Source organism: Streptomyces sp. NPDC052043, from assembly GCF_044548235.1.
Lineage (GTDB): Bacteria > Actinomycetota > Actinomycetes > Streptomycetales > Streptomycetaceae > Streptomyces.
In genome coordinates, this window is sequence record NZ_JBIUBT010000007.1 from 173,015 (window position 1) to 230,685 (window position 57,671).

At 73.7% G+C, this 57,671-nt stretch carries 13 protein-coding genes and 1 pseudogene (2 of these 14 running past the window's edge); 13 read left to right on the forward strand and 1 reads right to left on the reverse strand.

Translation table 11 applies throughout. From position 1 onward, the window contains the following. The 8 genes and pseudogenes from ACIHCX_RS19630 to ACIHCX_RS19665 all read left to right on the forward strand — a co-directional run. Positions 1-1,225, forward strand: a pseudogene (locus ACIHCX_RS19630) (type I polyketide synthase); its annotated part reaches 2,888 nt to the left of the window's first position; the annotation flags it as partial. A gap of 46 nt (positions 1,226-1,271) precedes the next feature. After that, the gene (locus ACIHCX_RS19635) at positions 1,272-11,021 is read left to right on the forward strand and encodes a type I polyketide synthase (RefSeq protein WP_400031026.1); all 9,750 of its coding nucleotides are present in this window, start codon (positions 1,272-1,274) and stop codon (positions 11,019-11,021) included. Positions 11,022-11,038: 17 nt separating this feature from the next. Further along, entirely contained in the window at positions 11,039-42,835 is a 31,797-nt protein-coding gene (locus tag ACIHCX_RS19640; RefSeq protein WP_400031028.1) for an SDR family NAD(P)-dependent oxidoreductase, read from the forward strand. Positions 42,836-42,948: 113 nt separating this feature from the next. After that, positions 42,949-43,710 carry a thioesterase II family protein gene (locus tag ACIHCX_RS19645; protein WP_400031030.1) on the forward strand — a complete coding sequence of 254 codons (762 nt, stop codon included), beginning with the start codon at positions 42,949-42,951 and terminating at the stop codon, positions 43,708-43,710. A 117-nt stretch (positions 43,711-43,827) separates the two neighbouring features. Beyond that, the gene (locus ACIHCX_RS19650) at positions 43,828-45,033 is read left to right on the forward strand and encodes a hypothetical protein (RefSeq protein WP_400031032.1); all 1,206 of its coding nucleotides are present in this window, start codon (positions 43,828-43,830) and stop codon (positions 45,031-45,033) included. Positions 45,034-45,038: 5 nt separating this feature from the next. Continuing rightward, a complete protein-coding gene (locus ACIHCX_RS19655) occupies positions 45,039-45,743 on the forward strand; it encodes a hypothetical protein (RefSeq protein WP_400031034.1) in 705 nt (234 codons plus the stop codon). Beyond that, complete coding sequence (locus ACIHCX_RS19660) at positions 45,740-46,399, forward strand: RES family NAD+ phosphorylase (RefSeq protein WP_400031036.1); 660 nt, start codon at positions 45,740-45,742, stop codon at positions 46,397-46,399. The genes ACIHCX_RS19655 and ACIHCX_RS19660 overlap by 4 nt, the downstream gene beginning before the upstream one ends. A gap of 93 nt (positions 46,400-46,492) precedes the next feature. Beyond that, positions 46,493-50,716, forward strand: a complete 4,224-nt coding sequence (locus ACIHCX_RS19665) for a CHAT domain-containing protein (RefSeq protein ID WP_400031038.1) — start codon at positions 46,493-46,495, stop codon at positions 50,714-50,716. Here the strand turns inward: ACIHCX_RS19665 and ACIHCX_RS19670 are convergent. Next, a complete protein-coding gene (locus tag ACIHCX_RS19670; protein WP_400031040.1) occupies positions 50,697-52,667 on the reverse strand; it encodes a caspase family protein in 1,971 nt (656 codons plus the stop codon). The two genes, ACIHCX_RS19665 and ACIHCX_RS19670, sit on opposite strands and share 20 nt — an antisense overlap. 226 nt (positions 52,668-52,893) lie before the next feature. On the opposite strand from ACIHCX_RS19670, the gene ACIHCX_RS19675 reads away from it, so the two are divergent. The 5 genes from ACIHCX_RS19675 to ACIHCX_RS19695 all read left to right on the forward strand — a co-directional run. Further along, on the forward strand, positions 52,894-53,412 hold the full coding sequence (locus ACIHCX_RS19675) for a hypothetical protein (protein ID WP_400031042.1): 519 nt from the start codon (positions 52,894-52,896) through the stop codon (positions 53,410-53,412). Between the two features lie 93 nt (positions 53,413-53,505). After that, positions 53,506-55,278, forward strand: a complete 1,773-nt coding sequence (locus ACIHCX_RS19680; protein ID WP_400031044.1) for a hypothetical protein — start codon at positions 53,506-53,508, stop codon at positions 55,276-55,278. Then, entirely contained in the window at positions 55,275-55,523 is a 249-nt protein-coding gene (locus tag ACIHCX_RS19685; RefSeq protein WP_400031046.1) for a hypothetical protein, read from the forward strand. The genes ACIHCX_RS19680 and ACIHCX_RS19685 overlap by 4 nt, the downstream gene beginning before the upstream one ends. After that, a complete protein-coding gene (locus tag ACIHCX_RS19690) occupies positions 55,520-56,110 on the forward strand; it encodes a hypothetical protein (RefSeq protein ID WP_400031048.1) in 591 nt (196 codons plus the stop codon). The genes ACIHCX_RS19685 and ACIHCX_RS19690 overlap by 4 nt, the downstream gene beginning before the upstream one ends. A 65-nt stretch (positions 56,111-56,175) precedes the next feature. After that, a protein-coding gene (locus ACIHCX_RS19695; RefSeq protein WP_400031050.1) for an AAA family ATPase crosses the window boundary here: on the forward strand, positions 56,176-57,671 show its 5' portion. It continues 70 nt past the right edge of the window; the window shows 1,496 of its 1,566 coding nt (coding positions 1-1,496); it begins with the start codon at positions 56,176-56,178; its stop codon lies off the right edge, out of view.

Genomic DNA, 57,671 nt, shown 5'->3' on the forward strand with positions numbered 1-57,671 from the left:
TGACACCCTGGACGTCCAGGTCCGGGTCGGCTCCGCCGACGAGGCCGGCCGACGCGCCCTCACCGTCCACTCCCGTCCCGGCAACGCCACCGCCGAGCCCTGGACCCGGCGGGCCGGCGGCCTGCTCGGCACCGCGCCCGACACCGCAGTACCCGACACCTCCTTCGCGACCACCTGGCCCCCGCCGGGCGCCGAACCCCTCGACCTCGACGACCCCTACGAGCGGCTGGCCGACGACGGCCTCGACCTCGGCCCCGCCTTCCAGGGCCTGCGCGCCGCCTGGCACCACGACGGGGCGATCCTCGCCGAGGTCGAACTCCACGCCGGCACCACCGACGACCCCGGCGCCTACGGAGTGCACCCCGCGCTCCTCGACGCCGCCCGGCACGCCGCCCTCACCACGACCGGCACACTCCCCGTCGCCTGGCACGGGGTCCGGCTGCACGCCGTCGGCGCCACCGTCCTGCGGGTGCGGATCGGCTCTGCCGACGACGGCGCGCTGACCCTGACCGCCGCCGACGTCACCGGCGCCCCGGTGCTCACCGCCGACGCCGTCGTCGTACGGCAGCTCACCGAACAGGAGCGCACGACCCCCCGGCCGCTCACGCGCGCCCGCACCCAGCACACCGCCGCGCCACGCCCCGCCCGTCCCGTCGCCGCGGCGCCCGGCGCCGCACCCGCCGGCCCGTCCGCCGCTCCGGCGCCGGACAGCTTCGCGGCCGAGACGGCGGCCCTGGCCCCGGCCGAGCGCGAACGCCGGCTCACCGGCCTGGTGCGGACCCAGGCGGCGGCCGTCCTCGGCCACCAGGGACCGGACGCGGTCGGACCCCGCGCGGTCTTCAAGGAACTGGGCTTCGACTCGCTGGCCGGGGTGGAACTCAGCGACCGCCTCACCGCACTCACCGGACTGCGCCTGCCGGCCACCCTCGTCTTCAACTTCCCCACCCCCGAACTCGCGGCCCGGCGCATCGGGGACCTCCTCGTCGCATCCGGCCCCCCACCGCGCGGATCGTGCGACGACGAACTCACCAGGTTCGAGGCCACCGTGCGGACCCTGCCGGACGGCGGCCCCGAACGCCAGGCCGTCGCGGACCGCCTGGACGCACTCGCCGCCTCGCTCCGCCGTGACCCGGCCCCGCGGGAGAGCCTCTCCGACGAGGACATCGGCTCGGTGTCGGTCGAGAGGCTGCTCGACCTCATCGACGAGGAGTTCGAAACCACCTAGCGGATTCTCAGCTTTCGTTCGCGACCCGATGACGAGGACGGACCCGATGCCGGAACCCCAGCAGAACCAGCAGGAAAAAGTTGTCGACTACCTTCGCCGGGTCACCAACGATCTGCGCCGCGCCCGCCGCCGCATAGGCGAGTTGGAATCCCGTGACAACGAGCCCGTCGCGATCGTCGGAATGAGCTGCCGGCTGCCGGGCGGAGTGAGATCGCCGGAATCCCTGTGGGAACTCGTGGAATCCGGCGGGGACGCCATTTCCGGTTTTCCCGTCGACCGCGGCTGGGACATCGAGGCACTCACCGGAAACGGCGAGGGAAGCAGTTCCACGCACGAGGGCGGATTCCTCTACGAGGCCCCCGACTTCGACGCCGGATTCTTCGGCATCTCGCCGCGCGAGGCGACCGCCATGGACCCCCAGCAGCGCCTGCTGCTCGAAGTCTCCTGGGAGGCCCTGGAGCGGGCCGGCATCGCCCCCACCTCCCTGCGCTCCAGCTCGACCGGCGTCTTCGTGGGCTCCTACCACTGGGGCGCCCCCTCCGCGGACACCGCCACCGAACTCCACGGCCACGCCCTGACCGGCACCGCCGCCAGCGTGCTGTCCGGCCGGCTCTCCTACGTCTACGGTCTCGAGGGGCCGGCGGTCACCGTCGACACCGCGTGCTCCTCCTCCCTCGTCGCCCTGCACCTGGCGGCCCAGTCGCTGCGCCGCGGGGAGTCCTCGCTCGCCCTCGTCGGCGGTGTCACCCTCCTCGCCGAGCCGTCCGTCTTCGTGGAGTTCAGCGCCCAGGGCGGCCTGGCCAACGACGGCCGCTGCAAGGCGTTCTCCGACGACGCCGACGGCACCGGCTGGGGCGAGGGCGTCGGCGTCCTCGTCGTCGAGCGGCTCTCCGACGCCGTCCGCAACGGCCACCCCGTGCTCGCCGTGCTGCGTGGGTCCGCCGTCAACCAGGACGGCGCCTCCAACGGCCTGAGCGCCCCCAACGGCCGCGCCCAGGAACAGGTCATCCGCCAGGCCCTGGACCACTGCGGCCTCACCGCGGCCGATGTCGACGCCGTCGAGGCGCACGGCACCGGCACCCGGCTCGGCGACCCCATCGAGGCACAGGCCCTGCTCGCCACCTACGGCCAGGAGCACGGCCCCGAACAGCCCCTGTGGCTGGGCTCCCTGAAGTCCAACATCGGCCACACCCAGGCCGCCGCCGGTGTCGCGGGCGTCATCAAGATGGTCATGGCGCTCCGTCAGGGCGTGCTGCCCCCGACCCTGCACGCCGCCTCGCCCTCCGGCCACGTCGACTGGGAGTCGGGCCACGTCCGCCTCCTGAACGAGGCCGTCACCTGGCCGGAGACCGGCCGTCCACGCCGCGCCGCCGTCTCCTCCTTCGGCATCAGCGGCACCAACGCCCACGCTGTGCTCGAGCAGGCCCCCGTGCCCGCCGAGGACGCCGAGACCGAGGACGCCCCGCAGCAGCCGGCCGCCGTGCCGGGTGCCCTGCCGTGGCTGCTCTCCGCCCGCTCCGAGCAGGCGCTCCGCGACCAGGCAGCCGCCCTCGTCACCCGCTTCGAGGCCGACACCGAGCCGCGCCCCCAGGACGTCGGCCACAGCCTGCTGACCTCCCGGGCCCTGCTGGAGCGCCGGGCCGTCGTCGTCGGGGCCGGCCGCGACGAACTGCTCACCGGTAGCCGCGCGCTGGCCGAGGGCCAGTCCTGGAACGGACTCGCCGAGGGCGTCGCCGACGTCGACGGCCGCACCGTCTTCGTCTTCCCGGGCCAGGGCTCCCAGTGGGTGGGCATGGGTGCCCGACTCCTCGACGAGTCGCTGGTGTTCGCGGAGCGGATCGTCGAATGTGCCGCTGCGCTCGCCGAGTTCACCGACTGGGACCTGGTCGACGTCCTGCGGGGCGTCGAGGGTGCTCCGACGCTGGAGCGCGTGGACGTCGTCCAGCCCGCGTCGTTCGCCGTGATGGTGTCCCTGGCCGCGGTGTGGCGGGCGCAGGGTGTGGAGCCGGACGCGGTGGTGGGTCACTCGCAGGGTGAGATCGCGGCGGCCGTGGTGTCCGGTGCGCTGTCGCTGCGTGACGGTGCCCGGGTGGTGGCGCTGCGCAGCCAGGCCATCGGCCGGACGCTGGCCGGGCGGGGCGGGATGATGTCGGTGGCGCTGCCCGTCGCCGAGGTGGAGGCCCGTCTGGAGGCGTTCGGTGGACGGGTGTCCGTCGCCGCCGAGAACGGCCCCCGCTCCTGTGTGGTCTCCGGTGAACCCGGCGCCCTGGACGAGCTGTCCGAGCTGCTCACCGCCGAGGGCGTGCGCGTGCGCCGCGTACCCGTGGACTACGCCTCGCACTCCCACCATGTCGAGGACCTGCACGACGAGATCCTCCAGCTGCTGGCCGAGGTCGCGCCCAAGGCGTCCGAGGTTCCGCTGTTCTCCACGGTCACCGGTGACTGGCTGGACACCACCGTCATGGACGCCGGCTACTGGTTCCGCAGCCTGCGCGGCCGGGTGCTGTTCGCGGACGCCATCCGCGGTCTGCTCGACACCGAGCACCGCGCCTTCATCGAGGTCAGCTCGCACCCCGTGCTTGCCATGTCCGTCCAGGACATGATCGACGACGCCGGTGTGGTGGGCGTGGCCTCCGGCACCCTGCGCCGTGACAACGGCGGTGTCGACCGCTTCCTGCTGTCCGCCGCCCAGGTGTTCGTGCGTGGCGTCCAGGTCGACTGGGCCCCGCTGTTCGAGGGCACCGGCGCGACCCGGGTCGACCTGCCCACCTACGCCTTCCAGCACGAGCGGTACTGGAACGACCGTGCCATCGTGGACCGTTCGGCCTCCGCACCGATGGACGCCGACTTCTGGGCGGCCGTCGAGCAGGCGGACGTCTCCGCCCTGACCGAGGCGCTCGGCACCGACGAGGAGTCCGTCGCCGCGATCCTGCCCGGCCTCGCCTCCTGGCGCCGCACCCGCGGCGAGCGCTCCACCGTCGACTCCTGGCGCTACCGGGTCACCTGGGAGCCGCTGGCCCAGATCCCGCGCGCCACCCTGGACGGAACCTGGCTGCTGGTGTCCGCCGGCGGCGTCGACGACGACGTCGCCGAGACGCTGGAGGCCCATGGCGCCGAGGTGCGCCGCCTGGTCCTCGACGAGAGCTGCACCGACCCCGCCGTCCTGCGCGAGCGCCTCACCGACACCGACGGCCTCACCGGCATCGTCTCCGTCCTCGCCGACGCCGAACAGGACTCCGTCCGCCACCCCGGACTGACCCTCGGACTCGCGCTGTCGGTGTCGCTGGTCCAGGCCCTCGGCGAGGCCGACGTCCCGGCCCCGTTGTGGTTCCTGACCCGCGGTGCCTTCTCCACCGGCCCGTCCGACCCCGTCACCCGGCCGCTGCAGAGCCAGATCGCCGGACTCGGCTGGACCGTCGCCGTCGAACACCCCCACCGCTGGGGCGGCGTCGTCGACCTGCCCGAGGCGCCAGCGCCGCAACAGGCGACGTCTGCCCCGTCGCGACGCCCGGCACGCACTCTCGCCGCACCGGCCGAAAGCCCAAGTACGTCCAGTACGAGGACTTCCGGCCGGCACGCCGAGAGCACGCACCGGACGCCGCTCCTTGACGGGCAAACGTCACCTGCCGCGGCGCTGGACGCCCGCGCCGCCCAGCGGCTCGTCGCCGCCCTCGCCGGCGCGCTCGGCGACGACGACCAGCTCGCCGTGCGGCCCGCCGGTGTCCTCGCCCGCCGCATCGTCCGCGCGAGCGGCGACACCCGCCGCAAGGCCCGCTCCTGGAAGCCGCGCGGCACCACCCTGGTCACCGGCGGCTCCGGCACCCTCGCCCCCGGACTCGCCCGCCATCTGGCCGCCCAGGGCGCCGAGCACCTGGTGCTGCTCAGCCGCCGCGGCGCGGACGCCCCCGGCGCGGCCGAACTCGCCGCCGAACTCGCAGCGGCGGGCACCGAGGCGCAGTTCGCGGCCTGTGACATCACCGACCGCGACGCGGTCGCCGCCCTGCTCGCCGACCTGAAGGCCGAGGGCCGCACCGTCCGCACGGTCGTGCACACGGCCGCCGTCATCGAGCTGGCCGCCCTCGCCGACACCACCGTCGACGCGTTCGCCGACGTGGTGCACGCCAAGGTCACCGGCGCCCGGATCCTCGACGAACTCCTCGACGACGAGGAGCTGGACGACTTCGTCCTGTACTCCTCCACCGCCGGCATGTGGGGCAGCGGCGTGCACGCCGCGTATGTCGCGGGCAACGCCTATCTGTCCGCGCTCGCCGAACAGCGCCGCGCCCGTGGCGCCCGCGCCACCTCCATCCACTGGGGCAAGTGGCCCGACGACCTCGAGCGCGAGCTGGCCGACCCGCACCAGATCCGCCGCAGCGGCCTGGAGTACCTCGACCCGGAGCTGGCGATGACCGCCCTGACCCGGGTCATGGAGGACGACGAGAACGTCATCGGTCTGATGGACATCGACTGGGGCACGTACCACGACGTCTTCACCGCCGGACGGCCCTCGCACCTGTTCGACCGGATCCCCGAGGTGGCGCGGCTGCTGGCCGACCGGGCCGCGCCCGCCGCGAGGGCCACCGCCACCAGCGGCCTGGCCGCCCGCCTCCAGGGCGTGTCCGCCGCCGAGCAGGACCGGATCGTGCTCTCCGTGGTCCGCGAGGAGACCGCCGCAGTCCTCGGCCACGCCTCCGCCGACACCGTCCCGGAGCGCCGCGCCTTCCGCGACATCGGTTTCGACTCGGTGACCGCCGTCGACCTGCGCAACCGCCTGGTCGCCGCGACCGGGCTCACCCTGCCGTCCACCATGGTCTTCGACCACCCCAACGCGGTCGCGCTCGCCACGTTCCTGAAGGCCACCGCGCTCGGCACCACCGGCACGGCCGGCGACCGGCCCACCGCCGCGGTCACCGCGGGCGCCGATGACGACCCGATCGTCATCGTCGGCATGAGCTGCCGCTTCCCCGGCGGCGCGAACACCCCGGAGGAGCTGCTGCGGCTCGCCCTCGACGGCGCCGACGTCATCTCCGAGTTCCCCGCCGACCGCGGCTGGGACGCCCACGGCCTCTACGACCCGGACCCCGACCGGCAGGGCCGCACCTACTCCGTGCACGGCGGCTTCCTGCACGAGGCGGCCGGCTTCGACGCAGGGTTCTTCGGCATCTCGCCCCGCGAGGCGCTGGCCATGGACCCGCAGCAGCGGCTCCTCCTGGAGACCTCCTGGGAGGCCCTGGAGCGGGCCGGCATCGACCCCGAGTCGCTGCACTCCACCGCCACCGGCGCCTTCTTCGGCGCCAGCTACCAGGACTACTCCAGCAGCGTGCAGAACGGCACCGAGGGCGCCGAGGTGCACATGATGACCGGCACCGCGGCCAGTGTGCTGTCCGGCCGGGTCTCCTATCTGCTGGGCCTCGAGGGCCCGGCGGTCACCGTCGACACCGCCTGCTCCTCCTCCCTGGTCGCGATGCACCTGGCCTGCCAGTCCCTGCGCAGCGGCGAGAGCAGCCTCGCCCTGGCCGGCGGCGCCGCCGTCATGGCCACCCCGCACGCGTTCGTCGGCTTCAGCCGGCAGCGCGCACTGGCCGAGAACGGCCGCTGCAAGCCGTTCGCCGAGGCCGCCGACGGCATGACCCTCGCCGAGGGCGTCGGCGTCGTCCTGTTGGAGAAGCTCTCCGACGCCCGCCGCAACGGCCACCGCGTCCTCGCCGTCGTCCGCGGCTCCGCCCTCAACCAGGACGGCGCCTCCAACGGACTGACCGCCCCCAACGGCGTCTCCCAGCAGCGGGTCATCCGCCAGGCCCTCGCCAACGCCGGACTCGGCACCGCCGACATCGACGTGGTCGAGGCGCACGGCACCGGCACCAAGCTCGGCGACCCCATCGAGGCCGGCGCCCTGCTCGCCACCTACGGCCAGGGCCGCGACGGCGGACAGCCGCTGCTGCTGGGCTCGGTGAAGTCCAACATCGGCCACACCCAGGCCGCCGCGGGCGTCGCCGGTGTCATCAAGATGGTGATGGCCATGCACGCCGGCGAAGTGCCCGGCACCCTGCACATCGACGAGCCCTCCAGCCATGTCGACTGGACCTCCGGCGCCGTCACCCTGCTGCGCGAGCGCACCGCCTGGCCCACCACCCAGGACCGCCCCCGCCGGGCCGGCATCTCCTCCTTCGGCATCAGCGGCACCAACGCCCACCTCCTCCTGGAGCAGGCCCCGCCCGCCGAGGAGCCCGTCGAGGCGCCCTCCGAAGAACCCGCCGGTGACATCGAGGACGCCCCGCTCGTCCCCTGGCTGCTGTCCGCCAAGTCCGCGCAGGCGCTGCGCGAGCAGGCGTCCCGGCTGCTGACCGCGACCACCGGCACCGACGTCACCGTCGAGCCCTCCCGCGTCGGACACGCCCTGGCCACCACCAGGACCGCCTTCGACCACCGTGCCGTCGTCCTCGGCAGCCGGCCCGAGGACTTCACCCGCGGCCTGGAGGCCGTGGTGTCCTCCGCGTCCGCCCCCGGCGTCGTCACCGGCACCGTGGGACCGGACTCCACGGGGCCCGTCTTCGTCTACCCGGGCCAGGGCTCCCAGTGGTGGGGGATGGGCCGCGAACTCCTCGCCGGCTCCGAGGTGTTCCGCACCGCCGTCGACGACTGCGCCGCGGCGCTCGCCCCGTACACCGACTGGTCGCTGCACGACGTGCTGGCCGGCGAGGGCGACCCGGAGCTCCTGGAGCGCGTGGACGTCGTCCAGCCCGCCCTGTTCTCGATGATGGTCGCACTCACCGCGCTGTGGCGGTCACACGGCGTCGAACCGGCCGCCGTCGTCGGCCACTCGCAGGGCGAGATCGCCGCCGCCCATGTCGCCGGGGCGCTCAGCCTGGAGGACGCCGCCCTCGTCGTGGCGCTGCGCAGCCAGGCCCTGCCCCAGCTGTCCGGGCTCGGCGGCATGATGTCCGTCTCCGCGCCCGCCGCACGCGTCACCGAACTCCTTCAGCCCTGGGGCGAGGCGCTGTCCATCGCAGCCGTCAACGGCCCCTCCTCGGTGATCGTCTCCGGCGACGCCGACGCCCTCGACGAACTCCTGGAGACCTGCCGCGAGCAGAACGTACGGGCCCGCAAGGTGTCCGTGGACTACGCCTCGCACGGCCGGCACGTCGAGGCCGTGCGCGACGAACTCGCCCGCGTCCTCGCCCCCGTCAGCCCCCGCACCCCCGAGGTGCCGTTCTACTCGACCGTCACCGGCGCCCGGCTCGACGAGGCGGCCTTCGACGGCACCTACTGGTACACCAACCTGCGGCAGACGGTGCTGATGGAGGACGCCACCCGCGCCCTCATCGCCTCCGGACACCGGGTGTTCGTGGAGATCAGCCCGCACCCGGTGCTGGCCGCCCCGATCCAGGAGACCCAGGAGAGCCTCGCCGAGAACGCGGTGGAGTCGGCCGAGACCGGCGCCGTCCTCGGCACGCTGCGCCGCGACGACGGCGACCGCCGCCGGTTCCTCACCTCGCTCGCCGAGGCGCACACCCACGGCATCGCCGTCGACTGGACCACCGCCTTCGACCGCCCCGCGTACGCGGCCGTCGACCTGCCGACCTACCCCTTCCAGCGGCAGGACTTCTGGCCCGAGCCGAAGGCCGCCGCCCCCGCGGGCACCGCCGACGCCTCCGACGCCGCCTTCTGGGAACTGGTCGAGAACCAGGACCTCGACGCGCTCGCCGGTGAACTCGGCATGCCCGCCGACGACGGCGCCGCCCGGCTCGGCGACGTGCTGCCCGCGCTGTCCGCCTGGCGCACCCGCTCCCTCACCCGCTCCCGGGCGGACGCCCTGCGCTACCACATCGAGTGGAACCGGGTCTCCGAACCCGGCACGGCCCGGCCCGCCGGCCGGCTGCTCGCGGTGATCTCGCCGGACCATGCGGGCGCCCCCTGGGCCACCGCCGTCCTCGACGCGCTCGGCCCGGACACCGTCCGCTTCGAGGCCAAGGGCACCGACCGGGCCGCCTGGGCCGCGCAGCTCGCCCAGCTCCGCGAGGACGAGGGGGAGTTCCACGCCGTGGTCTCGCTGCTCGCCGCCGCCGAGGCACTCCACACCGACCACGGTTCGGTGCCTCTCGGCCTCGCCCAGACCCTCCTCCTCGCCCAGGCCCTCGGCGACGCGGGACTCACCGCGCCCCTGTGGTGCCTGACCCGGGGCGGTGTCGCCGCCGGCCGCGGCGATGTCCTCAGCAGCCCCGTGCAGGGTGCGCTGTGGGGCCTCGGCCGGGTCATCGGCCTCGAACACCCCGACCGGTGGGGCGGTCTGATCGACCTGCCGGAGACGGTCGACACCCGGGCCGCCGCCCGGCTCACCGGACTGCTCGCCGACGCGGGCGGCGAGGACCAGCTCGCGATCCGCGGCTCGGGCGTGCTCGCCCGCCGCCTCGCCCACGCCGCCCCGGCCGTACCCGGCTCCGGGAAGCGCCCGCCGGTCCACGGCTCCGTCCTCGTCACCGGCGGCACCGGCGGCATCGGCGGCCGGGTCGCCCGCCGCCTCGCCGAACAGGGCGCCGCACACCTGGTGCTGACCAGCCGGCGCGGCGCCGACGCCCCGGGCGCCGCCGAACTCCGCGCCGAACTGGAACAGCTGGGCGTCCGGGTGACCATCGCCGCCTGCGACGCCGCCGACCGGGACGCGCTCGCCGCGCTGCTGGCCGAGCTGCCCGAGGACGCGCCGCTCACCGTGGTCTTCCACTCCGCCGGTGTGGCCCACGACGACGCCCCGGTCGCCGATCTGACGCTCGGTCAGCTCGACGCGCTGATGCGTGCCAAGCTGACCGCCGCCCGGCATCTGCACGAGCTGACCGCCGACCTCGACCTGGACGCGTTCGTGCTGTTCTCGTCCGGCGCCGCGGTCTGGGGCAGCGGCGGCCAGCCCGGCTACGCCGCCGCCAACGCCTACCTCGACGCCCTCGCCGAGCACCGCAGGTCCCTCGGCCTGACCGCCTCGTCGGTGGCCTGGGGCACCTGGGGCGAGGTCGGCATGGCGACCGACCCCGAGGTCCACGACCGGCTCGTCCGCCAGGGCGTGCTGGCCATGGAACCGGAACACGCGCTGGGCGCCCTCGACCAGATGCTCGAGAACGACGACACCGCGGTCGCCGTCACCCTGATGGACTGGGAGATGTTCGCGCCCGCCTTCACAGCGAACCGGCCCAGCGCCCTGCTGAGCACCGTCCCGGAGGCCGTCTCGGCCCTCAGCGACGAGGGCCCGGCCGACGGTGGCGCCGACGCGGCCGCGCCGCCGCTGCGCGCCCGCCTGGACGGGCTGCCCACCGCCGAACGCGCCCGTGCCCTCGTCGAGGCCGTCCGCGCCGAGGCGTCCGCGACCCTCGGCCACGACAGCCCCGACGCGGTGCCCGCCTCACGCGCCTTCCGCGACGTCGGCTTCGACTCCGTCACCGCCGTCGAACTGCGCAACCGGCTCCGCGCCGCCCTCGGGCTGCCCCTGCCGGCCGCCCTGGTCTTCGACTACCCGACCCCCGCGGCCCTCGCCCAGCACATCGGTTCGCTGCTCTACGGCACCGCACCCGATGAGGCGGACACCGGCCGCGCCGACGACCCCGATGCCCGTATCCGCGAGGCCCTCGCCACCGTCCCGATCGGACGGCTGCGCAAGGCGGGCCTCCTCGACATGGTTCTGAAACTCGCCGAGTCCGACGACACCGAGGACAGCGCCACCGCGGCGGACGACGCGGCGGACTCCCTCGACCTCGACGACATGGACGCCGAAGCCCTGCTGCGGCTGGCCGCCGAGAACTCGGCGAACTGAAAGAGAGCTGGCACACGATGAGCACGTCCACCAACAAGTACGTCGAGGCGCTGCGGTCGTCCCTGAAGGAGATCGAGCGGCTGCGCAAGCAGAACGAGCAGCTGGTCGCGTCGGCGGCGGAGCCGATCGCGGTCGTCGGCATCGGCTGCCGCTTCCCCGGCGGCGTCGTCTCCCCCGAGGACCTGTGGGAGCTCGTCGCCGAGGGCCGCGACGTCATCGGTCCGTTCCCGACCGACCGCGGCTGGGACCTGGACCGGCTGGCGGGCGGCGGCGAGGGCAGCAGCCTCGCCCAGGTCGGCGGCTTCCTCGACGACGCCGCCGGCTTCGACCCCGGGTTCTTCGGCATCTCGCCCCGCGAGGCCGTCGCCATGGACCCGCAGCAGCGCATCCTCCTGGAGATCGCCTGGGAGGCACTGGAGCGGGCCGGCATCGACCCCTCCGCGCTGCGGGGCAGCCGCACGGGCGTGTTCATGGGCACCACGGGACAGGACTACGGAGAGGTCATCAAGGCGTCCGACGAGGACGCCGAGGTGTACTCCACCACCGGTCATGCCGCCAGTGTGATCTCCGGCCGGCTCTCCTACTTCCTGGGCGCCGAGGGCCCGGCCGTCACCGTCGACACCGGCTGTTCCTCCTCGCTGGTCTCCCTGCACCTGGCCGCGCAGGCGCTGCGCGGCGGCGAGTGCTCCCTGGCCCTGGCGGGCGGCGCGTCCGTGATGGCGACGCCGCACCCGTTCATCGCGTTCACCTCGCAGAGCGGACTGGCCGCCGACGGCCGCTGCAAGCCGTTCTCCGACGACGCCGACGGCACCGGCTGGGCCGAGGGCGCCGGCCTGTTCATCCTGATGCGGCTGTCCGACGCCCAGCGCGAGGGCCGCAAGGTCCTCGCGGTGCTGCGCGGCTCCGCCCTCAACCAGGACGGCGCCTCCAACGGCCTCACCGCCCCCAACGGCCCGTCCCAGCAGCGCGTCATCCGCGCCGCCCTGGAGAACGCGCACCTGGCCGGCGCGGACGTCGACGCGGTCGAGGCGCACGGCACCGGCACCACCCTCGGCGACCCGATCGAGGCGCAGGCCCTGCTGGCCACCTATGGCCAGAACCGTGAGCGGCCGCTGCTGCTCGGCTCCGTCAAGTCGAACATCGGCCACGCCCAGGCCGCCTCCGGCGCCGCCGGCGTGATCAAGATGATCATGGCGATCCAGCACGGCGTGCTGCCCCGCAGCCTGCACGCCGAGCGCCCGACCAGCAATGTCGACTGGACCGCAGGTGCGGTCGAACTCCTCGACCGGGCCGTCGACTGGCCCGAGACCGGCCGCGCCCGCCGGGCCGGTGTCTCCTCCTTCGGCATCAGCGGCACCAACGCCCACCTCATCCTGGAGCAGGCCCCCACCGCGCCCGAGCGCCCCGCCCCGGACCCCGCGGCCCGGCCCGCGCTCGTCCCCTGGACCCTGTCCGGCCGCACCGCCGTCGCGCTCGACGTCCAGCGCGAGCGCCTCGCCGCCCACCTCGAGAGCCACCCCGGCGCCGACCCGCTGGACATCGGCCTCGCGCTCGCCGACGGCCGCGCCACCTTCGAGCACCGGGCCGTGCTGCTGTGCGCCGGCACCGACGCCTCGGCCGCCACCGAGATCGCCCACGGCTCGGTCGACGACGGCGCCTCGGCCGTCCTGTTCTCGGGACAGGGCTCCCAGCGCCTCGGCATGGGCCGCGAACTGCACGCCCGCTTCCCGGTGTTCGCCGAGGCCTTCGACGAGATAGCCGCCCTGCTCGACCGCCACACCGACCGCCCGCTGCGCGAGGTCGTCTGGGGCTCCGACGCCGAACTCCTCAACGAGACCGGCTGGACCCAGCCCGCGCTGTTCGCCGTCGAGGTCGCCCTCTATCGCCTCGTCTCCTCCCTGGGTGTCACCCCCGACTACGTCGGCGGCCACTCCATCGGTGAGATCGCCGCCGCGCATGTCGCCGGGGTGCTGTCGCTGGAGGACGCGTGTGCGCTGGTCGCCGCCCGCGCCTTCCTGATGCAGGAGCTGCCGCGGGGCGGTGCGATGCTCGCGGTGCGCGCCACCGAGGAGGAGGTCGCCCCGCATCTGACGGAGCGCGTCTCCGTCGCGGCGGTCAACGGCCCGTCCTCCGTGGTCGTCGCCGGTGACGAGGACGAAGTCGCCGCGATCGCCGCGCACTTCGAGGCGCAGGACCGCAAGACCACCCGGCTGCGGGTGAGCCACGCCTTCCACTCGCCGCTCATGGACCCGATGCTGGAGGAGTTCCGGAGCGTCGCCCGGGGCCTCACCTACCAGGAGCCGCGCATCCCGGTCGTCTCCAACCTGACCGGCGCTATCGCCGACCCCGCCGACCTGTGCACCGCCGACTACTGGGTCCGCCACGTCCGCGAGGCCGTCCGCTTCGCCGACGGCGTCACCACCCTCGCCGGCCGCGGCGTCACCACCCTCCTCGAAGTCGGCCCCGACGGCGTGCTGTCCGCGATGGCGCAGGAGTCGCTGCCCGAGGGCACCACCGCCGTCCCGCTGCTGCGCAAGGACCGCCCCGAGGAGGAGTCCGCCCTCACCGGACTCGCCCGGGTGCACGTCCGCGGCCTCACCGTCCGCTGGGCCCGCCTCTTCGACAGCGCCGGGGCCGGGCGCGCCGACCTGCCCACCTACCCCTTCCAGAACCAGCGGTTCTGGCCGGCCGCGGGCCGCTCCGGCCAGGACGTCACCGCCGCCGGACTGGGCTCCGCCGACCATCCGCTGCTCGGCGCCGCCGTCGAACTCGCCGACGGCGAAGGGTTCCTGTTCACCAGCAGGCTCTCCGTCCACTCCCACCCCTGGCTCGCCGACCACGGCGTCCAGGGCCGCGCCCTGCTGCCCGGCACCGCCTTCGTCGAACTCGCCATCCGCGCGGGCGACGAGGCCGGCTGCGACCGCGTCGAGGAACTCACCCTCGCCGCCCCGCTGGTGCTCCCCGAGCGGGGCGCGGTCCAGCTTCAGGTCCGGGTCGGCGCTCCCGACCCCGCGGGCCGCCGCACGCTCGGCATCTTCTCCCGCGTCGAGGACGGCTTCGACCTGCCCTGGTCGCAGCACGCCACCGGTGTCCTCACCACCGGCGCCGGCGCCCCGGACGCCGCCTTCGACGCCACCGTCTGGCCGCCCGCCGGCGCCGAACAGGTCGACCTCGACGGCTGCTACGAGCGCCTGGCCGGACTCGGCTTCGACTACGGGCCCGCCTTCCGCGCCCTGCGCGCCGCCTGGCGCCGCGGCACCGAGGTGTTCGCCGAGGTCGCGCTCTCCGAGAACGCCGGCACCGACCCCGCCGACTTCGGCCTGCACCCCGCGCTCCTGGACGCCGCCCAGCACGCCGCCGCCTACAACGACCTCGGCGCCATCAGCCGGGGCGGGCTGCCGTTCGCCTGGGAGGGCGTGCACCTCGCCGCGTCCGGCGCCACCACCGTCCACGCCCGGATCACCTCCGTGGGCGAGGACACCGTCTCCATCGCCGTGTACGACACCGCGGGCGGCACCGTCCTGTCCGTGGACTCCCTGGTCTCCCGCGCCGTCCCCAAGGACATCCCCGGCACCGCCCGGGCCGTCCACCGCGACTCCCTCTTCCAGGTCGACTGGACCCCGCTGCGCAGCCCGTCCGGGCAGCTCCCGGAGACCGTCGCCCTCGTCGGCGCCGACCCGGCCGGCCTCGCCGACACACTGCGCGCCGGCGGCGTCCAGGTCACCGCCCACCCCGACCTGGCCGCACTGGCCGCGGACCCCGCCCCGGTGCCCGGGACCGTGCTCACCGCCCTGCCCGGCGACCAGGACACCCCGGCCGCCGACGCCGCCCACACCACCGCAGCCGCCGTACTCGGCCTGGCACAGCACTGGCTGACCGAGGACCGGTTCGCCGACGCCCGGCTCGTCCTCGTCACCCGCGACGCCACCGCGGGCGGTGACCTGGCGGCCGCCGCGGCCGGCGGTCTGATCCGCACCGCCCGCACCGAGAACCCCGGCCGCTTCGTCCTCCTCGACCTCTCCGACACCCCCGCCGCGCCCGCGGCTCTGGTGGCGGCCCTGGCCGCCGCGTACGACGAACCCGACCTCGCCGTACGCGGCTCCGACGTACTGACCGCCCGGCTCGCCCGGGTGCCCGCACCCGACGCCGGCGCCGACTGGAACCCGGACGGCACCGTCCTGATCACCGGCGGCACCGGCGGACTCGGCGGCGTCCTCGCCCGCCACCTCGTCACCGAACGCGGCGTCCGCCGTCTGCTGCTCGCCAGCCGCCGCGGCCCGGCCGCCGACGGCGCCCCCGCCCTCGTCGACGAACTCACCGCACTCGGCGCCTCGGTCGACGTCGCCGCCTGCGACGTCACCGACCGGGAGGCGCTCGCCGCCCTCCTCGCCCGGGTGCCCGCCGCGCACCCGCTGAGCGCGGTCGTGCACACCGCCGGCGTGGTCGACGACGGTGTCATCGGCTCTCTCACCGCCGAGCGCCTCGACACCGTGCTGCGGCCCAAGGCCGACGCCGCCTGGCATCTGCACGAGCTCACCCGGGACCTGGACCTGGACGCGTTCGTGCTCTTCTCGTCCGTCGCCGCCACCCTCGGCAGCCCCGGACAGGGCAACTACGCGGCCGGCAACGCCTTCCTGGACGCCCTCGCCGCCCACCGCCACTCCCTCGGCCTGCCCGCCACCTCCCTCGCCTGGGGCCCCTGGACCCAGAGCGTCGGCATGACCGGTGCCCTCTCCGACATCGACGTCGAACGCATCGCCCGCTCCGGCATGCCCCCGCTCACCGTCGAGCAGGGCGTCGCCCTCTTCGACGCGGCCCTCGCCACCGGCGGCCCCGCCCTGTTGCCGGTCCGCCTCGACCTGGCCGTGCTGCGTACCCAGGGCGAGATCGCGCCGCTGCTGCGCGGACTGATCCGCACCACCGTGCGCCGCGCCGCCGCCCAGGTGTCGGTGACCGCCGACGGCCTCGCCCAGCAACTGGCCGGACTGGACGCCGCCGCCCGCCGCGAGGCCCTCCTCGGCCTGGTCCGCACCCAGATCGCCCAGGTCCTCGGCCACGCCGACGCCGGCCAGGTGGAGGCGGCCCGCCAGTTCCAGGACCTCGGCTTCGACTCGCTCACCGCGGTCGAACTGCGCAACGGCCTCAACTCCGCCACCGGTCTGCGACTGCCCGCGACCATGGTGTTCGACTACCCGACCCCGAACGCGCTCGCCGACCATCTGAGCGACGAACTCCTCGGCACCGGCGACGACATACCCCTGCCCACCCCCGCGGGCGCCCTCCCGGCCACCACCGACGACCCGATCGTCATCGTCGGCATGGCCTGCCGCTACCCGGGTGGCGTCACCTCGCCCGAGGACCTGTGGCGCCTGGTCAGCGAGGGCGCAGATGCCACCGGACCGTTCCCCGTCAACCGCGGCTGGGACGTCGACAACCTCTACGACCCGGACCCCGACCGCCCGGGGCACACCTATGTGCGCGCCGGCGGGTTCCTGCACGACGCCGGTTCCTTCGACGCCGACTTCTTCGGCATGAGCCCGCGCGAGGCGCTCTCCACCGACTCCCAGCAGCGCCTGCTGCTCGAACTGTCCTGGGAGGCCGTCGAGCGGGCCGGCATCGACCCGCACAGCCTGCGCGGCAGCCGCACCGGCGTCTTCGCCGGCGTCATGTACAACGACTACGGCACCATCCTCACCGGCGAGGAGTACGAGGCCTTCCGCGGCAACGGCAGCGCCCCCAGCGTCGCCTCCGGCCGTGTGTCCTACACCCTGGGCCTGGAGGGTCCCGCGGTCACCGTCGACACCGCCTGCTCCTCCTCCCTGGTCGGCATGCACCTCGCCGCCCAGGCGCTGCGCACGGGGGAGTGCACGCTCGCCCTGGCCGGCGGTGTCACCGTGATGTCGACCCCCAGCACCTTCGTCGACTTCTCCCGCCAGCGGGGCCTGGCCGCCGACGGCCGCTCCAAGGCGTTCGCCGAGGCCGCCGACGGTGTCGCCTGGTCCGAGGGCGTCGGCATGCTCGTCCTGGAGCGCCGGTCCGACGCGCTCCGCAACGGCCACGAGATCCTCGCCGTGCTGCGCGGCTCCGCGGTCAACCAGGACGGCGCCTCCAACGGCCTCACCGCCCCCAACGGCCCCTCCCAGCAGCGGGTCATCCGCCAGGCCCTCGCCAGCGGCGGACTGTCCCCCGAGGATGTCGACGTCGTCGAGGCGCACGGCACCGGCACCACCCTGGGCGACCCCATCGAGGCCCAGGCGCTGATCGCCACCTACGGCCGTGACCGTGACCCGGAGCGGCCCCTGTGGCTCGGCTCCGTGAAGTCGAACATCGGCCACACCCAGGCCGCCGCGGGCGTCGCAGGCGTCATCAAGATGATCATGTCGATGCGGCACGGGGTGCTCCCGCAGACCCTGCATGTGGACGCCCCGTCCTCGCACGTCGACTGGGACGCCGGAGCCGTCGAACTGCTCACCGAGCAGACCGAGTGGCCCGAGAACGACCGGGTGCGCCGTGCCGCCGTCTCCTCCTTCGGTATCAGCGGCACCAACGCCCACGTCATCATCGAGCAGCCGGCCGCCGGCCCGGCCCCGGCCGCCCCGAGCGGCCCCGCCGAGGAACTTCCGGCCGCCCCCTGGCCGCTGTCCGCGAAGTCCCCCGAGGCCCTGCGCGACCAGGCCGCCCGACTGCTGGCCCATGTCGAGGCCCACCCCGAGACGCGCCCGGCCGACATCGCGTACTCGCTGCTCACCAGCCGCTCCGTCTTCGACCACCGCGCCGCCGTCCTCGGCGCCGACCGCACCGAGGCGCTGCGTGCCCTCGCGGCCCTCGCCGCCGGGACCGACGACAGCGCGCTGCTGACCGGCACCGCCCGTGGAGGACGCACCGCTTTCCTGTTCTCGGGACAGGGCTCCCAGCGCCTCGGCATGGGCCGTGAGCTGTACGGCCGGTTCCCGGTGTTCACCGAGGCCCTGGACGCCGTACTCGCCGTTCTGGACGGCGAGTTGGACGGTTCGCTGCGGGAGGTGATGTGGGGTGAGGACGCCGGAAAGCTGAACGAGACCGGGTGGACCCAGCCCGCCCTGTTCGCCGTCGAGGTCGCCCTCTACCGCCTGGTGGAGTCGTGGGGGCTGCGGCCCGACCACCTGGCCGGCCACTCCATCGGTGAGATCGCCGCCGCGCACATCGCCGGGGTGCTCACCCTGGAGGACGCCTGCCGTCTCGTCGCCGCCCGCGCGGCCCTGATGCAGGCGCTGCCCGAGGGCGGCACCATGATCGCCGTCGAGGCCACCGAGGACGAGGTCCTCCCGCACCTCACCGACGAGGTCTCCCTCGCCGCCGTCAACGGACCGTCGTCCGTGGTCGTCTCCGGCACCGAGGCAGCCGCCCTCGCGGTCGCCGAACACTTCACCGAGCAGGGACGGCGCACCAGCCGGCTGCGCGTCAGCCACGCCTTCCACTCGCCGCTGATGACCCCGATGCTCGACGACTTCCGAGCCGTCGTCGAGGAACTCACCTTCACCGCCCCGGCGATCCCGGTGGTGTCGAACCTGACTGGTGCCCTCGCCACGGCCGAGGAGCTGTGCTCGGCCGACTACTGGGTGCGCCATGTCCGCGAGGTCGTCCGGTTCGCCGACTGCGTCGGCACCCTCGGCGAACACGGCGTCACCACCTTCGTCGAGCTCGGCCCCGACGGCGTGCTGTCCGCCATGGCGCAGCAGTCCGTCACCGAGGGCGCCGTCACCGTGCCCGTGCTCCGCAAGGACCGGAGCGAGGAGCAGGCCCTCGTCACCGCCCTGTGGCGGCTGTACGTCCTCGGCATCGACGCCGACTGGACCTCCGCGCTCACCGTCGGCGGGGCCGCCCGCGTCGACCTGCCCACCTACGCCTTCCAGCACCGCTGGTTCTGGCCCGCCGCCCGAGCGGCACATCCGCACGACATGCGCGCCGCCGGACTCGGCTCCGCATCCCACCCCCTGCTCGGCGCCGCCGTGGAACTCCCCGGCGGGGAAGGCGTGCTGCTCACCGGTCGCCTCTCCCTCCAGACCCACCCCTGGCTCGCCGACCACGCCGTCCACGGCACCGTCCTGCTGCCCGGCACCGCCCTCCTCGACCTCGCGATCCGCGCGGGCGACGAGGCCGGCTGCGGTCACCTCGAGGACCTCACCCTCGCCGCGCCGCTGACCCTGCCGCAGGACGGCGCCGTGCTGCTCCAGGTCCGCGTGGGCGCCGCCGACGACGCCGGCCGGCGCACCGTCACCGTGCACGCCCGCCCCGAGGACGCCACCGACGGCGTCTGGACCCTGCACGCCACCGGCACCCTGTCCGACACCACCGCCACCGGCACAGCCCTCGACACCACCGTCTGGCCGCCGGCCGGCGCGGAGGCCCTCGACACCGAGGGCTGCTACGAGCGCTTCGCCGCCCACGGCTTCGCCTACGGTCCGCTCTTCCAGGGCCTCACCGCCGCCTGGAAGGCCGGCGAGGCGCTGTACGCCGAGATCGCGCTGCCCGAGGAGGGCCACGACGACGCGGCCGGCTTCGCCGTGCACCCCGCGCTGCTCGACGCCGCTCTGCACCCCGCACTGCTCACCGACGACGACGGTGGCCTTCCGTTCTCCTGGGAGAACGTCAGCCTGCACGCCTCCGGCGCCACCGCGCTGCGCGTCCGCCTCGCCCCGGCGGGTGCGAACGCGCTGTCCGTGACCGCCGCCGACCCGGCCGGCCGGCCCGTGGTCTCCATCGCCCGGCTGCTCGCCCGCCCGGTCGAGGCCGACCAGCTGACCGGCGACGCCGAACACCTGCGGGACGCGCTCTTCCGGCTGGAGTGGACCCCGGTCCCGCTGCCCGACGGTACGGCCGCCGAGAGCCTCGCCCTGCTCGGCCCGGACACCGACGAGCTGGCCGAGGCCCTCGGAGAGGGCGTCGTCCGGTATGCGACCCTTGCCGACCTGCTGGCGGCCGACGCGCCGGTCCCCGGTGCCGTACTGGTTCCGCTCACGGCCGGCTCCGACACCGATGACACTCCGGGCGCCGTGCACACCCGCACCGCCGCCGCTCTGACCCTCCTTCAGGAATGGCTGGCGGAGGACCGGTTCAACGGTTCTCGTCTGGTCCTCGTCACCCGCGGTGCCGTCGCCACCGACGACGCGCCGGTGACCGACCTCGCCGCTGCCGCCCTGGTGGGCCTGGTGCGCTCTGCGCAGACCGAGAATCCCGGTGTCTTCGGGTTCATGGATCTGGACGCCGACGGTGCCTCCGATTTCGCCCTTGTCCGTGCCCTCGGCCTTGATGAGCCGCAGCTCGCGCTGCGCGGAGGCCGTGCCCTCGCCGCCCGTCTGACCCGCGCCACCGCCGACTCCGCCACCCGCGTCGCCTGGTCGTCCGAGGCGACGGTGCTGGTGACGGGTGGTACCGGTGGCCTCGGTGGTCTGGTGGCCCGTCATCTGGTCATGGAGCGTGGGGTGCGGCGTCTGCTGCTGACCAGCCGCTCCGGTCTCGGTGCCGCGGGCGCCGGTGACCTGGTGGCGGAGCTGGAGGGGTTGGGTGCCGAGGTCTCGGTGGCGGCCTGCGATGTCGCCGACCGGGACGCGGTGACCGCGCTGGTGGCGGCGGTTCCGGCGGAGCACCCGCTGGTCGCGGTCGTCCACACGGCCGGTGTCCTCGACGACGGTGTGCTCGACTCGCTCACCGAGGAGCGCCTTGCCACGGTGCTGCGGCCCAAGGTGGACGGCGCCTGGAACCTCCACGAGGCGACGCGTCACCTCGACCTGGACGCGTTCGTGGTGTTCTCGTCCGTCGCCGGTGTCTTCGGCGGCGCCGGTCAGGCCAACTACGCGGCCGCCAACGCCTTCCTGGACGCCCTCACCGCCCACCGCCACGCCCTCGGACTGCCCGCCGTCTCCCTCGCCTGGGGCCCCTGGCAGCAGGGCGCGGGCATGACGGCCGGGCTCGACGAGCGGGACATCCGCCGGGCCGCCGAGTCCGGAATACCGCTGATCACCGTCGAGCAGGGCCTCGCCCTCTTCGACGCCGCCCTGACCACCGATGAGGCCGCTCTCGTCACCAGCCGCCTGGACCTCGCCGCCTTCCGCGGCCGGCCCGAGATCCCGGCCCTGCTGCGCGGACTGATCCGTACCCCCGTGCGCCGCGCCGCCGCGACCGGGGCCGCCGACGGTGCTGACGCCGGACTCGTCCAGCGGCTCGCCGGACTCGACCGCGAGCAGCGCCACGAGGCCCTGCTCGACCTCGTCCGTACGAGCGCCGCCCTGGTCCTCGGGCACGCCGCCGGATCCGACATCGACGCCGACCGTGCCTTCCGTGACCTCGGCTTCGACTCCCTCACCGCGGTCGAACTCCGCAACCGCCTGCGCACCGCCACCGGCCTGCGCCTGTCGGCCACCATGGTTTTCGACCACCCCACCCTGTCCGCGCTCGCCGACCACCTGCTCACCGAGCTGTTCGGCGCCGAAACCGAGACGCTCACCCCCGTCACGCTCCTGCCGCCGACCGACGACGACCCGATCGTGATCGTCGGCATGGCCTGCCGCTTCCCGGGCGATGTCACCTCGCCCGAGGACTTGTGGCGCCTGGTCAGTGAGGGCACGGACGCCGTCTCCGATTTCCCGGCCAACCGCGGCTGGGACGTGGACAGCCTCTACCACCCGGACCCCGAGCACTCCGGGACCTCGTACACCCGCTCCGGCGGATTCCTGCACGACGCGGGCGACTTCGACCCCGGCTTCTTCGGGATGAGCCCCCGCGAGGCGCTCGCGACGGACTCCCAGCAGCGCCTGCTCCTCGAGACCTCCTGGGAGGCCATCGAGCGGGCCGGCATCGACCCGCTCAGCCTCCGCGACAGCCGCACCGGTGTCTTCGCCGGCGTCATGTACCACGACTACGGCAGCCTGCTGGGCGGCAAGGAGTTCGAGGGCTTCCAGGGCCAGGGCAGCGCGGGCAGCATCGCCTCCGGCCGCGTCTCGTACACCTTCGGTTTCGAGGGCCCGGCGGTCACCGTCGACACCGCCTGCTCGTCCTCCCTGGTCGCCCTGCACTGGGCCGCCCAGGCACTGCGGTCGGGCGAGTGCTCGCTCGCCCTTGCCGGCGGTGTCACCGTGATGTCGACGCCCAGCACCTTCATCGAGTTCTCCCGCCAGCGGGGTCTCTCCGCCGACGGCCGCTCCAAGGCGTTCGCCGAGTCGGCGGACGGTGTCGGCTGGTCCGAGGGCGTCGGCATGCTCCTGCTGGAACGGCAGTCGGACGCGATCCGCAACGGCCACCAGATCCTCGCGGTTGTGCGTGGTTCGGCCGTCAACCAGGACGGCGCCTCCAATGGGCTCACCGCCCCCAACGGCCCCTCCCAGCAGCGCGTCATCCGCCAGGCCCTCGCCAGCGGTGGACTCTCGACCGGCGACGTGGACGCGGTCGAGGCGCACGGCACGGGTACGACCCTGGGTGACCCGATCGAGGCCCAGGCGCTCATCGCCACCTACGGCCAGAACCGCACCGACGAGCAGCCGTTGTGGCTCGGCTCGCTGAAGTCGAACATCGGTCACACCCAGGCCGCGGCCGGTGTCGCCGGTGTCATCAAGATGGTCATGGCGATGCGCCACGGCGTGCTGCCGCGCACGCTGCATGTGGACGCCCCGTCGTCCCACGTCGACTGGAGCGCCGGGACCGTCGAACTGCTCACCGAGCAGACCGAGTGGCCCGAGACGGACCGGGTGCGCCGTGCCGGTGTCTCCTCCTTCGGCATCAGCGGCACCAACGCCCACGTCATCCTGGAGCAGCCGGTCGCCGACCCGGAGCTGGAGGCGGCTGGAGCAGACGATGCCCGGCCCGCCGTCGTCCCGCTGGTCCTCTCCGGCAAGTCCTCCGAGGCGCTGCGCGACCAGTCCGCCCGCCTGCTCGACACGGTCCGCGAGCGCACGGCGCTGCGCCCCCTCGACCTGGGCCACTCGTTGGCGACCAGCCGTTCCGCGTTCGACCACCGCGCCGTCGTCCTGGCCACCGGCCGGGAGCACGCCCTCCGCGCCCTGACCGCCCTTGCCGACGGCGAGGTGGACTCCACCGCCCTTATCGGCCACACCCGGACCGGCCGTCGTGCCGCGTTGTTCTCGGGTCAGGGTTCGCAGCGGCTCGGGATGGGGCGTGAGCTGTATGGCCGGTTCCCGGTGTTCGCGGAGGCTCTGGATGCCGTTCTCGCCGTTCTGGAAGGTGAGTTGGGTGGTTCGCTGCGGGAGGTGATGTGGGGTGAGGATGCCGGTCTGCTGAATGAGACCGGGTGGACTCAGCCCGCGCTCTTCGCGGTCGAAGTCGCTCTCTACCGGTTGGTGGAGTCGTGGGGTGTGACGCCGGACTTCGTGGCCGGTCATTCCATCGGTGAGATTGCTGCCGCGCACGTCGCTGGGGTGTTCTCGTTGGAGGACGCGGCTCGTCTGGTGGCGACTCGTGGTCGTCTGATGCAGGCGCTGCCGGCGGGCGGCGCGATGGTGGCCGTGCAGGCCACGGAGGACGAGGTCATCCCGTACCTCACCGACGTAGTGTCGGTCGCCGCCGTCAACGGGCCTACCTCGGTGGCCGTTTCGGGTGAGGAAGGAGCCGTGCTGGAGGTTGCGGCGCGGTTCGAGGCGGAGGGCCGCAAGGCGACGGCGCTGCGGGTGTCGCATGCGTTCCACTCGCCGCTGATGGACCCGATGCTGGACGAGTTTCGGGTGGTCGCCGAGGGACTGTCGTACGCCGCCCCGGAGATCCCGGTGGTGTCGAACCTGACGGGTTCCCTGGCCACGGCTGAGGAGTTGTGCTCGCCCGAGTACTGGGTACGCCACGTTCGTGAGTCGGTCCGCTTCGCCGACGGGGTGGCCACGCTCGTGGAGCAGGGTGTGACCACGTTCTTGGAGCTGGGCCCTGATGGAGTTCTCTCCGCGATGGCCCAGGAGTCGCTGACCGGCGACGACGCCCTCACCATCCCGGTCCTGCGCAAGGACCGTGACGAAGAGACCGCTGCCCTGACCGCCCTCGCCGTCCTGCACACGGCGGGCCTGCGGCTCGACTGGAACGCCTTCTTCGCCGGCACCGGCGCCACCCGCGTCGACCTGCCGACCTACGCCTTCCAGCACGCCACCTACTGGCCCAGCGCCACGCACTCCGCCGCCACGGTCGTCGGCCTCACCGCCGCCGGACACCCGCTGCTCAACGGTTCGGTGGAGCTGGCCGAGGGCGAAGGCGTGCTCTTCACCGGTCGTCTTTCCCTCCAGTCGCACCCCTGGCTCGCCGACCACGCCGTCCTGGGCACCGTCCTGCTGCCGGGCACCGCTTTCCTGGATCTTGCGATCCGTGCGGGTGACGAGGTCGGCTGCGACCGGGTCGAGGAACTCACCCTCGCTGGCCCGTTGACCCTGCCGCAGGGCGGCGCCGTGCTGCTCCAGGTCCGTGTGGGGGGCGCCGACGATGGTGGACGACGCACCGTCACCGTGCACTCGCGCCCCGAGGGCGCCACGGACGCTGCCTGGACGCTGCACGCCACCGGCACGTTGGTGACCGGCGGCAGTGCCGTCGAGGCCGACTTCGACGCGAGTGTGTGGCCGCCTGTCGGTGCGGAGGCCCTTGACACCGACGGCTGCTACGAGCGCTTCGTTGCTCGCGGCTTGGCCTACGGTCCACTCTTCCAGGGGCTCACCGCCGCTTGGAGCGCGGGTGAGACGCTGTATGCCGAGGTCGCGCTGCCCGAGGAGGGCATCGATGACGCGGCCGGTTTCGCCGTGCACCCGGCGCTGCTCGATGCGGCCCTGCATCCGGCGCTGCTCACCGATGATGACGGTGGTCTGCCGTTCTCGTGGGAGGGCGTCAGCCTGCACGCTTCGGGTGCCACCGCGCTGCGCGTCCGGCTCGCTCCGGCGGGTGCGAACGCGGCATCCGTGACCGCTGTCGACCCGGCCGGCCGGCCCGTGGTCTCCATCGCCCGGCTGCTCGCCCGCCCGGTCGACGCGGACCAGCTGGCCGGTGACGCCGGACAGCTGCGCGACGCGCTCTTCCGGCTGGAGTGGACCCCGGTCCCGCTGCCGGAAGGCACCGGTTCCGCAGGGGCTGCCCTGCTGGGCCCGGACACCGAGGCGCTCGCCGATGCCGTGGGCGAGGGTGCTGTGCGGTATGCGACGCTTGCCGATCTGCTCGCGGCCGATGCGCCGGTTCCCGGTGCTGTGTTGGTTCCGTTGACGCCTCGTTCCGACGGCGATGACACGCCGGGTGCCGTGCACACCCGGACCGCCGCCGCCCTCACCCTTCTTCAGGAGTGGCTGGCGGAGGACCGACTGACCGGCTCTCGTCTCGTCCTCGTCACCCGCGGTGCCGCCGCCACAAACGACGCCCCGGTGACCGACCTTGCCGCCGCTGCCGTGCTGGGCCTGGTCCGTTCCGCGCAGACCGAGAACCCTGGCGCCTTCGGCTTGGTCGACCTGGAAGCTGACGGGGCCTCCGACTCCGTCCTCGCGCGCGCCCTGGCCCTGGACGAGCCGCAGCTCGCGCTGCGCGCTGGTCGTGCTCTTGCCGGCCGTCTGGCCCGTGCCACCGCCGATCCTGCCGCCCAGGTCGCCTGGTCGTCGGAGGGGACGGTGCTGGTGACGGGCGGCACCGGTGGCCTCGGCGGCCTGATGGCTCGTCATCTGGTCGCGGAGCGTGGGACGCGGCGTCTGCTGCTGACCAGCCGTTCCGGCCCGGACGCTGCGGGCGTCGGCGAGTTGGTGACGGAGCTGGAGGGCCTGGGTGCCGAGGTCTCGGTGGTGGCGTGTGATGTCGCCGACCGGGACGCGGTGGCCACGCTGGTCGCGGAGATCCCGGCGGAGCACCCGCTCACCGCAGTCGTCCACACGGCCGGTGTCCTCGACGACGGCGTTCTCAACTCGCTCACCAGCGAACGGCTCGTCAACGTGTTGCGGCCCAAGGTGGACGGCGCCTGGAACCTCCATGAGGCGACGCGTCACCTGGATCTGGACGCATTCGTGGTGTTTTCTTCCGTCGCCGGTGTGTTCGGCGGTGCCGGGCAGGCCAACTACGCAGCCGGCAACGCCTTCCTGGATGCCCTGACCGCCCACCGCCAGGCCCTCGGTCTGCCTGCCACGTCCCTTGCCTGGGGTCCCTGGCAGCAGGGCGCGGGCATGACGGCCGGGCTCGACGAGCGCGATGTCCGCAGGGCGGCTGAGTCCGGGATGCCGCTGATCACGGTCGAGCAGGGCCTCGCCCTCTTCGACGCCGCCCTCACCACCGGCGAGGCCGCACTCGTCACCAGCCGTCTCGACCTTGCCGTCTTCCGGGGTCGGCCCGAGATCCCGGTCCTGCTGCGCGGACTGATCCGCACGCCCGTGCGCCGTGCGGCCGCGACCGGTGCCGTCGAGGGCGCGGACGCCGGACTGGTCCAGCGGCTCGCCCGGCTCGACCGGGAGCAGCGCCACGAGGTGCTGCTCGACCTGGTCCGCGCGAGCGCTGCCCTGGTCCTCGGCCACGCCGCCGGTGCCGACATCGACGCCGACCGTGCCTTCCGTGACCTCGGCTTCGACTCCCTCACCGCGGTCGAACTCCGCAACCGTCTGCGGACCGCGACCGGTCTGCGTCTGTCGGCGACGGCGATCTTCGACCATCCCACGCTGTCCGCGCTTGCCGACCACCTGCTCACCGAACTCTTCGGTGCTGAAGCCGAGACGCTCACCCCCGTCCGGCTGCTGCCGACGACGGAGGACGATCCGATCGTGATCGTGGGTATGGCCTGCCGCTTCCCGGGCGGGGTGGCCTCGCCCGAGGATCTGTGGCGCCTGGTCAGCGAGGGCACCGACGCCATCTCCGACTTCCCGGCCAACCGCGGCTGGGACGTCGACTCCCTGTACGACCCGGACCCGGCCCACACCGGCACGTCGTACACCCGCTCCGGCGGATTCCTGCTCGACGCCGCGGACTTCGACGCCGACTTCTTCGGCATGAGCCCGCGTGAGGCGATGGCCACCGACTCCCAGCAGCGTCTGTTGCTCGAGGCCTCGTGGGAGGCCATCGAGCGGGCCGGTATCGACCCGCAGAGCCTGCGCGGCAGCACGACCGGTGTGTTCGCCGGCGTCATGTATCACGACTACGGCGACCTGCTGGGCGGCGAGGAGTTCGAGGGCTTCCAGGGCAGCAGCGCGGGCAGCGTCGCCTCCGGCCGGGTCTCGTACACCTTCGGCTTCGAGGGTCCCGCGGTCACGGTCGACACGGCCTGCTCGTCCTCCCTGGTGGCCCTGCACTGGGCCGCCCAGGCACTGCGGTCGGGCGAGTGCTCGCTCGCCCTGGCCGGCGGTGTGACCGTGATGTCGACGCCCACCGCGTTCGTCGAGTTCTCCCGCCAGCGGGGTCTGTCGCCCGACGGGCGGTGCAAGGCGTTCTCGGACTCGGCGGACGGTGTCGGCTGGGCGGAGGGTGTCGGCATGCTCCTGCTGGAGCGGCAGTCCGACGCGATCCGCAACGGCCACCGCGTCCTTGCCGTGGTCCGTGGTTCGGCCGTCAACCAGGACGGCGCCTCCAACGGTCTGACGGCCCCCAATGGCCCGTCCCAGCAGCGCGTCATCCGCCAGGCCCTCGCCAGCGGCGGACTCTCGACCGGCGACGTGGACGTCGTCGAGGCGCATGGCACGGGTACGACGCTGGGTGACCCGATCGAGGCCCAGGCCCTGATCGCCACCTACGGTCAGGACCGCCCGGAGGACCGTCCCCTGCTGCTCGGCTCCGTGAAGTCCAACCTGGGCCACACGCAGGCCGCGGCCGGTGCCGCGGGTGTCATCAAGATGGTCATGGCGATGCGCCACGGCGTGCTGCCCCGCACCCTCAACATCACTGAGCCGTCCTCGCACGTCGACTGGAACGCCGGTGCCGTCGAGCTGCTCACCGAGCAGACCGAGTGGCCCGGGACGGACCGGGTGCGCCGCGCCGGCGTCTCCTCCTTCGGCATCAGCGGAACCAACGCCCACGTGATCCTGGAACAGCCCGCGAAGGTGATCCAGGGCACCGCGGTCGCCGCTTCGGTGCCGGAGGCTGATGCGGTGGAGCCCGCGGTGGTCCCGTGGGTGCTCTCCGGCAAGTCGCCGGAGGCACTGCGCGACCAGGCCGCCCGCCTGCTCACGCACATCCAGCTGACGCCCGAACTGCGCCCCGCCGATGTGGCGTTCTCCCTCGCCACTCAGCGTTCCCTGTTCACCCACCGCGGCGTGGTGCTGGCCACCGAGCACGAGGAGACGGTGCACGCCCTGGCCGCCCTCGCGTCCGGCGAGGCCCACCCCTCCGTCGTCACCGGCACCCAGACATCGGGCCGTCGTGCCGCGCTGTTCTCGGGTCAGGGTTCGCAGCGGCTCGGGATGGGGCGTGAGCTGTACGGCCGGTTCCCGGTGTTCGCGGAGGCTCTGGATGCCGTTCTCGCCGTTCTGGACGGCGAGTTGGGTGGTTCGCTGCGGGAGGTGATGTGGGGTGAGGACGCTGGTCTGCTGCATGAGACCGGGTGGACTCAGCCTGCGTTGTTCGCCGTTGAGGTCGCTCTCTACCGGTTGGTGGAGTCGTGGGGTGTGAGGCCGGACTTCGTGGCCGGCCACTCCATCGGTGAGATCGCTGCCGCACACGTCGCCGGGGTGTTCACCCTGGAGGACGCCGCCCGCCTGGTGGCCGCTCGTGGCCGTCTGATGCAGGCACTGCCGGCTGGCGGTGCGATGGTGGCCGTCCAGGCCACCGAGGACGAGGTCGCCCCGTACCTCACGGACGAGGTGTCGATCGCCGCACTCAACGGACCCACCTCCGTGGTCGTCTCGGGAGCCGAAGACGCCGTACTGGAACTGGCCGCGCGATGCGAGGCGGAGGGCCGCAAGACCACCCGACTCAAGGTGAGCCATGCGTTCCACTCGCCGCTGATGGACCCGATGTTGGACGAGTTCCGTGCGGTGGCGGAGGGGCTGTCGTACGCCGCCCCGGAGATCCCGGTGGTGTCGAACCTGACGGGTTCCCCGGCCACGGCTGAGGAGTTGTGCTCGCCCGAGTACTGGGTGCGTCACGTCCGTGAGGCGGTTCGTTTCGCGGACGGGGTGGCCACGCTCGTGGAGCAGGGGGTGACGACGTTCCTGGAGTTGGGTCCTGACGGAGTTCTCTCCGCGATGGCCCAGGAGTCGCTGACCGGCGACGAGGCCATTACCATCCCGGTCCTGCGCAAGAACATGGCCGAGGAGCGCGCGGCCCTGGCCGCCCTCGGCCGGCTGCACACCACCGGCACCCGCGTCGACTGGGCCGGGTTCCTGGCCCCCACCGGCGCCCGCCCTCTCGAACTGCCGACCTACGCCTTCCAGCACCGGCCCTTCTGGCCCGCCGGTAAGCGCGGTGTCACGGACGTCAACTCCGTCGGCATCAGCGAGGCAGCCCACCCGCTGCTCCACGCGGTCGTCGAACTCGCCGAGGACGAGGGCATGGTCTTCACCGGGCGCCTGTCGATGCACTCGCACCCGTGGCTGGCCGACCACGCCGTCCACGGCACCGTCCTGCTCCCGGGCACGGCCCTGCTGGAACTGGCCCTCCGCGCGGGCGACGAGGTCGGTTGCGACCACGTCGAGGAACTGACCCTGGCCGCCCCGCTGGTCCTCTCCGAGCAGGGCGCGGTCCGCACCCGGGTACGGGTGGGCGCCGCGGACGCCGCCGGACGCCGGACCGTCACGGTCCACTCGCGCCCGGAGCAGTCCACCGACGCCCCCTGGACCCAGCACGCCACCGGCGTCCTCGCCACCGGGCTCCCGACGGCCGCCGCACCGTTCGACGCCACGGTGTGGCCGCCGGCGGACGCCGAGTCCGTCGACCTGACCGGCTTCTACGAGGCACGTGAGGCCGAGGGCTTCGCCTACGGTCCCGCCTTCCAGGGCCTGCGGGCCGCCTGGCGCCGCGGCGACGAGGTGTTCGCGGAGATCGCTCTGCCGGACGGCACACAGAAGGAAGCCGAGAGCTTCGGCCTCCACCCGGCCCTGCTCGACGCCGGTCTGCACGCCGCCTGGCTCGCCGCCCCGGCCGGTGACGGCACCACCGGCAGCGTCCCGTTCTCCTGGAACGGCGTCTCGCTGCTCGCCTCCGGCGCCTCGTCCGTCCGTGTCCGACTCGGTCGCGACACCGACGGCACGCTGACGCTGGCCGTCGCCGACACCACCGGTACCCCCGTGGCCGCCGTCCGGGCGCTCACCATGCGCGCCGTGTCCGCGGAGGCGCTCAGCTCCGCCGCGGCACTCGTCCGCGACTCCCTGTTCCGTCTCGACTGGACCCCGGTCACGGGGACGGCGGTCACCCCGGCCGAGCCCGCGGAGCCGACGGCGGAGATCGTCGGTGCGGACCCCTTCGGGCTCGTCGAGAGCCTGAGGGCGGCCGGCACCGAGATCGGCCGGCGCGCCTCCCTGACGGACGACGGCGAGCTGCCCGACCTGGTGCTGCTGCCCGTCTCCGTCCAGGAGCACGAGGACACGGCCGACACCCCGGCCGTCACCCATGCCCTCACCCGGCAGGTGCTGGAGCTGGTGCGGACCCGGCTGGAGGACGAGCGTCACGCCGCCACCAGGTTCGTCTTCGTGACCCGGGGCGCGACCACCGGCCATGACCTGGCGGCCGCCGCGGTCTGGGGCCTGGTGCGCTCCGCGCAGTCCGAGAACCCGGGCTGCTTCGGTCTGATCGACCTCGACCCCGAGACCACCCGTCCGCTCCCGCTCGCCGCTCTCCTGGGCGACGAACCCCAACTCCGTCTCCAGGACGACGAACTCCGTGCGGCCCGTCTGGTCCGTCGCCCCGCTCCCGCCACCGACGCGGTGTCCGCGTTCGGTGGGGAGGGTGCGGTGTTGGTGACGGGTGGTACCGGTGGTCTGGGTGCGGTGCTGGCGCGTCATCTGGTGGCCGAGTACGGGGTGCGTGAGCTGGTTCTGGTCAGTCGTCGTGGTGGTGCGGCCGCGGGTGCGGCCGAGCTGGTGGCGGAGCTGGCGGAGTCGGGTGCGCGTGCCACGGTCGTGGCGTGTGATGTGACGGATCGTGCGGCGGTGGCCGAGTTGGTGGCCGCGCATTCTGTGTCGGCGGTGGTGCACTCCGCCGGTGTCCTGGACGACGGCATGGTCGCCTCCCTCACCCCGGAACGACTCTCCGGCGTGCTGCGTCCGAAGGTGGACGCGGCCTGGAACCTGCACGAGGCCACCCGCGACCTGGACCTGGACGCCTTCGTGGTGTTCTCGTCCGTCGCCGGCGTCTTCGGCAATGCCGGCCAGGCCAACTACGCGGCCGGCAACGCGTTCCTGGATGCGCTGATGGAGCACCGGCGTGCGGCCGGCCTGCCGGGGCTGTCGCTGGCCTGGGGCCCCTGGGAGCAGACCGGGACCGGCGGCATGACCGGCACGCTCTCCGACGCGGAGCTCGAGCGGCTCGCGGCCTCCGGAGTGCCCCCGCTCACCGTCGAGCAGGGTCTGGCCCTCTTCGACGCCGCCCTGTCCACCGATGACGCCACCCTCGTACCCGTCCGGCTCGACCTGCCCACCCTGCGCGGTCAGGGCGAGGTGCCGCCCCTGCTCCGTTCGCTGATCCGGGGCCGCTCGCGCCGTACGGCGGTCGCGGGCTCGGCGACGGCGGCCGGTCTGCGTGACCGGCTGGCCGCCCTGGACGCGGTCGAACACCGGGAAGTACTCCTGGACCTCGTCCGCGGCCAGGTCGCCCTGGTCCTCGGCCATGCCGACGCCACGGCCGTCCACCCCGCGCGCGCCTTCCGGGACCTCGGCTTCGACTCGCTCACCTCGGTCGAGCTGCGCAACCGCCTGAACACGGTCACCGGACTGCGTCTGCCCGCCACGATGGTGTTCGACTACCCGACCGTCGAGGTCCTGGTCGACTTCATCCTGGACGAGCTTCTCGGCACCGAGGTCGAGGCGGAGGTCGTGCAGCGCGGCACGGCGGCCGTGGCGGACGATCCGATCGTGATCGTGGGCATGGCGTGCCGCTACCCGGGCGGGGTGGCCTCGCCCGAGGACCTGTGGCGCCTGGTCACCGAGGGCACGGATGCCGTCTCCGGCTTCCCGGTCAACCGTGGCTGGGACGTGGAGAACCTCTACCACCCGGACCCCGACAACGTCGGTACGTCCTACACCCGTTCCGGCGGATTCCTGCACGAGGCGGGGGAGTTCGACCCCGGCTTCTTCGGGATGAGCCCCCGCGAGGCGCTGGCGACGGACTCGCAGCAGCGCCTGCTCCTGGAAGCGTCGTGGGAGGCGATCGAGCGGGCCGGCATCGACCCCGACCGCCTGCGAGGCAGCGCGACCGGTGTGTTCGCCGGAGTGATGTACAGCGACTACAGCGCGATGCTGGCGAGCCCGGAGTTCGAGGGTTTCCAGGGCAGCGGCAGTTCCCCGAGCGTGGCCTCCGGCCGGGTGTCGTACACCTTCGGCTTCGAGGGTCCGGCGGTCACGGTGGACACCGCGTGCTCGTCGTCGCTGGTGGCGATGCACTGGGCGATGCAGGCGCTGCGCTCGGGTGAGATCTCGCTCGCCCTGGCCGGCGGTGTGACCGTGATGTCCACGCCTGCCGTGTTCGTGGACTTCGCGCGGCAGCGCGGTCTGTCGCCCGACGGTCGCTGCAAGGCGTTCTCGGACTCGGCGGACGGTGTCGGCTGGTCCGAGGGCGTGGGCATGCTGGTCCTGGAGCGCCAGTCCGACGCGATCCGCAACGGTCACCAGATCCTCGCGGTCGTCCGCGGCTCCGCCGTCAACCAGGACGGCGCCTCCAACGGTCTCACCGCCCCCAACGGCCCGTCCCAGCAGCGGGTGATCCGTCAGGCGCTCGCCAGTGGCGGACTCTCCGCCCAGGAGATCGACGCGGTCGAGGCGCACGGTACGGGTACCACCCTGGGTGACCCGATCGAGGCGCAGGCGCTCCTGGCGACCTACGGCCCTGACCGTGATCCGGAGCAGCCGCTGCTGCTGGGTTCGGTGAAGTCGAACATCGGTCACACCCAGGCCGCGGCCGGTGTCGCCGGTGTCATCAAGATGGTCATGGCGATGCGGCACGGTGTGCTCCCGCGCACCCTGCACGTCGATGCCCCGTCCTCGCACGTCGACTGGACCGAGGGCGCGGTGGAGCTGCTCACTGAGCAGACGGCGTGGCCCGAGACGGAGCATGTGCGTCGCGCGGGTGTCTCGTCCTTCGGCATCAGTGGTACGAACGCCCACGTGATCCTGGAGCAGCCGGCGAAGGTGATCCAGGGCACCGTGGTCGGTGCCTCGGCACCGGACGCTGAGGTTCTGGAGCCCGCGGTGGTGCCGTGGGTGCTGTCCGGCAAGACGCCGGAGGCGCTGCGCAGCCAGGCGGCGAAGCTGCTCGCCTCGGTCGAGGCAGACCTCGACCGTCCGCTGGTGGACGTCGGTTCCTCCCTCGTCACCGCCAGGTCGCTGTTCGAGCACCGCGCGGTCGTCCTCGCCACCGACGCGGACACCGCGGCCCGTGCCCTGGCGGCCCTCGCGGTGGGCGAGCTCGACCCCGCGGCGGTATCCGGCCCGGCCCGCACCGGTCGCTCGGCGGCGCTGTTCACCGGTCAGGGCTCGCAGCGGCTCGGTATGGGTCGTGAGCTGTATGGCCGGTTCCCGGTGTTCGCGGAGGCCCTGGATGCCGTTGCCGCTGTCCTTGACGGTGAGTTGGGTGGTTCGCTGCGGGAGGTGATGTGGGGTGAGGACGCCGGTCTGCTGCATGAGACCGGGTGGACTCAGCCTGCGTTGTTCGCCGTTGAGGTCGCTCTCTACCGTCTGGTGGAGTCGTGGGGTGTGAGGCCGGACTTCGTGGCCGGTCACTCCATCGGTGAGATCGCTGCCGCGCATGTGGCCGGAGTGTTCTCGCTGGAGGACGCCGCCCGCCTGGTGGCCGCTCGTGGCCGTCTGATGCAGGCGCTCCCGGCCGTTGGTGCGATGGTGGCTGTCCAGGCCACCGAGGACGAGATCGCCCCGTACCTCGGCGACGAGGTGTCGGTGGCCGCCGTCAACGGACCCACGTCGGTGGTCGTCTCGGGTGTCGAAGGTGCCGTACTGGAGGTTGCGGCGCGGTTCGAGGCGGAGGGCCGCAAGGCCACGATGCTGCGGGTGTCGCATGCGTTCCACTCGCCGCTGATGGACCCGATGCTGGAAGAGTTCCGGGCGGTCGCCGAGGGGTTGTCGTACGGCGCCCCGGAGATCCCGGTGGTGTCGAACCTGACGGGTTCCCTGGCCACGGCTGAGGAGTTGTGCTCGCCCGAGTACTGGGTACGCCACGTCCGTGAGGCGGTCCGCTTCGCCGACGGCGTCACCACGCTCGAGGAGCAGGGGGTGACGACGTTCCTGGAGTTGGGTCCTGACGGAGTCCTCTCCGCGATGGCCCAGGAATCGCTGACCGGCGACGAGGCCGTCACCATCCCGGTCCTGCGCAAGAACACGGCAGAAGAGGCCACCGCGGTTGCCGCGCTCGCCCGACTGCACGTCGGCGGACTGCGGATCGACTGGTCCGCGCTGTTCGCCGGTACCGGCGCACGCCGCGTGGAACTGCCGACGTACGCCTTCCAGCACCAGTGGTTCTGGCCCGCGCCCCCGCTCGGCGGCGGCGATGTCCGCGCCGCCGGTCTCGGCTCCGCCGAGCACCCGCTGCTCGGTGCCGCCATCGAACTCGCCGCAGGCGAGGGCGTGTTGTTCACCGGTCGCCTGGCGCTGCACTCTCACCCCTGGCTGGCCGACCACGCCGTCGACGGCACTGTCCTGCTGCCGGGCACGGCCCTTCTTGAGATGGTGATCCGCGCCGGCGACGAGGTCGGCAGCGACCGGGTCGAGGAACTGACCCTCACCGCGCCGCTGGTCCTGCCCGAGCGGGGCGCCGTTCAGGTCCAGGTCGCCGTCGAGGCACCCGACGCCGCCGGCCGCCGCGTCGTGGGCGTGTACGCACGCCCCGAAGGCACCGGCGACACCGCCTGGTCGCAGCATGCCGCTGGTGTGCTGGCCCCCGCCGGCAGCCGGCTGGCCCCCGCAGCCTTCGACACCGCCGTATGGCCGCCCGAGGGCGCCGAGGCCGTCAACGCCGACGGGTGCTACGAGGAGTTCGCCGTGGCAGGCTTCGGCTACGGCCCTCTCTTCCAGGGGCTGCGCGCTGCCTGGCGTCGCGGCGACGAATGGTTCGCCGAGGTGGCTCTGCCCGAGGGGACCGAGAACACGGCCGCCGGCTTCGGTCTGCACCCGGCCCTGTTCGACTCCGCGCTGCACGCCTTGCTGCTGGCCCCGGCCGCCGACGGTGGCACGGCCGGACTGCCGTTCTCCTGGACGGACGTCTCGCTGCTCGCCTCCGGCGCCACGGCGCTCCGCGTCCGGCTGACGCCGACCGGCGACCGGACGCTGTCCCTCAGCGCCGTCGACCCGTCCGGCACGCCGGTCGTCTCGGTGGGCTCCCTGGTCACCCGGAGCACCACCGGACTCGGCACTTCGGGCACCGAGGCGCTGCTGCGCGACGCGCTCTTCGGCGTCGAGTGGACCCCGGTCCAGGCATCCGAGGCGGCCCCCGCGACCGTCGCGGTGCTGGGCACCGACGGCGACCCGCTCGGGCTCGCCGCCGTACTCACCGGAGCTGGTACGACCGTGCGGACCTACCCGGACGTCGCCGCTCTGGTGGCCGGGACGGTCGCCGCGGACCGGCCCGCACCGGACGTGATCGTCCTCGGCGTCGCCTCGCACGACGGCGAACCGGCCTCCGAGGCGGCACACCGGCTCGCCACCGACGTGCTGGACACCGTCCAGAGCCGGCTGTCCGACGACCGGCTCGTCGGCGCCCGCCTCGTCTTCGTGACGCGTGGCGCGGTCGACGCCAAGGACGTCGGCGCCGCGGCCGTCCACGGTCTGGTCCGCTCGGCCCAGACTGAGAACCCCGGCGCTTTCGGCCTCGTCGACCTGGACGGGACCCCCGAGTCCGCCACCGCCCTCGCCGCGGCGCTCGGCTCCGCCGAACCGCAGCTCGCGCTGCGCGACGGCCGGCCGCACGCCGCCCGGCTCGCCCGACTTGCCCGCCCCGCCGACACCACCGAGCCCACCGCGTGGCAGTCCGACGGCACGGTCCTGGTCACCGGCGGCACCGGCGGCCTCGGCGCCCAGTTCGCCCGGCACCTCGTCGACGCCTACGGGGTCCGCAACCTGCTGCTGGTCAGCAGGCGCGGCGGTGACGCCCCCGGAACCACGGAACTTGCCGCCGAGCTCATCGCGCACGGTGCCGAGGTGACGGTCCAGGCCTGCGATGTCGCCGACCCGGAGGCCGTGGCCGCCCTGGTTGCCGGCATCCCCCCGGAGCACCCGCTCACCGCGGTCGTGCACACGGCGGGCGTCCTCGACGACGGTGTCGTCGGCTCCCTCACCGGGGAGCGGCTCGCCCGGGTGCTGCGCCCGAAGGCGGACGCGGCCTGGAACCTGCACGAGGCCACCCGCGACCTGGACCTGGACGCGTTCGTGGTGTTCTCGTCCGTCGCCGGTGTCTTCGGCAACGCCGGCCAGGCCAACTACGCGGCCGGCAATGCCTTCCTGGACGCGCTCATGGAGCACCGCCGTGCGGCCGGCCTGCCTGGTCTGTCTCTGGCCTGGGGCCCCTGGAACCAGACGGGCGGCATGACGGAAACCCTCTCGGACGCCGAGGCCGAACGGCTGGCGCGGGCCGGGATGCCGCCCCTCGAGGCCGAGCAGGGCTTCGCCCTCTTCGACGCGGCGCTCGCGGCCGGCACCGGTACCGGTACCGGTACCGGTACCGGTACCGAGGACGCCACAGGCACCGCCCTGGTCGTCCCGGTCCGGCTCGACCTGGCGGCGCTCGCCGGACGCGGCGAAGTACCCGCGGTACTGCGCGGTCTCGTCCGGACCCGCACCCGGCGCACGGTCGCGGGCGGAACCGTCACCGCCGACGGGCTCGTGGCACGCCTGACCGTGCTCACGGCCGTAGAACGTCAAGAGGCGCTCCTCGACCTGGTCCGCACCCAGGCGGCCCTGGTCCTCGGACACGCCGACGCCGCGGCGGTGGACGCCGCGGCCCAGTTCCGTGACGTCGGCTTCGACTCGCTCACCGCGGTCGAACTGCGCAACCGGCTGAGCGCGGCCACCGGACTGCGCCTGACCGCGACGCTGGTCTTCGACTACCCGAACGCGGCCACGCTCGCGCACCATCTGCACGACGAACTCTTCGGCACCGAGCCCGAGTCGGCACTCGCACTCCCGGTGAAGCAGCTGCCCGCCACGACCGACGACCCGATCGTCATCGTGGGTATGGCCTGCCGCTACCCGGGCGGGGTCGCCTCGCCGGAGGACCTGTGGCGACTGCTGCTCCAAGGCACGGACGCCATCACGGATTTCCCCGTCAACCGCGGCTGGGACATCGATTCGGTCTACGACCCGGACGCCGAGCACCTCGGCACGTCGTACACCCGCTCCGGCGGATTCCTGGAGAACGCAGGGGAGTTCGACGCCGACTTCTTCGGGATGAGCCCGCGGGAGGCGCTGGCGACGGACTCGCAGCAGCGCCTGCTGCTTGAGGCGTCGTGGGAGGCGATCGAGCGGGCCGGTATCGACCCGGTCGGTCTGCGGGGCAGCGCGACCGGCGTGTTCGCCGGGGTGATGTACAGCGACTACGGCTCCATCCTCGGCGGCAAGGAGTTCGAGGGCCTCCAGGGCCAGGGCAGCGCGGGCAGCGTGGCCTCCGGCCGGGTCTCGTACACCTTCGGCTTCGAGGGTCCTGCGGTCACGGTCGACACCGCGTGCTCCTCCTCCCTGGTGGCGATGCACCTCGCGGCACAGGCACTGCGGTCGGGCGAGTGCTCGCTCGCCCTGGCCGGCGGTGTGACGGTCATCTCCACCCCGGGCACCTTCGTCGAGTTCTCCCGCCAGCGGGGTCTGTCACCCGACGGGCGGTGCAAGGCGTTCTCGGACTCGGCGGACGGTGTCGGCTGGTCCGAGGGTGTGGGCATGCTGGTGCTGGAGCGGCAGTCCGACGCGATCCGCAACGGCCACGACATCCTCGCCGTGCTGCGCGGCTCCGCCGTCAACCAGGACGGCGCCTCCAACGGTCTCACCGCCCCCAACGGCCCGTCCCAGCAGCGGGTGATCCGCCAGGCGCTGGCCAGTGGCGGACTGTCGACGGGTGATGTCGATGTCGTCGAGGCGCACGGTACGGGTACGACGCTGGGTGACCCGATCGAGGCGCAGGCGCTGCTTGCGACCTACGGTCGTGACCGTGATCCGGAGCAGCCGCTGCTGCTGGGTTCGGTGAAGTCGAACATCGGTCACACCCAGGCCGCGGCCGGTGTCGCCGGTGTCATCAAGATGGTCATGGCGATGCGGCACGGTGTGCTCCCGCGCACCCTGCACGTCGATGCCCCGTCCTCGCACGTCGACTGGACCGAGGGCGCGGTGGAGCTGCTCACTGAGCAGACGGCGTGGCCCGAGACGGAGCATGTGCGTCGCGCGGGTGTGTCGTCCTTCGGCATCAGTGGTACGAACGCCCACGTGATCCTGGAGCAGCCGGCGAAGGTGATCCAGGGCACCGTGGTGGGTGCCTCGGCACCGGACGGTGAGGTGCTGGAGCCCGCGGTGGTTCCGTGGGTGCTCTCCGGCAAGACACCGGAGGCGCTGCGCGGCCAGGCCGCCCGCCTGCTCACCGCGGTCACCGAAGGGCCGGTACCGCGTCCGGTCGACGTGGCCCACTCCCTGCTCGTCACCCGCTCGCTGTTCGCCCACCGTGCGGTGGTGCTGGCCGGTGAGCAGGACGAGACGGTCCGCGCCCTCACCACCCTGGCGGCGGGCGCGACCGACCCGGCGGCGGTCTCGGGCACGGTGGCCTCTGGTCGCTCGGCGGCGCTGTTCTCGGGTCAGGGTTCGCAGCGACTCGGGATGGGGCGTGAGCTGTATGGCCGGTTCCCGGTGTTCGCCGAGGCCCTGGATGCCGTACTTGCCGTTCTGGACGGTGAGTTGGGTGGTTCGCTGCGTGCGGTGATGTGGGGTGAGGACGCCGGTCTGCTGAATGAGACCGGGTGGACTCAGCCCGCGCTCTTCGCAGTCGAGGTCGCTCTCTACCGCCTTGTGGAATCGTGGGGTGTGACGCCGGACTTCGTGGCCGGCCACTCCATCGGCGAGATCGCGGCGGCTCATGTGGCCGGAGTGTTCACCCTTCAGGACGCCGCCCGCTTGGTGGCTGCTCGTGGTCGTCTGATGCAGGCGCTGCCGACCGGTGGTGCCATGGTGGCCGTCCAGGCCACCGAGGGCGAAGCCACTCCGCATCTCAGCGATGAGGTGTCGATCGCCGCGCTCAACGGGCCCACGTCCGTGGTCGTCTCGGGCGTCGAAGACGCCGTACTGGAGGTCGCCGCACGGTTCGAGGCGGAGGGCCGCAAGACCACCCGGCTGCGGGTGTCCCATGCCTTCCACTCGCCCCTGATGGACCCGATGCTGAAGGAGTTCCGTGCGGTGGCCGAGGAGTTGTCCTACGCCGCCCCGGAGATCCCGGTGGTGTCGAACCTGACGGGTTCCACGGCCACGGCCGAGGAGTTGTGCTCGCCCGAGTACTGGGTGCGCCACGTCCGTGAGGCCGTCCGCTTCTCCGACGGCGTCACCACGCTCGAGGAGCAAGGGGTGACCACGTTCCTGGAGTTGGGTCCGGACGGAGTCCTCTCCGCGATGGCCCAGGAGTCCCTCACCGGCGACGACGCCCTCACCATCCCGGTCCTGCGCAAGGACCGCGACGAGGAGACGACCGCGCTGCTGGCCCGCGCCGGTCTGTACACGCGGGGGATCGGGGGCGGCTGGCAGGACCTGCTGGCCGGTACCGGTGCCCGCCGGGTGAACCTGCCGACGTACGCCTTCCAGCACCAGTGGTTCTGGCCGACCGGCCGGGCCGCCGCCACCGGGGACGTTCGCGCCGCCGGTCTCGGCTCCGCCGAGCACCCGTTGCTCGGTGCCTCCGTCGAGCTTGCCGCAGATGAAGGCGTGTTGGTCACCGGCCGTCTGTCGCTCACCTCGCACCCGTGGCTGGCCGACCATGTCGTGATGGGCACCGTCCTGCTGCCGGGCACGGCCCTGCTGGAGATGGCGGTTCGCGCGGGTGACGAGGTCGGCTGCGGCCGGGTCGAGGAACTGACCCTCGCCGCGCCGCTGGTGCTGCCCGAGCGGGGCGCGCTCCAGGTGCAGGTCGCCGTCGCCGCCCCGGACGACTCCGGCCGGCGTGTGGTCGGGGTGTACTCGCGCCTCGAAGGCGCCGACGAGTCGGCGTGGGCACAGCACGCGGCCGGTGTCCTGGCAGCCGGCGCCACCGCACCGGCTCAGGGCTTCGACACCGAGGTCTGGCCGCCGCGGGACGCCGAGTCGCTCGACACCGAGGACTGCTACCAGGCGTTCACCGAGGCCGGATTCGCGTACGGACCGCTCTTCCAGGGGCTGCGCGCGGTGTGGCGCCGAGGTGCGGAACTGTTCGCCGAAGTCGCGTTGCCCGAGGAGGGCACCGGCGAGGCGGCCGAGTTCGGTCTGCACCCGGCGCTCCTCGACTCCGCGCTGCACGCCACGATGCTGGCCGCCACCGGCGGTGAGGAGGGCGACGGGGGAGGTGCCCTGCCGTTCTCGTGGGAGGGTGTCGCGCTGCACGCCTCCGGCGCCTCGGCGCTGCGGGTGCGGTTGGCCCCCGTGGGCGACAACGCGCTCTCGGTGCACGCGGTGGACCCGGCCGGTGCGCCGGTCGTCACCGTGGACCGGCTCCTCACCCGCACCGTCACCGGTGACCAGCTGAAGTCCGCGGCCGAGGACCAGAACACCCTGTTCGGCGTCGACTGGCTGCCGGTGGCCGACACCGGGGCCGCTCAGCCCGCGTCGGTCGCGGTCCTCGGGGACGACCCCTTCGGTCTCACCGACGCGCTCACCGGTACCGTCCTCACGGCCGTCACAGCGGCCGACCTCACCGCGCTCACGGCCTCGTCCGAGGCCGCCGTACCGGACACGGTGCTCGTCCCGGTCGCCGGACCCCCGGCCGCCGCGGGGGACCTGCCCGGCGCGGTCCGGGAGGTCACCGCGCGGGTGCTCGCGCTCCTGCAGCAGTGGTCCGGCGAGGAGGCGCTCGCGGCCTCGCGGCTGGTGTTCGTCACCCGCGGCGCGGTCGCCGTGGACGGCGGCCTGGACGGCGGCGTGGGCGGAGGCCGAATCGCGGACCTCGCGGCCTCCGCGGTCTGGGGCCTGGTGCGCTCCGCGCAGTCGGAGAACCCCGGCTGCTTCGGCCTGCTCGACCTCGATCCGGTCGCGGCGGACCCGTCCGCCCGGCTCGTCGGGGCCCTGACGGCCGGTGCCGGGGAACCGCAGCTCGCGCTGCGCGGCACCGAGGTCGTGGCCGCCCGCCTCGCCCGGCTGGACACCGGTACCGGCGCCGCACAGCCGGAGCCCGCCTCCGGCGTCACGGCGGACGGCACGTCCGGCACGTTCCGGACCACGGGAACCGTCCTGGTCACCGGCGGCACCGGCGGTCTCGGCCGGCTCCTCGCCCGGCACCTGGTGGCCACGCACGGCGTGCGGAGCCTGATCCTCGCCAGCCGCAGGGGGCTTGAGGCGGACGGCGCGGGCAAGCTCGTCGCCGAACTGGAGGAGATGGGCGCCGAGGTCACCGTGCGGGCGTGCGACGTCGCCGACCGGGAGGCCGTGGCCGCGCTGGTCGCGGCGGCGCCGCAGCACCGTCCGCTGTCGGCGGTCATCCACACGGCAGGTGTCCTCGACGACGGTGTGGTCGGCTCGCTCACGCCGGAGCGCCTCGCCACGGTGCTGCGGCCCAAGGCGGACGCGGTGTGGCACCTGCACGAGGCGACCCTCGGCCTGGACCTGGACGCGTTCGTCGTCTACTCGTCCGTGGCCGGCGTGTTCGGCGGTGCGGGGCAGGCCAACTACGCGGCGGCCAACACGTTCCTGGACGCCCTGATGGCGCGGCGCCGCGCCGACGGGCTGCCCGGCGTGTCCCTCGCGTGGGGCCCGTGGGAGCAGGACAGTGGCATGACGGGCACCCTCTCGGACGCCGAGGCCGACCGCCTGGCGCGTTCCGGGATGCCGCCGCTGACGGTCGAGCAGGGCCACGCCCTGTTCGACGCGGTGGTCGCGGGCGACCGGGCGCTGGCGCTGCCGGTCCGGCTCGACCTCGCCGTACTGCGGGCCCGCGGGGAGGTGCCCGCGCTGCTGCGCGGCCTGATCCGGGTGCCCGCGCGGCGGGCCGCGGCCCAGGGCGCGGTGCCGTCCGCGGACACGCTCACCCGACAGCTTGCCGGGCTGGGCGCGCAGGAGCAGGAGGAGGTGCTGCTCACCCTGGTGCGTGGACAGGCGGCGGCGGTGCTCGGGCACCGGGACGGCACGGCGGTCGGCCGGGAGCGCCAGTTCCAGGAAGTGGGCTTCGACTCGCTGACCGCGGTCGAGTTCCGCAACCGGCTCAACGCCGCCACCGGTCTGAGGTTGCCCGCGACGCTGCTGTTCGACTACCCGACGCCGGCCGACGTCGTCCGGTACGTGCGCGGACAGCTCGTCACCGACGACGCGGCGGGCGCAGGGTCGGTGCTCTCGGCGCTCGACGCGCTGGAGAAGGCGATCGCCGGACTCAGTCTCGACGACGCGGAGGAGCACCGTCGGGTGACCGGACGGATCGAGGTCCTCAGGACCAAGTGGGCCGAGCTGGGTCGTACGGACGCGTCCGGCGACGACACCTCGAAGGAGGACCTGGACGAGGCGTCCGACGAGGACATGTTCGCGCTCCTCGACGACGAACTCGGCCTCAACTGATCCACCCGGCGGGCCGCTTCGGCGGCCCGCGGCCCAGCCCCCGTACCCGCCGAAACCCGCCGCACGCCGCACCGCCGGCATCAGGCCGGCGCTCACGAAAGGTCCAGAAAAGCGTGACAACCCGTACGTCCACCGAGGAGAGCCTGTGGGCCCGGAGCTTCCACCCGGCCCCCTCCCGCTCCACCCAGCTCCACTGCTTCCCGCACGCGGGCGGCTCGGCGTCCTTCTACTTCCCCGTCTCCGCTCAACTGTCCTCCGTGGCCGAGGTGTTCGCGGTGCAGTACCCGGGACGGCAGGACCGGCGCAAGGAGGTGTCGCCCCGGGACATCGCCACCCTCGCCGACCAGGTCTACGACGCCCTCGGCCCCGCCCTCAAAGCACGGCCGACCACGTTCTTCGGGCACAGCATGGGCGCCACCCTGGCCTTCGAGGTGGCCCGCCGCCTCGAGGCCGACGGCGGTGAACTCGTCCGACTGTTCGCGTCCGGGCGACGCGCGCCGTCGACCGTCCGCGACGAGAAGGTGCACCGCCTCTCCGACGAGGGCATCGTGCGGGAGCTGAAGCTCCTCGCCGGCACCGACACCGCGCTGCTCGGCGACGAGGAGATCCTGCGCATGATCCTCCCCGCCATCCGCAGCGACTACGAGGCGATCGAGACCTACCGGTGCGCCCCCGACGTCACCGTCCGCGCCCCGATCACCGTCCTCACCGGCGACAGCGACCCCAAGACGACCATGGCCGAGGCAGAGGCGTGGCGCGGCCACACGACCGGCGACTTCGACCTCCAGGTCTACCCCGGCGGCCACTTCTACCTGACGGCGGAGGCCCCCGCGGTCATCGCCTCACTCAGGAAGCATCTCACCAAGCGGAGTTAGGCTCGGCCCGAGCCCCGTCCACGCCCCGGATCCGACCCGTTCGCGCCCGGCCCGTGCGCTGCAATGGAGGACGGAACGGGATTGTGGGAGCCCTGACGGTGCGGCATGCTGATCGGCATGCCGCTGCCGCAGCACTCGTACGCGCCCGACCACGGAGCGGTCCTCGCGGAGGTGCGGAAGGTGCGGCGAGCCGGAGTCGTCCGACTGCGCGAACTCGACGTGCCCGTGCTCGCCGCGCTGGCCCGCGAACTTCCGCGCGAAGGCGGCGGGTTACCGGGCGGCCCGGTCGAGAAGGTACTGCGGCTCGCTGTCTCCCGGCTGGGCGGTGGCACCTTGCAGACCGCCGCCGAGTACAGCCTCGGTCTCGCCCAGGGCACCCGGGACTGGCCGTCCGCCGACCGGCGCAGACGGGCCGCCCAGGTGTACGGGGTGAGCGTCGAGCGCTTCCGCAAGTACCACGAGCTCATGGTGCTGGGGCAGGTCGCGGAGGAGATCGTGCGGGCCGCCGGTCGCCCCGAGCCGCCCCTCGCCGCCCCGGCCTCGTACGACCGCGTCCGGGCCGCCCACCGGGTCCTGGACGTCCGGACGCGCCACCGCACCGTCCCCGTCACCGTGCACGTCCACTCCGTCGACCTGTTACGGGACGTCGACGTCGTCGTCTCCCCGTCGAACACGTACTTCGCGCTGCCCGCGCCCTACAAGTCGTCCGTCTCCGCGACGCTGCGCCGGGCGGGGGCGCGCCGGGATCCCGCCGGGGGACTCGTCGAGGACCGCGTCCACGACGAGTTGGGGGAGTGGACCGCCCGGCACGGGGCCGCCGGCCGGGCGGTCCTGCCGGGTACCGTCGCCGTCACCTCCGCGGGCGCGCTCGACGCGCAGGGTGTCCGCCGCCTCTACCACGTGGCCGTGGCCGTGCCCCGCCCCGAGAGCAACGACTACGACGTGCAGCCCGCCGACATCACCAGAGGCGTGGCGCGGGTCTTCGCTCTGCTCGGCGAGGAGGCCGGGCGGTACGACCCTCCGCTCCGCTCCGTCTGCCTGCCGCTGTTCGGCGCCGGGCGTGGCGGACTCACCCCGCTCGAGAGCTTCGCGGCCCTGTGGCCCGCGGTCGAGGCCGAACTCGTGCGCGGCGCCGACTGGGACATCCACTTCGTCGTACGGCGCCACGCTGTCGCCGACCTCCTGGAACGGCTGCTGGCGCGACCCGCGAAGCCCGACGGAGACGAGCGGGAGCAGGACAGCCGCACCGAACACGACAAGCGCGCGGAGCCCGGGGAGCGCGCGGAGTACGAGAAGGCCGACGCGGACGGGGAGAGGCGTTGAATCCGATGGGTGCCGTCGGCCCGGTGGGGCCGGGCGATCCGTACGTCGTCCTCGCCGCGGCCGCGGCGGGCTGGGACCAGGTCGCGGGGCGCCTCGGCGACGACACCCGCGCCCGGCTGGCCGCACTGCTCGCCGTCGTGCGCGACCCGGAGCGGGCGGCACCCGCCCGCGGGGCCGCCGCGGACGAGGCCGCCGGACTGCTGCGGGAACGGCTGCCTGAGGAGTTCGGGACCGCCGCGCAGGCGCGCCTCGTCGCGGTTCCCTCCGCCCCCGGCGGCCGGCCGACGGTTCAGGGCTTCGCGCCCGAGGACCTGGCCGTGCTGCTGATCGACGGGCACCGCATGGTCGGGCCGGTCCTCGGCCCGGTACGCGAACGCCTGCTCGCGGAGCCGGCGCTGGACGCCGCGACGGTCCTGCGGCACGGTGGCGACCCCCGCGCGCCCGAGCTGATCCGGCTGCCGGGCCCGGGCGGGCACGTACGGCTGCCGCGCTTCCAGTTCGCCGAGGACACCCTGCCCTGGCTGGTCGTCCTGGAGGTCAACGCGCTGCTGGCCGCCGACCGGGACCCGTGGGGCGCCGCGGACTGGTGGCTGTCGGCCAACTCCTGGCTGGGCACCAGTCCCGCGCGGCTGCTCGGCACCGGAAGGGACCGTCAACTCGCCGACACGGCACGGTTCCTGATGGAGGACGCATGGACGGGGAGTGAGTGACAGTGCCCAACTACCGGCCGCCCGAGGCGCTGACCGGCACCCCCGGCAAGGTGACACTGGCGCGCGGCACCCTGCTGTACCGCGTCCACGGATCCCACCGCGCCGCCGCCGAGTTCAATCCCCGGCCCGCCCACTGCCTCTACGGGGGCGGTCGGTTCGACGGCACGTCCTGCGACCCGTACGGCTATCTCTACGCGGGCCTGAGCGCGGCGGCCGCCGTGTGCGAGACGCTGCTGCGCTCGCTGCCCTTCGACCCCTCGGGCGGGCCCCGGCTGCTGCCGCGCCGCGCGGTCCAGGGACGCCGGCTCAGCATGCTGCGGCTCACCGCCGACCTGTGCGTCCTGCCGCTGATGACCGCGCAGGACCTGGCAGCCGTGCACCAGGACAGCTGGCTGGTGCACACCGAGGCGCACGAGTACCCCTACACCCGCGACTGGGCGCACTGGATCCGCCGCCACACCGAACCGTGGGCGCAGGGCCTCGTGTGGTCGTCCAAGCGGGAGCCCGGGGACCGGACGGTCCTGCTGTTCGGCGACCGCGGCCCGGCCGGGGCGCTGCGTGCGGACGAGTCGGATGCCGTGGACTTCGACACGGCCCAAGGGCGGGAGTGGCTCGACTCCGTCCTCCAGCCCTACTACGTGCGCCTCGCGCCTTGACGCCCGCCCCGGCCCCGGCGGGCGCGCCCCCCTCGGCCCGGCCCTCCGGAAATCCCGCCCTTCCAGAACCCTTTGACCCGGAGAGCCCGCACCGTGACCACACCAAGCCCGACCTCGGACGACACGCTCGTCGCCGAGCTGCGCGCCGAACGCGAGGCGGTCCTCGACGCCCTCTCCACGACGGCCTCCGACGCGCCGGAGGCCTCCGTCGGATGCGCACTGGCCGGTGAGCTCAGCTACCGCCTGCACGTGCTGGCCGGGGACCCGGCGGACCTGGAGCTGGCCGCCGAGGCGTTCTCGCTGGCCTTCCGGACACCCGGGGACGACGGCGACTGGGCGGCCTGGCGGGTCGTGTACGGGCATGTCCGGGCGCTCCAGTACGACGCCGAGCCGGCCGAAGGGCTCCTCGACGCGTGCTGGGACCTGCTGACCGAGGGCATGGCTGCCCTGCCCGCGGCCGACCCCGACTACGACCTCGTACGGGAGCTGGGACGTCAGCTGCTCGCCGCCGGCTCCAAGCAGCGGTACCTCGGCGCCGCCGAACCGGCCGAACGGCGCGTCGAACTCCTCGACGAGGCGCTGCGGTTGCACGAAGAGGCGGCCGGCGACCTGGAACCCGGCGGTCAGGAGGCCGTGGATCTGACGGAGGCCCGGGGCTTCCTGCATATGGAGCGGTTCGAGCTGCGCTCCGACCCGGCGGACGCCGAGGCCGCGGCGTCCGCCTACCGTGCCGTGCTCGAGCCGCGACTGCCCGGCAGCGATCTGCCGCGCGTCCGGTTCAGCCTGGGCCTCGCCCTCATGAGCCACGGCACAGCCGTCCGTGACCGTGCCGAACTGGAGCAGGCCCGCGGGGAGTTGGGCTCCGCGCTCCTCCAGGCGCGGCAACTGACGGGGCAGCGGCCGTCCTGGGCCTGGGAGGCCGAGACCCGCAGTGTCCTCATCCGCTGTCTGATCTGGCTGACCTGGAAGGACCGGGCCCAGGCCGCCGCGGCCGAGGCGGAGCTGTCCGGGCTGCTGGCCGACCGGGAGAACGTGGACCAGCTCACCCCGGTGTATCTCGACTGCTTCGGACGGCTGCTGTACGAGCGGGCGAGCGTCCGGGGCGACGGCGCGGGGCAGGACCGGGCGATCGCACTGATGCGGCGCGCCGTCGACATCTGGCAGCCGGAGCGGGACGGCAAGGTGTCCGTCACGGCCCTCTTCCTCATGGTGTTCCAGTACAGCCGCTACCGGGAGGATCCCGACGCGGAGCGACTTCACGAGATCACCGCCTGCGCGGGCACGGTCCTGGACGACGAGCGGCTCGCCGCGTTGCACACGTCGGCGCGCTTCCTGGGCGGCTGGGCCTGGCACATGCTGGAGGACCGGCACGGAGTGGTCCCCGAGAGCCCGGACGCCGTCCCGGAGGGGATGCGCCTGGACGACTTGCAGGACGCCTACCTCGGCCTGCTGAACGATCTGGGTGAGGGGCGCGGCTTCCTGGGCTTCGCCGGCGGCGACGACGACTTCCCCGGCATCTTCAAGGCCTTCGCGGACCTGGCCCCGCTCTCGGAGGCCGTCGACGAGATGTTCGCCCGCTACCGCGCGGCCGAGCCGGGCTGCGACCGCGCGAACCTGGCCCTCGTCCTCCTTTCGAACGCGAGTTTCTCCGACCCGCATGGCACCCATTTCACCGCGGCGCAGAAGGACGAGCTGATCGACTGCGTCCTCTCCTACGGGCAGGACGATCCGGAGTGGCAGCGCAAGGCCCACGCCGTGGTCGCCCAGTCCCGGCTGCGTGAGGAACTGGCCGGCTCCGGACGTGGCATCGACGACGTCCTCGACCTGCTCACGTCCGCCGAGGCCACGGGCGGCGCGCAGGGCGACGGGCGGCTCGGGCACGGCATCGACCTGGCCCGGTTCGCCGCCACGGCCCACCGGGGGCAGACAGCCGGCGCCGGCGACGACGTGGAGACGGCCGGCGAGCTGTGGCGGCGCATGCGCGAGAGCCCTCATCTGACGCCGTACCTGCGCCGGGTGCTGGACGCCCAGCAGGCCGGATTCGACGCGCAGGCCGCCGCCCGGCGGGGGGACCTGCGGGCCGTGGACGAGCACCTCGCCGAGATGCGCGCCGCGCACGACTCGCTCGACACCGAGGACCCGACCCGGATCGAGCTCTGGACGCACCTGGAGAACGCCCGGTCCGCCCGGGACCGGCTCGCCCAGCAACTGGGCGCCCCGCCCGCGCCCCCGCTCGTCGGCCGCCCTTCCCTGACCCGACTGCGGCGGGCCGCGAAGGAACTGCCGCGCGACCACCGGGCCTGGGTGCTCGGCGACAACGGGATCCACCGGTTCTCGCGGGCCTGCGAGAGCGGGAACACGGCCGACATCGTCGAGGCCATGGAGCTGATCCGGGAAGCCCACGACATGGTGGACGAGGGCAGCGACAGCCGGCTGCGGTACGGCTACTGCCTCGGCGCGGGGCACTGCGCGCTCTCCACGACGCGGCTCTCGCCCTCGGCCCGTGCCCGTGACCTCGCCCAGGGGATCGCCCTCCTGGAGTCAGCCCTCCGGACGGCCGGCGGCCCCGAGCACCGGCTCCACGCGGAGATCGGACTTGCCCTCGGCCGGGCCTACCGCACCCGAGGGGAGCTGCGCCGTGACGACCGGGCCGCCGGCCGCCGCACCGGGCTCGACGCGTTGCGCGGCCACGCGTGGGCCGCGCTGCTCCAGTCCGGCACCGAGCACGCGGCGCAGGCCGCGGTCCAGGCCACCTCGAGCGCGCTCGAAGTGGCCGGCTGGTGCCTGCGGGACAACGCCCTGGAAGAAGCCGTGCAGGCCCTGGACGCCTGCCGCGGCCTCGTCCTGCATGCCGCCACCACCTCCCGCACCGTGCCCGAGCGTCTGGTCGCGGCCGGACACGACGCCTTGGCCGACGAGTGGCACGCCGCGGGCCTCACCGACGGGCCCGCCGACCCGCTCACCGCCGTTCGGGTCCCGCTGTCCGTGCCCAGCGCCCTGCGCCGCCGGGTACTCGCCGCCCTCACCGGCGCTGACGCCGTCCAGGACCGCCTCCTCGACCCGCCGGCCCCGGACGAGATCGGCTCCGCGCTGCGGACCCTGCGCAAGGACGCCCTCGTCTACCTGGTCCCCGCCACCGACGGCACCCCGGGCGCCGCCGTCGTCGTCACCTCGACCGGAGCGGTGCACTCGGTGCCGCTGCCCACGCTGACCGACGACGCCCCACCGCTGCTGGAACACGTGCGCGCCTTCGAGGACGGTGGCGGCCGCAGCCCCGAGCCGGCGGTGGGGGACTCCGCCGGGCACGAGCGGGACCTCGGCCCCGTGACCGGTCAGCCCCCGGCCCACCCGGACACGCCGTCGCTGCGGCAGCGGCTCGACCGGCTGTGCGGGTGGGCGTGGTACGCCGCGATGTGGCCGCTGCTCGACGTGTTCAGTACCCGCACCGGGCGGATCCCGCGGCTGGTGTTCGTGCCGATGGGCCCGCTCGGCCTCGTGCCCTGGCACGCCGCCTGGGAGCAGGGGCCCGAGGGGCGGCGCCACTACGCGCTGCACGAGGCGGAGATCTCGTACGCGGCCTCCGCGCGCCTCCTGTGCGATGTGGCCGCCCGGCCGGAGGCCGTGCACTCGGGTGCCGCGCTGGTCGTGGGCAACCCCACCGGAGACCTCCGGTACGCGGGTGAGGAGGCCGACGCGGTGTACCGCGCCTTCTACCCGCGCGGCCGGTTCCTGGGACGGCGCGCGGGCGGCGACGCGGACGGGCCCGGCACCCCGCAGGAGGTGCTGTCCTGGCTGACCGGCGCGGACACCGAGCAGCAGGACCAGGGCCAGGAGGGCGCCGTACTGCACCTCGCCTGCCACGCCTCCATCGCGCGCGACAGCCGCCGTACCGCGCATCTGTCGCTGTACGGCGGCGAGTTGGCTGCCGAGGAACTCACCGAGGCGGTCGGCGGGGTCGGCCGCCGCAGGCTCGGGCTCGTCCTGCTCGCCTCCTGCCGCAGCCATGTCTCGGGACGCGGCCACAACGAGGCGTACAGCCTCGCCACCGCCTTCCTGGTGGCCGGTGCGCGGTCCGTCGTCGGCTCGCTGTGGCCCGTGCCGGACGAGGCGACGTCGGTGCTGATGTTCCTGACCCACCACTTCCTGCGCACCGGGGGAGAACCGCCCGCCAGGGCGTTGCGCCGGGCCCAGCTGTGGATGCTGGACCCCGCGCGGGAGACGCCCGACGCACTGCCCGCCCAACTCGCCGAACGGGTCCGGCACATCGACCCCGACGACCTGAGCGCCTGGGCGGGGTTCACCCATCTCGGTCAGTAGGCCCCCGGCCGGGAGACGGGACGACGGTGCGGAGGGCGATCGTTCGTGTCGCCCAACGGCCGGGCGCGCCCTGGGGGACCCGGCCCGCCTCGCGGGAGCCCGCCGCCCGCTCGGGCGCGGTGAACCGCAGGACCCCGTCGGCTTCGGGCCGCGCCCCGTCGCCGCGGCTGCCCGCCCGGGCCGGATTCCAGGACGGCAGCTGGAACGGCGCCATGTTCAACTCGCCCTCGGCGACGATGAGTTTCAGCCAGTCCCGGACGTGGGCCCCCGGTACGGCGGGCCGGTGCGGCGGGAGGGAGAGCTGCACGGGATCGCCGTCCAGGGCGTGTCCGATGCGGCCGGGACCGATGAAGTGCCCAGGGAACAGCACGGGGTCGGCGGCGTAGCTGTCGGTGAGGTCGAGCAGCACGCACCACAGCGAGCGCGTCGGTGAGCGGTTGTGCAGGCGGATGGACACCCACGGCTCGCGCGGCCCGGGCATACCCTCCGGAGCGTAGGCGCAGACGATCTCGCCGCTCCCGTCCGCCATGAGCGCCCGCCCGTCCGGCGCGTCCCACGGCACGATCTCGACCTGCACCAGGTTGTCCAGCGCCGAGGGCCGGGAGGTGAGGTCGCGCAGCCGGTGCCAGCGGGCGAGATGGGTCAGGCATTCCACCACCCCCCGCGCGTCGCCGTCCGGGCCGAACGGCAACGGCCCTACGAACGCGGTGCCGTCCCGACTCAGTACCCGCGCGGTCCCGTCCTCCACCACCAGCCGCACGTGCAGGTCCGCGCTCTCCTCGAGTCCGTCGACGACCCGTACCAGGGGCGCACGACCACCTCCGGGCCCGTACGACGCGACGGCCGCCCGCAGCCGGTCCTCCGCGCCGACCCGCCCGGCGCCCTCCACGCTCACCGTCGCGGGCGGAGAGGTTAGCGCGGACAGTGCCACCGGGTACACCCGTTCCGTGTCGGGTGCCCATCCCAGCGGGTCCACGAGCGTCCGGTCGGAGTGCACCTCGCGGGCCCTGAGCGCCGGTGCCGGTCCCGTGTCCGCGACGCCGACCACGGCGAACTCCGTGCCGTCGGGGCCGTTTCCGTCCGGGAGCCCGTGGGTCGTTCCGCAGTCCACCTCCCAGCCGTGTGCGCCGTGGCGCAGCAGATGCTCTCCGGGGACGCCCGTGGCGGCGCCCCCGAGGAACGGCAGATCGGCGGTTCCGCCCGCGGTCGCCGGATACAGCACCGGCTGCTGCCGGGCCCCGGAGCGCCGTATCCGCGCGTCGGCCGCGGACAGCAGCTGACGGTAGGTGGCCTCCGGGCCCGCGGCGCGCGCCGCGCCCAGCAGGGCGTGGGTGAAGGCGCCGTGCCGCCGGCCCCCGAAGTGCCCCTCGTACGAGAGCTGGTCGAGCCTGCTCGCGGCCAGCAGCACATGCCGGGCGGGCCCCTGGGGCACCGCGACGTCACGGCCGGCCGGGGCCCGTCCGCCGGGCCGTGGTGGCGCGTATCGCGCGGTCAGGTCGGCGGCTTCCCCGGCGTTTCGGGTTGCGCCCCCCGAGTAGCAGCAGTCGAGCACCGCCGCCATGTGGACGCCGCACGCCGCGACCGCGTCGAGCAGCGCGCCGAGCCGCTTGTCCGGCAGTGGCCCGTCCGCGCACATCAGCGCCTGGTTCCGCCCGGTCGCCTCGATCAGCAGATCGGCGCCCGAGGCGGCCTCCTCGGTGCCGTGCCCGGAGAACCAGAACAACGCCGTGTCCCCGGGCCCGGCCGTGCCGAGGAATGTACGGATGCCGTCCTCCACCGCCGTGACCGTCGCCGCGCCGTCCAGCACGGTCCGGATCCGGGCGGCGCCCCCGGTGCGGTCCAGCAGGAGCCGCCGTGCCTCGGAGATGTCGTTGACGCAGCCCGTCAGCGGTGCGGCGGTCTCCGGCGGATAGTCGTTGATGCCCGCCATGAACGCATAGATCGACCCCATGGCGGGGAGTCTGTCAGCCCCGCAGGCCGATGGGATGCGTGAACTGGGCGGGAACAGGGCGGATTCGGGAGCCCAACGGGTCGTCAGGGTGTCAACAGGCCGCCTGGAGTCGCATGATGAGGACGGAGTGACTAGTCTCACCTCCCGCCGGTCGCGACGCGTGTCGCTCGCGCCGGCGCGAGCGCGAGCGCCATCGTTCGAATCCGGGGGAAAGTCGGGGGATGTCATGAGCCATGTGGAGCGGCCCCGGCGCATCGTGCAGACAGGCGGGGCCGGTACGCCGTCCACGTCGTCCGACACGCTGCGCCGCACGGACCAGGGCCTGACCGCGGGAGCCGCGCCTCGCAGGACCGTCGGGGCGCCGGGCCCCGCCGCACCGCTGCGGCGCGAGCGCCTCGCTCCGCGCCCGCAGGGCCTGCGCGACGCGGTGGGCCGCCTCGACGCGGGCCTGGACGACACCGCCCGCCGGCAGCTCGCCCAGTGGATCGGCGAGGAGTACCGGGCCAGTTACGGCGAGATCCCGCTGGGCTTCTTCGCCCGCTGCTACCTCGGCCCGCCCTACGTCGACCACCAGCTCGACCTCTTCGCCGTCATCGTCCGGCACTTCTCCCCGTCCGAAGCGGTGCCCGACCCGTTCTCGGGCGCCCGGATGCTGGTGCGCTCCGGTGGCTACGCCTTCGTCGAGGTCTACTCCGGCGGGTTGCTCCTGCCGGTCCTCGACGACGGAACCGTCGTCCGCCCCTGACACCGGCACTTTCCGCACCGAGCCGTACGGCCCGGGAGGCGCCGTGCGACCAGTACGTACGTCCCCACAGAACCGTGTGATCGGAGAAACCGAATGTCCGAGGTGGACGTCGCCCTGCACCACAAGGTGCAGCAGGTCAGCAACCTCGTGGTCAGACTCGGCGAGCAGGTGGGCTCCGTGTCGGGCCAGGTCTCCGCCGTGCAGGCCGACCAGCAGCAGACCCGCACCGAACTCCAGCAGCTGCGTGACGAGTTCCTCGCCTTCGTCCAGACCGCGCAGCTCACGGCCAACGTCCAGCGCGCCGAGACGCGGGTCGGAGTGATCCAGGACCAGGTGGACCACGAGTTCGGCCACTACAAGACCGTCCGGCGCACCGCGGTCGGCATGCTCCAGGCCTTCGACCTGGGCCTGGTCTCCGAGGACAACGTCCGTATGGTCGGCGACCAGTTGATGCTCCAGACTCCCCGCTACTGGCTGGCCCCCGCGCTGGTCGCCCTCGCCTCCTGGTCGGCCGACGACCGGTCGCTGTGCGAGCGCGCCGTGGAGGAGGCCTTCCGGCGCTCGCCGGACCGTACGGCGCTGTTCTTCGCGCTCGTGCTGCGCCGCCAGAACCGGCCGGAGGCGGCGGTGCGGTGGCTGCGCCACTATCTGCTCGCGCAGGATCCGGCGGCCCTCGGCCGGGAGTTCGCCGTCATCCTGGAGTCCATCGCCCAGGGCGCGTTCGGGCTCGCCGGACGGGAGTTGCTCAACGGGACGCTGGCCCGCTGGCGCGAACGGCTCATGGACAGCGAGGAGGCCCAGACCAAGCAGATCACGCGCTGGCGGGAGGAGGTCGACTCCCTCGCGCAGCCGTCCGCGGCGGCCGATTTCCCCCGCCTGGTCCAGATCTGTCCGCAGTGGCCGCAGCTCGACGGCGTCCTGAGCCGGGCCCGCGCCCACCAGGCCGTGCTCGACAAGTACCGCGCCATCCTGGACCAGGAGTTCCAGCCTTCGGAGCGGCTGGAGGACGCGGTCGACGACATCCTCGACCGGCTCGTCTCCGAGTACGACGACGAGGAGCTGCCGCTGCGCCGCGACCTCGCCTTCAACCACGCGGTGATCGACCACGGCGGCGACCTGGACGCGGCCCGCCACACGGCCGACGCCGACTCGGCCTCGTACGAGGAGACGCTCGACTACCTGACGGTGCAGACCACCGCCGCGCTCAACCCGGCGGCCATCGGCACCTCGCCCGCGACCCAGCGGCTCTCCGTCGCCGCCTGCCAGGAGTGGTTCCTTCAGGCGCACGCCGGATTCACCCGTGACTACCGCGCCGCCATGCCGCAGGACGTCCAGGCGCACTTCAGCACGGTCTGCACGGTGACCGCCCAGAGCTTCCACCTGCCGCCCTGGGCCGGTTCGTTCAGGCAGCCCCTGCCCGATCTGGAGCGGTCGCTCCACGCCCACTGGGACCAGTACACGCAGCCCTTCATCAACTCGTACGCCTACCCGTGGGCGAAGAAGGCGACGCCGCTCGCGCTCGTCCTCGTCGGCATCCTGGTGCTCGTCGGGGCGGCCAGCATCCTGGTCGCGCTGGTGATCGCCGCGGTCGTCGGCGGTGTCTGGGGCTTCGTCCTGCACAACGGCGCCCAGGCCGCGTCCCGCCTCCAGGAGAACGCCCGCAGGGTCCTGGAGCAGGCCAAGCTGGAGTCCCTGCACCAACTGCGTGCGGCCTCCGCGGAACTCACCGACTGGAACGAGAAGTTCCGCACCGCCGACGGCGTCGAGCCGCACTGCCGGGAGCTGATCAAGTCTCTGATGACGGCGACCCAGGGCGGCTCGCCGTTCGAGGGCCGCACCGTGGCCAAGGAAGGAACCGCGTCATGAGCACCACCCCGGGCCCGTACCCCGCAGTCCCGCCGCCGCCCCGGCGGCCACCCGGGAGCTCGCGGTGGCCCGCGCCCGGCGCGTCGCCGAGTGCGTCCGGCGGCGAGTCACCGTGGGCGGCCACCCGCAGGCCCACCGGGGAGCGCGTGACCAACCGCGTCCGCCAGGTGGTCGAGGGGCTGCCCGACTGGGAGCCGCTCCCGCCCGGCGAGACCGTCGTCCGCAGGCCCGGCGGCACGGTGTGACCGCGTACTGGGGGCACGGCGGCCCGTACGAGACCTGGGTGGAGTTCCTGCGCCGGTGGGCCGCCGAGGAGGCCGTGCATCCGGGGGCGCTGCCGGCGCTGGCCCAGGAGCACTTCCCGGGCGAGACCTGGGAGCGGCTCGTGCTCCACCTCGGCGACGCCCTCGACACCCGCCTGAAGGCCTGGGCCGAGCGGCTCCTCCAAGCGATGCTCGCCGCCCCGGACGAGTTCTCGGCGGGCCGGGCGCTGGCCCAGGCGAGGACCGAGTTGCAGACGGTGCGGGCGCTGGCGGGTCATCCGGGGCTGCCCGAGTCGACGCGTACCTCGACGACCGAGCTGGTCGACGCCCAGATCACCGATCTGCAGGACCAGTTGGAGCGGAACCTGAACCGGCTCGCCGCCCAGGGCTCCGACCCGCGATGGGTCGACCGACGCCGGCGCACCCTCCGCGACAACCCGCTCACCGCCCTGCTCACCGGGCAGCCGGCCGCCTCCGGCGCGAGCGCGCCCACCGGGGCCGTCCCCGTCGCGGACCCGTGGGCCCATGTCCCGGCGGACCGTCCGCGCCGCCGCGTGATCACCGACTGACTCGGCCTGATCGCCCGCCCTCCGCCCGCCCGCAGAACCCGTCCGCCCCGCGACCGAAGGCACGCATGTCGAACTACTCGGAAAGCCTGGCCCACCTCGACAGCTACATCTCCGCCCGGGTGCCGGTGATCGGCATGCGGACCATCGAGCAGCAGCGTGCCCTGCGCCTGCTGCGGGAGGCGGCCGTGCAGCCGCGCCGCAGCAGCATGCCCTTCTGGATCTACACGCGCGCCACCGGCCTGCGCGATCTGCGCACCAACGCACCGGTGCAGGACGACCGGTCGCTGACCGGTGCCATGGACTTCGCGGCCGCACAGTTCAGCAGCCGGCCCAACGCCACGGTCGTCCTCGTCGACCCCGATCACCTGGAGGACGACACCCCCGTCACCCGGCACATCGCCGAACTCGCCCGGCTCGCCGACAACAACATGGGCAGCATCGTCCTGATCACCGACTCGCCCATCTGGAGCGGGTTGCAGCGGCTCGGCATGAGCCTGCACCTGGACCTGCCGGACGCCGGCGAGATGTACGGCACCCTCGTCGGCTTCCTGTCGGACCACCGCGGGCACATCCCCATCGAGTGGGACGAGGACGACGCCCGGCGGGCGGCCGAGTTCCTCAGCGGTGTCACCGAGGCCGAGTGCATCAACCTGATGGCCACCATCGCCGCCAAGGGCTCCATCCTGAAGACCGACGTCCTCGGGCTCGCCCAGTCCAAGGACCGCATCTTCAGCAACCTCACCGGACTGGAACGCGTCCAGCTCAAGGAGGGCGACTACACGGTCGGCGGGCTCACCAGCCTGCGGCAGTGGCTGAAGCGCAAGCACGACATGATGCACGCCGACCTGCGGGACACGGCGCTGCGACCGCCCCGCGGGGTGCTCCTGGTGGGCGTGCCGGGCTGCGGGAAGTCCCTGTCCGCCAAGGCCATCGCCCACGAGTGGCAACTGCCCCTCTACCGGCTCGACATGGCCAGCATCCACGGCAAGTTCCTCGGCGAGTCCGAGGGCCGCTTCCGGGAGGCACTGGCGCAGGCCGACCGGGTGGCGCCCTGCATCCTGTGGATCGACGAGATCGAGAAGGGCCTCGCGGGCCGGGACGACATGTCCGGCGTGCCCCAGCGGATCATCGGTCAGTTCCTGTTCTGGCTCCAGGAGTCACGGTCGAGGGCCTTCGTGGTCGCCACCGCCAACGACATCCGCAGCCTGCCGCCCGAGCTGCTGCGCAAGGGCCGGTTCGACGAGCTGTTCTTCGTCGACCTGCCGGACGGCCAGGACCGCAAGGAGATCATCGAGCTGTACTACCGCCGGTATCTGAAGGCCGCCCCGGAGCCGGAGCAGGTGGACCGTCTAGTCGACCTCTCCGAGGGCTTCGCGGGCTCCGACATCGAGTCCACGCTGCACGACGTGGGCGAGGAGGCGTACCGCAGCGGCGGCACCGACCTGCTCAAGCCGTCCTTCCTGCTCGACGCCTTCGCCAACACGGTGCCCCTGAGCCGCGTCAACCCCGAGCAGATCGAGGAGATCCGAGCCTGGGGCCGGGAACGCGCGGTGCCGGCCGG

What these genes read in the sequence shown, in the direction of transcription:
- ACIHCX_RS19640 (WP_400031028.1), top strand. Translation starts at nt 11,039, where the DNA reads ATGAGCACGTCCACCAACAAGTACGTCGAGGCGCTGCGGTCGTCCCTG.
- ACIHCX_RS19675 (WP_400031042.1), top strand. Translation starts at nt 52,894, where the DNA reads ATGAGCCATGTGGAGCGGCCCCGGCGCATCGTGCAGACAGGCGGGGCC.
- ACIHCX_RS19655 (WP_400031034.1), top strand. Translation starts at nt 45,039, where the DNA reads ATGGGTGCCGTCGGCCCGGTGGGGCCGGGCGATCCGTACGTCGTCCTC.
- ACIHCX_RS19650 (WP_400031032.1), top strand. Translation starts at nt 43,828, where the DNA reads ATGCCGCTGCCGCAGCACTCGTACGCGCCCGACCACGGAGCGGTCCTC.
- ACIHCX_RS19635 (WP_400031026.1), top strand. Translation starts at nt 1,272, where the DNA reads ATGCCGGAACCCCAGCAGAACCAGCAGGAAAAAGTTGTCGACTACCTT.
- ACIHCX_RS19680 (WP_400031044.1), top strand. Translation starts at nt 53,506, where the DNA reads ATGTCCGAGGTGGACGTCGCCCTGCACCACAAGGTGCAGCAGGTCAGC.
- ACIHCX_RS19670 (WP_400031040.1), bottom strand. Translation starts at nt 52,667, where the DNA reads ATGGGGTCGATCTATGCGTTCATGGCGGGCATCAACGACTATCCGCCG.
- ACIHCX_RS19685 (WP_400031046.1), top strand. Translation starts at nt 55,275, where the DNA reads ATGAGCACCACCCCGGGCCCGTACCCCGCAGTCCCGCCGCCGCCCCGG.